A 57671-nucleotide genomic window follows, 5' to 3' on the forward strand; every position below is an offset into this window, starting at 1 on the left:
CGGGGTGGGGTCCCGGGCAGTTGGAGACCGAGCTGCGGTCGGGCGCGTGGTACGTGGTCGACTCCGAGCCGGGGGACGCCTTCACGCCGACGCCGGATCGGTTGTGGCGGGCGGTACTGCGGCGGCAGGTGGGCGAGTTGGCCATGGTCGCCACGTACCCGGAGGACCCGACGTTGAATTAGCGCGGTCGCCAGGGTGGTGGGCGGGCCGGCCGTGGGTGTGCTCGGTGGGGTGGTCGTGGGTGTGGCCGACGGCGCGTCGCCGGTGTGCTCGGCGCTCGTGCGCACGCGCCGATCGATGCGGCCGGCGTCTGGCTATCCTGGTGGGTATGACCACTCCCCAGAGCTTCCCGGAGCCGGAGCACGGGACGGGCACCGGCACGCTGATCGAGGAGACGCCGAAGCTCTCCCACGGCGACGGTGACCACGAACGCTTCGCGCACTACGTCCAGCGCGACAAGATCATGGAAAGCGCGATGTCCGGGAGCCCGGTCATCGCTCTTTGCGGGAAGGTCTGGGTGCCGGGTCGCGACCCGAAGAAGTACCCGGTCTGCCCGATGTGCAAGGAGATCTACGAGACCATGCCTGCGGGCGGGTCGGGTGACAAGGACAAGAGCGGCGGCAAGCAGTAGCGGTAGTGGCGGCGGCAGTCGCTGAGGTGTGCTGGGGGCGTCGGCCGGTTCGGTCGGCGCCTCTTTGCGTGGTGCGTGGTGCGTCGTGTGGGTGGGTGGTCTCGGCCGGGTGGGTGGCGCCGGTCTGGTCGGGTCGGGATGTGACTCTCTGTTCATCCGATGTGTTTGGGTTCCGGGGCCCGGTTCACCGGGTGGGGTTTCGGCTTGGCTCAAATCTCGGCCGGGTCCGCTCGTTTCGTGGCCGCGTGGCAATAGGGTGGGCGGCGCTGTGGACGCGACGATCTTGATGCCGTTGTCGCTCGACGAGGCCGTGGACGCCCTCGCGCGCGATCCCCGGGCACTGCCGGTGGCCGGGGGGACCGACCTCATGCCCCGTGTCAACGCCGAACTGGTGCGACCGTCGGCCCTGGTGGGCCTGGCGAAGGTCGCCGACCTGCGGCGATGGGGTTACGAGGACGGTTTCGCCATGCTTGGCGCCGGGCTCACCTGGGCCCGGCTCGCGGACGCGGACCTGGCCGCGCTCGTCCCGGCGCTGGCCGCCGCCGCCAACGAGGTGGGCACCGCGCAGGTCCGCGCGATGGGCACGCTCGGCGGCAACATCCTCGCGAGCGGCCGGCCCGCCGACTCGCTGCCCGTACTCGCGGCCCTGGAGGCCACCGTGTCGTGCCGTTCGCCCGGCGGGGTGCGCGAGGTCGCACCGCACCTGCTCGAGCCCCGGTCCGGTCCGATCGCCGAACAGCTTTTGCGGCCGGGGGAGTTGATCACCGGCGTGCGGGTGCCGCTGCTGCGCGGGGTGCAGGAGTTCGTCAAGGCCCCGGTGGGCGCGGGCCGCCATCTGACCCTGGCCCTGGTGGCCGGACCCGTGGTCGGCGACGTGCGGTGCGCGGTCGGCGGGGCGCACCCCGGGCCGGTGCGCGCGTTCGGGGCCGAGCAGTGGTTGGCGGGGCGGATGGACGCGCGCACCGGGCGGCTCGCGGACGCGCGCGACGCGGCCGACTTCGGCCGGCTCGTCGCCGACGAGGTGCGCCCCGAGGCCGAGCAGCGGGCCGCCCGCGCGCATCTGCGGCACGTGGTCGCGGTGTGCGCGCGGCGCGCGGTACAACGGGCGTTCGGCGGATGAGCGGGCCCGGATTCGGGGACGCCCTCGGGGGCGACGCGACCCCGACGACGTCGTACGTGCTGCGGGTCAACGGCGAGGCCCGGCTGATCGAGAACGCCTGGATCGGCGAGAACCTGCTGTACGTGCTGCGCGAGCGGCTCGGCCTGCCGGGCGCCAAGGACGGCTGCGGGCAGGGCGTATGCGGCACCTGCACCGTGCAGGTGGACGGGGTCGCGGTGGCCGCGTGCCTGATCGCCGCGGCCACGCTGGGCGATCGTGAGGTCCGCACCATCGAGGACCTGGACAACGACCCGGAGACCGCCGGCGTACAGCGCGCGCTGATCGAGGCCGGCGCGGTGCAGTGCGGGTTCTGCGTGCCGGGTGTGGTCGCGTCGGTGTGCGCGCTGCTGGCCCGGGTGGCGGAGCCGAGCGAGGTGGAGATCCGGCGGGCGCTCGACGGGCATCCGTGCCGATGCGCGGGGCCGCATCCGATGGTGGACGCGGTGCGGATCGCGGCGCGCCGGCGGGTTCCGCGCGAGACCCACTCGACGATGATGTTCAACGTGATAGCGCCGCCGTCCGGCGGCGCCGAGTGAGCGGGCGGAACCGGTGATCGGCGAGTCCGCGCCGCGTCCCGACGGTGACGCCAAGGCCCGGGGGCGGTTCTCGTACACCGGCGACCTGTGGGCGCCGGGGTTGCTGTGGTGCGTGCTGGTGCGCTCGCCGCACCGGCACGCGCGGATCCTGGGCGTCGACGCCGGAGCGGCCTACGCGGTGCCGGGGGTGCGCGGCGTGGTCACCGCCGCCGACCTGCCCGCGGGGGCGTGTCACGGGGCGATCGTGGCGGATCGGCCGGTACTGGCCGACGGCGTGGTGCGGTTCGCCGGGGAGGCGGTCGCGGCGGTGGCGGCGGAGACCCTGCAGGCGGCGCGGGCCGGCGCCGCGGCGGTGCTCGTGTCGTACCAGCCGCTGGAGCCGGCCGTCGACCCCGAACACGCCTTCGCCGGGCCGCCGTTGCATCCGGACGGGAACGTGCTGCGGCACATCGCGCTGCGGCACGGGCGGCCGGTCAGGGTGCGCCGGGACGGTACGCCCGTGGAGGAGGTGGTGGTCGAAGGGCTGTACGAGGTGCCGGTGCAGTATCAGGCCAATCCGGCCACCGACGCGGCGCTCGCGCTGCCCTCGCCCGACGGCGGGGTCGAATTGCACGTGGCCACGCCGTATCCGCACGCGGACCGCGATCAGGTCGCCGAGTGTCTGGGGCTGCCCGCCGGCATGGTCCGGCTGATGCCCACCGGCGCGGGCGGCTCCGGGGGCAGCCGCGAGGACGTCGGACTGACCACCGTGGTGGGGCTGTTGGCGCTGCGGACGGGGCGGCCGGTCAAGGCGGTGCTCGATCGGGACGAGTCGCTGCGCGCGGGCGGGCATCGGCACGCGGCGCGGATGAAGTACACGCATCGGGCGGACCGGGACGGCCGGCTGCTCGCGGTGGAGGCGCAGATCATCCTGGACGGCGGCGCGTACGCCGGGGTGTCGGCGGAGGTGGTCGGGCGGCTGATCGGGTGTGCGGCGGGGCCGTACATGGTGCCGTACGCGGCGGTGGACGCGTGGGCGGTGCGGACCAACAACGCGCCGGCCGGGGCGATGCGGGGGCCGGGCGCGGTGCAGGTGTGCTTCGCGCACGAGGCGCAGATGGACAAGCTGGCGGACGCGCTGGGGATGGACCCGGTGGAGCTGCGGCTGCGCAACGCGCTGAGCAGCGGGACGATGTTGACGACGGGTCAGGTGCTGGACGGGCCGGTGCCGGTGGGGGCGGCGTTGCGGGCGGTGGCCGAGGCCGCGCCGCCGGCGGCGCCGCCCGCGCCGGGGACGTTGCGCGGGACGGGGTACGCGGTCGGGCTGATGCCGCTCCTGGGGATCGAGGGGGCCGACGAGTCGTCGACGGCGACGGTGCGGCTCGACGGCGGGGTGGTGACGGTGACGTGCGCGGCGGTCGAGGTCGGGCAGGGCTTCGTGACCCTGGTGCGGCAGATCGTCCACGAGGTGCTGGGGGTGCCGGACGCGATCGTGCTCCAGGCCGGGACCGCGCTGCCGACGGCCGGGGCGCCAGGGGTGGGGCGGCACACGTGGCTGACCGCGGGGGCGGTGGAGCAGGCGGCGCGGGAGATTCGGGAGCGGCTGTTGGCGCCGGTGGCGGCGCGGTACGGGATGACGGCGCGGTTGCTGGATGTGCGCGACGGGCGGATCCGGTCCTACGACGGGCTGATCGACCTGCCGGTGGACGTGATGTACGAGGACACGGCGACGGTGACCACGGCGGGCGCGTGTCGGGCGCCGAGCACGGAGCCGTTGGACGACGCGGGGCAGGGCAACGCGTATCCGGCGGTGGCGTTTTCGGCGTGTCGGGTGGTGGTGGACCTGGATCCGGAGTTGGGCACGATCCGGGTGGTGGACGTGACCGGGGCCTACGACGCGGGGCGGGTGCTGGATCCGGCGCAGGCTCGGGTGCGGGTGGAGAGTTCGGTGGCGATGGGGGTGGGGCTGGCACTGACGGAGGACGCCGAGGCGGTGTGGGCGCCGCCCGGGCCGTGGGACGTGCCGTCGGTGCGCGTCGCCGCGTGGATCGAAGAGCCGCAACCGGGCGCCCCCTTCGGCGCGAAGGGCCTCGGCGACGCCGCGGTCGTCCCGGTCCCGGCAGCGCTGGCCGCAGCCGTCCGCGACGCAACGGGCCTGGAAATCCCCCGCCTCCCCATGCGCCCACGAGACGTGGTGGCGGACTGACACCACCCGGAGAAACCCCCCACGAACAAACCCCGACCGCGCCTCCGGCCCGCATCGCGGTACACCCGGCGGCCCGCGCCTTCCCCCGTCGTGTCCGCTCCCGCATCGCCCGCCGCACGGGCGGTCGCACGCGTTCGCACGCCGGTCGGCGGGGTTGAGAAGGCGGGGCGATTGCATTGATAAGTAGGGCGATATGACAGGGCCTAGGCTGTCGCGGTGACAGCCGTAGGGGAGTCGAAGTCCGCGCGCCGGGACGCCGCGAAGTCCGACGATCGGGAGCCCGGGGTACTGACCCGTCCCTATCGCCACCTCACGCTCGGGATCGTGTCGGTCGTGCTGCTGATCGCCTTCGAGGCGATGGCCGTCGGAACCGCGATGCCGGTGGCGGTCAAGGAACTGCACGGCGTGCCGCTGTATGCGCTGGCGTTCTCCGCCTTCTTCACCAGCAGCCTGCTCGCCATGGTGCTCTCCGGCGAGTGGTGCGACGCTCGTGGACCGCGACTGCCGCTGTTCGGGGGGATCGGGACGTTCGCGGCCGGCCTCGTGCTGGCCGGTACCGCACAGTCGATGTGGCCGTTCGTCGTCGGCCGGGCCGTCCAGGGCCTCGGCGGCGGGCTCGTGATCGTGTCGCTGTACGTGGTGGTCGGAAAGGCGTATCCGTCCACGCTGCGTCCGCGCGTGTTCTCGGCGTTCTCGGCGGCGTGGGTGCTGCCCTCGATCGTCGGGCCGCCGGTGTCCGGCCTGGTCACCGATCACCTCGGCTGGCGCTGGGTGTTCCTGGCCATCCCGGTGCTCGTCGTGTTGCCGATCGTGATGATGCTGCCGCAACTCGAGCGGATGACGGGCGAGCGGGACCCGGACGCGCGGATGAACCGGCGTCGACTCGGCGCGGCGGGTGGTGCCTCGGTGGGCGCGGGCATGCTGCAGTACGGCGGCCTGAACCTGGACGCGGTGGGCATACCGCTCGCGGTCGCCGGGTTCGCGCTGATGGCCGTGACGGTGCCCCGACTGCTGCCGCGGGGCACGTTGCGCGCGGGGCGCGGACTGCCGGCGGTGATCCTGTCCCGGGGCGTGCTCGCGGGCGCGTTCTTCGCGGTCGAGTCCTTCGTACCGCTCATGCTGACCAGCGAACACGGCCTGTCCCCGACCCAGGCCGGCCTGACCCTGACGGTGGGCGCGCTGTCCTGGGCGATCGGATCGTGGTATCAGGGCCGCTCGCCGCGCGAACGCCGCCCCGGGCTGGTCCGGATCGGCTTCCTGCTCGTGGCGGTCGCGATCGGCGGGGCACTGCTCGCCCTGGTCCCGGGCATGTCGCCCTACACGGTCACGGTGGGCTGGTTCTTCGGCGGCCTCGGCATGGGCCTGGCCGTCTCATCGGTGAGCGTCCTCACCCTCGACCTGTCCACCCCCGAGGAATCCGGCACCAACTCCTCGTCCCTCCAGGTTGCCGACACCCTGGGCAACATCGTTATGGTCGGCCTCGCCGGTGCCATCTTCGCCGCCCTCCACGAGGGCACCGGCAGGGACGCCGGTGTCTTCACCCTGATCTTCGCCATCATGCTCGTCACCGCCCTGCTGGGCGCCGTGCTGGCCCCGAGAGTTCGCCCGCCGCATCCCAAGTCCTGATCCGCCCCACCCGTGATCCGGGCCCGCTCGGGCCTGGCACCGGATCGACGCGGTGACATCCCCATCCGCCGGCATGTTGCGGGTCGTAACGAGACCGTCGAGTTGATCGGGTTTCGCGTTGTCGAGCACGACGTGCCGATCGACCCGGACGTTCGAACGGTGGACGAACTCATGGGAGTCGAATCGGTGGCTCGTGCGATGAGCGTGTCGTCCGATTTTCGGTTGACCTTTACCCTCGCTCCGGACCATCTCGAGTGCTGCCGGGCCGAGTTCGCCGCCGTCGATCCGGGGGCTTCGTCGCGACGCTCCCGGAATGGGGCGGTGCGGTGTCGGCAACCCTGCCGGGATTGCGGGCGGGGGCTGCGCCGCGTACCCGGAACCGGCACGCTGGTCGGGCTCTCGGGCAACGGTGGGGTCGTGTTCCGGGGAAGTCGGCGGGGGGTCGGGTAGCCTGAACGCTTGCCCTCGATCGATCCTCAGCCTGGAGCAGAGCCGTCGCAGTGAGTACCGCAGCCGCGTCCCATCTGTCCCCGGCCTTTCCGAACCGTGCCCCGTGGGGTACGGCGAACAAGCTGCGTGCTTGGCAGCAGGGGGCCCTTGATCGGTATTTGGAGCGGCAGCCTCGGGACTTTCTCGCGGTGGCCACGCCCGGTGCCGGGAAGACCACGTTCGCGTTGCGGATCGCCTCCGAGTTGCTCGATGCGCATGTGGTGCATCAGATCACCATCGTGGCGCCGACCGAGCATCTGAAGAAGCAGTGGGCCGAGGCCGCCGCGCGGATAGGGCTGCGGATCGATCCGAATTATTCGAGTTCGTCGGGGCCGGTCTCGCGGGAGTATCACGGCATCGCGGTCACCTACGCGGGTGTCGGCGTGCATCCGATGTTGCATCGGCGTCGGGTGGAGAACCGCAAGACGCTGGTGATCCTGGACGAGATTCACCACGCGGGCGACAGCAAGTCGTGGGGCGAGGCGTGCATGGAGGCGTTCGAGCCGGCCACCAGGCGGCTCGCGTTGACCGGTACGCCGTTTCGGTCGGACATCAACCCGATTCCGTTCGTGGCGTACGAGGAGGGCAAGGACGGCATTCGGCGGTCGTCGGCCGACTACACCTATGGGTACGGCCACGCGCTTTCGGATGGCGTGGTGCGGCCGGTGATATTCCTGTCCTACTCCGGCGATCTGCGCTGGCGGACCAAGGCCGGGGACGAGATCGCGGCCTCGCTCGGCGAGCCGATGACCAAGGACGCGATCAGTCAGGCCTGGCGTACCGCGCTGGATCCGCAGGGGTCGTGGATGCCGCAGGTGTTGCGGGCCGCCGACAAGCGGCTGGGCGAGGTGCGCAAGGCCGTCCCGGACGCGGGTGGGCTGGTGATCGCCACCGACCACGAGTCGGCTCGGGCGTACGCGCGGATGATTCGGGAGATCACCGGTCAGGGCGCGACGCTGGTGCTCTCCGACGATGCCGGCGCCTCGAAGAAGATCGAGGACTTCTCCGCCTCCGAGGAGCGCTGGATGGTCGCGGTGCGGATGGTGTCCGAGGGGGTGGACGTGCCTCGGCTGTCGGTGGGTGTGTTCGCGACGACGATCTCGACGCCGCTGTTCTTCGCCCAGGCCGTGGGGCGCTTCGTTCGGGCCCGCCGGCGTGGTGAGACCGCGTCGGTGTTCCTGCCCTCCGTGCCGACGCTGCTCCAGCATGCGAACGAGATGGAGATCGAGCGCGACCACGTGTTGGACCGCCCGAAGAAGGAGGGCGGGATGTACGACGAGGAGGACGCCCTCCTCGCCCAGGCCAATGCGCAGAAGGACGAGCCGGGACAGCAGGAGGAGTTCGCGTTCGAGGCCCTGGAGAGCGAGGCCCGGTTCGACCGGGTGTTGTTCGACGGCGCGGAGTTCGGCCTCCAGGCGCACGTGGGCAGCGAGGAGGAGCAGGAGTACCTGGGGCTGCCCGGGCTGCTCGAACCCGACCAGGTGCAGATGCTGCTGCAATCGCGGCAGGCCAAGCAGGTGGCCAAGAGCCGACGCCGGCCGGACCACGAGGCCGACCTGTCGGAGAAGCCGGCCGATCAGCGTCCGGTGGTGACGCATCGTCAGATGACCGCGATGCGCAAGGAACTCAACACGATGGTGGCCGCGTGGCACCACCGCACCGGGCAGACGCACGGGCAGATCCACAACGAGCTGCGGCGGGTGTGCGGCGGGCCGGCGGTGGCCCAGGCCTCGGCGGGGCAGTTGGAGGCGCGGATCGGGAAGATCCGGGAGTGGGCCACGTCGGGGCGGTGAGCTTGGGGTCGGGTGGCGTGTTGAGGGGGCGGTGAGCCCGGGGATGGGTGGCGCGCCGAGGGGGTTGGTGAGCCCGGGGCCTTGCGGTTGATGAGCTCAAGTCCGAGCCGTTGCCGTTGCCGTTGGTGAGCCCGAGCCCGAGTCCGATTCCTTGCCTGAGCCGGAGCCTCGGCCCGAGTCCGCGCCTTCGCCCGAGCCCGCGCCCGAGCCCGCGCCCGAACCGGAGTTTTCGCCCGAGCCCGAGCCCGTGCCGAGTCGGAGTCTTCGCTGAGCTGAGTCGAGCCTGGTCGATAGGTGATCGATCCGGGCGCTGTCCTGCGATTCCGGGCCCATGGCGGCGGTCGGAATTCTTTTGGTTTTGGTGATCCGACGGGTTCGGGGGCTGTGGGACGCACTGCGTCTGATCTCAGGGGTTGGGACGTGGTGTCCGTCTGGTGAGTACGGGGCTACCCGGATACCGCCTTGCGGGCAACGTGGCGAGGATCGCATGTTGTGGATTGGTTTATTTGTGGTTTGTGTCCTGATTCATCTGATATTTTAGCTGTCCGTATCTCGGATATCCGGTGCCAAAGCCTTCCCCTCTGGTTAGCGTGATCCTCTGACGCCTCGCACAGGAGAAACCGTCCTGCGTGGGCGTGGGAATCCGTTCGGCCTGCCCGCCGAATGGTGACGAGTACGTGTCCTGGCCCCATGACCTGGCGCCGCACAGCCTCGCGAATGTGGCGTTCCGTTCGGGGATCGAACGCCGCCGCTGGACGTAAATGCAACGTCACGCGAAGGGAGGGGGGCCGGTGGTCGCCGAGACGTCACAGACCCTGGACCGAGGACTCAAGGTTCTCGAACTGCTCGCCGATGCCTCGGACGGTTTGTCGGTGTACGACATCACCGCCGCGCTGGGCGTCAACCGCACCGTCGTCTACCGCATTCTCGCCACCCTTGAGCAACACGGCCTGGTCCGCCGCGACGAGAGCGGACGTACGAAGCTCGGCCTCGGTGCGCTGCAACTGGCCCGTCGGGCCCACCCGCTGGTCCGCGACGCGGCGGTGCCGTGTCTGCGTCGGCTCGCCGAGGAGACCGGGGCCACCGCGCACCTGACCATCGTGGACGGCATGGAGGCCCTCGTGGTCGCCGTGGCCGAACCCACCTGGACCGACTACCACGTGGCCTACCGGGTCGGCTCGCGGCACGCGCTGGACGCGGGCGCGGCGGGGTTGGCGATCCTGGCCGCGCGTCGGGTGATGGCCGGGCTGGACGGGCCCAGGTCCTATGTGTACGCCCCCGGCGACGGTCGGAACACGGTGCCGGGGATCGCCGCGGCGGTGCCGGATCTGGCGGCGGTGGAGTCGAGCGTCGGGATCGTCTCGCTCGGCAACCTGGACACCGAACGCCTGGGGCGTCGGGTGGCCGAGGCGGCGGCCGAACTGTCCAACGAACTGGGCGGCGTGCGGGTATCCGCGGCGTAGCTTCGGGGTCGGCGCGGCGCCGGCGCGGTACCTGTGGGCGGCCGCGGGGTCGGGGAGGCGAGTCCGGTACGGCGTGGGCAGTCGCGCCGTGTTTAATTGCCAAGCGTGGCCCGAACCAAGCTCACCCTGCCGGTGTCTCTGCTCCTTGTCGCGTGCCTTCTCGGCTTCGCGTTCCTGGTGCCGATGCCGTACGTCCTGATCACGCCGGGCTCGGTCGCCGACACGCTCGGGGACGATGGGGGACGGCCGGTGGTCGAGATCTCGGGGCCGGCCGCCGTGTACCCGACGACCGGGCACCTGTTGCTGACCACGATCCACGCGAGCGGTCGGAACGAGAAGCATCGCCTCGCATCGCTGCTTTCCGCGTGGTGGGACGAGGAGGAGTCGGTGGTGCCTCGGAAGTCGATCTACCCGGACGGCAAATCGGTCGAGCAGGTCGTCGAGACCAACGTCAAGGACATGGTCAAGTCGCAGGACAGTGCGACGGTCGCGGCACTTCGGTATCTGGGCAAGTCGCCGGAGGACGTCAAGGTCACGCTGCACCTGTCCGATGTCGGCGGGCCGAGTGCCGGGCTGTTCTTCGCGCTGGGCATCGTGGACAAGATGACCGAGGGGCAGCTGACCGGCGGGCGGACGATCGCCGGCACGGGGGCGATCGACACGAGTGGCAAGGTCGGCGAGATCGGTGGGTTGCCGATGAAGCTGTTGGCGGCGAAGCGGGCGGGGGCGACGGTGTTCATCCTGCCGAAGGGCGAATGTGGCGAGGCGGGGAGGGTGGGGAGTTCGGGGCTGAAGCTGATCCCGGTGGAGACGCTCTCGGGGGCGGTCGATGCGTTGAACGCGCTCAACACGGGGGGCAAGGTTCCGTCGTGCTGACGCCTTTCGCCTCTAGCGCGGGCCGGGCCGGTTTGTCGTCTGGCTGACGTCGGGCGTTGGTTGGCTTTCTTGGCCTCAAGCGCCGGTCGGGCTGGGTGTGTTGTCTGGCTGGTGTTGGATGTCGGTCGGCTTTTCGGGGCTTGGGTGTATGTCCCCGAGGTTTGCGCTTTTGGTTGCGGGCCGGCCGGTGCGGGGTCTGTTCGAGTCGGTGGTGGCCGCTGTCGGCGTTTGGGGCCCGGGACGGTGGGTTCTCGGCGAGGCGGGTGCGTTGGTCGGCGAAAACCGTCGGCAGCGGGGGAGTGGGAGGGCGGTCGGGTCGGGTTCCCCGGGGTGCCTTCCCGAGGCGGTCGGGCGTTCGCGGCGCGCGTTGTGCGTTGTGCGTTGCGCTGCGAAGGCTGGTGCGGGGTTTGGCCGAATCGGGTGGTGGGCCGCCGCCGGCGTTCGGGGCTCCGAGATGAGGGTTCTAGGTGAGGCGGATGCGTTGGTCGGCGAAAACCGGCCGGCAACGAGGGCAGGGGGCGCTCGGGTTGAGTTCGCCGACGAGCGTTCCCGGGTCGGTCGGGCGTTTTCGGCGGGCATTGCGCCTTTGGCTCCGTGTGGTTGGTTCGGGGTTTGGCCGAGTCGGTGGTAGGCCGCCGCCGGCGTTCGGGGCTCCGAAAGTCGGGCTTTCGGCGAGGTGACCGCGTTGGTCGGCGTAGACCGGCCGGCAGCGGCGGGTGGGGAGACGGGTCGGGTCGAATCCTCCGGGGAGCCTTCGCGAGCGGGGCGGGTGCTTTCGGCGGGCGGTGGCATGTGGGTGACGAGGTTGGCGAACCCGGATCGCGTGGGGTGCTGTTGACTCGATGTGGGAGAAAACTGCAGGTCGGCGGGGTCCGTGGCGGTTTCGAGTGCCTCGGGATCCGGCTTCGGCTTTCAGTGGGCACTTTTCGGTCTCCTTGGCGGCCTCTGTGAGGTCGCAGCGCCCGACGCTGGGTCTCTGACCGAGCGATATCGGCCTTCAGAGTGGCGTTGCGAGGGTCGGAGCGCACGAAACCGGCACTCGACGCCCGACTTTCCGCCCCGATCACGTAAAACCGCAGGTCATCGAAGCTCGAAGCCCACAGCCACCCGCCGAGATCCGGTTTCGAATCCCAGCTTCTCTCCCGACGCCCCTGAATCGCCCCGATCCACTCGGGAAGGGCCTCCGGAGGACCCAAACCGAACCGAACCCCTTCCCATCCCGCCGCTGCCGGCCGGGTTTCGCCGATCGATGTGCGCGTTTCGTCGAAAGGGCGGGTCTTGGAGCCTCGAACGCCGGTGGCGGCCCATCACCGGCTCGGACCAGCCTCGGACCGGCCGGCCACAGCCCGAGGCGCAAGGTGGGCCGTAAGCGCCCGACCCTTTCGGGAAGGTCCTTCGGGGAACCCGACCGGGCCGCCCTCCCGCTCTTCCGCTGCCGGCCGGGTTTTGCCGACCGATGTGCGCGTCTCGTCGAAAGGGCGGGTCTTGGAGCCCCGGGCGCCGGTGGCGGCCCACCACCGACTCGGACCAGTCCCGGACCGGCGGGCCGCAGGCCGGGGTGTGGCCTGCGGTGGGAAGTGCCCGGCCTCTTACATGGCAGGCGTCACGCCAGGCCGATTGCCGGGGTGGCATGGCCGGTGTTGGCCGGTGCCAGGGGGACGGCGCCGGTCGGCGACTCGTGTTGGATCCGGAGCGGGATCATCACCCGGTTCATCCTGATCCTGTGTGCGGTGTCCACAAGCTGTGGATCGACGTGGGCGGTCCGACGAACGTGTTGCGCACGATCGGGAGCAGTGTGTACGGCACCAGCGCGCTCACGGTCGGTGCGATGCCGAGGCGAACGACGGGAGGGTCGGGACGGGCGTGGGGGCACCGATCGCCAGGCGCGGGGCGAGCGCGCTGCAGTGGCGACCTACACGCACCGCGCCGGAACACAGCAGCGGAGTGCATCCAGGTTTCGATCCGGAACTGCTTGCGGCGAATGGAGTCCCGGAAGCTTGAGGCGGCCATTCCGGCCTCGTGGTGCCGGCCGTCGGCGGTTAGCGCCGGCCGTTGCCCGGGCAGCGCGCGATAGGCCGAGCGGGCTCGATCGTCATCCGCTCAGCCCTCCGTCACCGCGCACTCGACCAGCGGCAATACCCGATACGGCACCGGGTTCTCCATCGCGATCGTCGTGGAGGCGCGAACCACCGCGTCCAGCTCGACGATCCCCTCGATCACCTGCTGCAGATGCGCGTTGGAGCGGGCCACGATCCGGCACAGCAGGTCGCCCCGACCCGTGATCGTGTGCACCTCCAGTACCTGCGGCACACACTCCAGGTGTTTGCGCACGTCCCGCCCCTGCCCCTGGCGGATCTCCAGGGTCATGAACGCGGTCACCGGGAAGCCGAGCGTGGCCGGGTCCACGTCCGGCCCGAAGCTCCTGATCACGCCGGCCTCGCGCAGTCGGTCCAGGCGCGCCTGGACCGTCCCGCGCGCCACGGCGAGCCGGCGCGAACACTCCACGACACCGATCCGCGGCGTCTCCACCAACAACCTGATCAGCGCGGCATCCAACCGGTCGATCTGCACGGTGCCCTCCCTCGGGGTACTCGGTTCCCGGTGCCTACCCTGGGGCCATGGGCCATCCACGGCCACACCGGGAGGCAGCATGACGACCGACCTGATCGCGGCGCTGCGGGAGGAGCTACCCGCGCACGTCCTGGTGACGGACGCGGACATCGCCGCATCGTACGCGCGTGACATGGCCGGCCTGTGTGCGGCCGGTAACCCTGCGGTGGTGGTCCTCGCCGAGACGACCGAACAGGTGCGGCACGTGATGCGGGTGGCCACCCGGCTGCGGGTGCCGGTGGTCCCGCAGGGCGCCCGGACCGGGCTGTCGGGTGGGGCCAACGCCGTCGACGGCTGCATCGTGCTGTCGCTGGTACGGATGAACCGGATCCTGCGCATCGACCCCGTGGACCGGGTCGCCGTGGTCGAGCCGGGCGTGGTCAACGCCGACCTGTCCAAGGCCACCGCCGAGTTCGGCCTGGTCTACCCGCCGGACCCGTCCAGCTGGGAGACCTGCACGATCGGCGGCAACATCGGCACCGGCGCGGGCGGGCTGTGCTGCGTCAAGTACGGCGTGACCGCCGAGTACGTGCTGGGCCTGGAGGTCGTCCTCGCCGACGGACGTGTCCTGCACACCGGGCGGCAGACCGCCAAGGGCGTCGCGGGCTACGACCTGACCCGCCTGTTCGTCGGCGCCGAGGGCACGCTCGGCGTGGTCACCAGGGCCACCCTTGCGCTGCGCCCCACCCCGCCGCCCGCGCTGGTGACAGTGGCCCAGTTCGCCGACACCGCCTCGGCGGCCCGCGCGGTCTCCGCGATCATGGCGGCCGGGCACACGCCCTCGCTGATGGAGTTGATGGACGGCACCACGCTGCGGGCGGTGAACGCGCTGGCCGCCATGGGCCTGCCGGAACACAGCGCGGCGCTGCTCCTGATCGCCGTGGACACCTCGGAGCCGGCCGCCGAGTTGGCCGCGATCGAGGCGATCTGTACCGGGGCGGGCGCGTTCGAGGCGTTCACCGCCGAGGACGCCGAGGACTCGGCGATGTTCATGCAGGCCCGTCGGCTCGCGCTGCCCGCCTTGGAGCGGCTGGGCACGAGCATGATCGACGACGTCGCGGTGCCGCGCTCGCGACTGGGCGACATGCTCGACGGGGTGGCGGCGATCGCCGAGCGCCACGACACGGTCATCGGGGTGTGCGCGCACGCGGGCGACGGGAACACCCACCCGATCGTGATCTTCGACGCGACCGACCCGGCCGCGGTCGAGCGGGCCGGGCTCGCGTTCGACGCGATCATGCGACTCGGCCTGGACCTCGGCGGCACGATCACCGGCGAACACGGCGTGGGCATGCTCAAGCGGGAGTGGTTGGCGGAGGAACTGGGGCCGGTGGGCGTCGAGATGCAGCGCGGCGTCAAGGCCGCGTTCGACCCGCTGGGCATCCTCAATCCGGGCAAGGTGGTCTGAACGAACCGCGACCGAGGGGTGCCGCGGAGCAGTCGCTTCTCCTTCGGAAGTCCCGTCGACTGCTCTCGGGGTGGCATGCCCGGGGGGTACCTCGGGGTCCGGGTCGTCCTCGGGTAGTAGGCGTGATCGGCACTCCCGGCCGACGCCCGAATGGGGGTACGACACCTAGGTTTGGCTGTGTCGCCCCTGCTGGGGCACACGGTGTCGCTTCTCTCGGGGCGGACCGGGGTTCGTTCGGAGGTGGCGGTCGTGGAGAAGCGGGACAGTCGAGAGGTACGAGTCGCGGCAATCGCGCTGCGCCGCCGTCGACAGGCACGCGCGCAGGCCACCGCCCGCCTCGTCACCGCGATCCGCCGGGCCGCCTGAGCGGGTCCGCTTTCGATGTACGACCTCCGCCGCCGAGGCGGGGGTAGCCGCGCGCCGGCCGCGACCGCGGCGCGCAGGGGTGGGGCCGGTCGCGGGCGAGACCCCTTCGACCGCCGACCCCGGGGATGTCGTCCGGGGACTGCGGATCCAGGGACACATGGTCCCTGGATACCGCGCCGGCCAGGGCCGATGCTGAGGACATGAGCGATCGACGCGAACTCGCCGGCTTTCTGACGCGCGCCCGGGAGCGGTTGTCCCCGGTCGACGTGGGACTGCCCGACGGCTCTCGGCGGCGCACAGCGGGGCTGCGGCGCGAGGAGGTCGCTCGGCTGGCCGGGATGTCGGTCGACTACTACGCGCGGCTGGAGCAGAACCGGGGCCCCAACCCGTCGTCGCAACTGCTCGCCGCGCTGGCCCGCGCGCTGCGGTTGGACCGGGACGGCCGCGATCACCTCTTCCACCTGGCCGGGCAGGTGCCGCCGGGGCGCTCGTCGGGCCGCGACGCGCACGTGCCGCCGGCGATGTTGCTGGTGCTCGATCGGTTGTACGACGTGCCGGCGCAGGTGATCTCCGATCTGGGCGACGTCCTCGCGCAGAACACGATGGCGGTCGCGTTGATGGGGCCGGAGGTCGGGCGCAATCTGCTGGTGCGATGGTTCACCGAGCCGGGGTCGCGGTCGCGCTTCCGGGCGGAGGATGTCGACGCCGTTTCGCGTATGTACGTGGCCGATCTGCGGGCCGCGGTCGGGGGGCGGGCCGGGGATCCCCGGGCGGCGGCGCTGGTGGCCCAACTGTCGTCGGGGTCGGCGGAGTTCGTGGAGTTGTGGGCCGCGCACGATGTGGCGGTGCGGTGGTCGATGGACAGGACGATCCGGCATCCGTCGATCGGCGACATCACGGTGCGGGGCCAGGTGCTGGTCGTGGCCGAGGCGGATCAGCGGTTGATCGTGTACACGGCCGAGCCGGGGAGTCGGGCGGCGGAGCAGTTGGCGCTGCTTCGGGTCGTGGGCGTGCAGACCATGACGGCCTCGGCGGAGGCGGGCACGGGGCGGGATTGAGCCGAGCGGGCCGGGGTGGCCTGTGTCGGTGTTGGCCGGCCTCCGGCCCGGTTGTCCTCAAGCGCCGGACGGGCTGGTTGGGCTTGGGTCGACCGGTTGTGTGGGGCTTTGGGTTGGGGTTGCGCGTGTGGTGTGGGCCTGTGTCGGTGTTGGCCGGCCTCCGGCCTGGTTGTCCTCAAGCGCCGGACGGGCTGGTTGGGTTCTGGGTGACCGACCTGTCGTGCTGGGCTTCGGGCGGGATTGGGCCGGTGTTGGTGTCGGCCGGCCTCCGGTCCGGTTGTCCTCAAACGCCGGACGGGCTGGAAGGGTGCTTTCGGTTGGGGTTGGGTTGGTCGGCTGCGTTGGGTTCGGGTGGGAGCGCAGGGGTTGGTTGCTCTTTCGGGAGCCGGGTTGGGTCGTCGGGATTGGTTGGTTGACCTGGGGCCGGCCCGGTTGTCGGGGTTCGCTACCTGCCGTTCGGGTTTGGGGGGAGTGTTGGCAGGAGGGTGCGTAGGTGGGGGTGGTCCACCGTCAGGCCGGACTCGCGTGCCGCCTCGATGGTCAGGTCCGGGGGGTAGCCGTGGGAGTCGTAGAGGGTGAATACGGTTTCCGCCGGCAGGTCGGATCGGCCTGCCTCCAGGCGACGGCGGATTGCGCGGTCGACCAGGCGCGTGCCGCGGGTGAGGACTCGGTCGAAGGACTCCTCCTCCCGCGCGGTCACCTCCTCGATCAGCGGCGCCGCGAGGGTGAGTTCGGGCCAGGACGGGCCCAGATTGCGCACCACGCTCGCGGTGATCGGCGGCAGGATCGCTCCTTCGATGCCGAGCCGGCGGCCGTGCCGGATCGCGCGCCGCATCAGCCGGCGCAGGACGTACCCCGTGCCCTCCTTGCCCGGCCGGATGCCGTCCGCGAGCAGGAACGCGATCGCCCGCGCGTGGTCGGTGACCACCTCGAACGAGACCCGGTCGGGGTCCTCGCGGTCGGCGGGGCAGTAGCCCCGACCCGCCGACTCCTCGACCACCGCGAGCGTGGGCCGCAGCAGGTCGGTCTCGACCGTGCCGTCCACGTCCTGGAGGATCGTCGCGAGCCGGTCCAGTCCGAGCCCCGTGTCGACGCCGGTGCGCGGCAGTTCGCCGAGGACGGGAAAGCTCCCGTCGGGCCCGCTCTCGCCGCGCACGCTGCGCATGAAGACCAGACTCCACAACTCGACGAAGCGCTCCGAGTCCACCGCCGGTCCGCCGTCCGGCCCGAACGACGGGCCCCGGTCGTAGGTGACGTCGGAGCACGGCCCGCACGGCCCCGGCACGCCCATCGACCAGAAGTTGTCCGCCGCGCCCATCCGTTGGATCCGCGACGACGGCACCCCGACCGCGCGCCAGATCCGCTCCGACTCGTCGTCGTCCTCGTACACCGTGATCCACAGCCGGTCGCGGGACAGGCCGAAGTGTTCGGTGAGCAGTTCGTACGCGAACGCGATGGTCTCCGGCTTGAAGTAGTCGCCGAAGGAGAAGTTGCCCAGCATCTCGAAGAAGGTCGAGTGCCGACGGGTGTACCCGATGTTGTCGATGTCGACGGTACGGACGCACTTCTGGACCGAGGTCGCGCGCGGGAACCCGGGCTCGACGTCGCCCAGGAACCAGGGTTTGAACTGGTTCATCCCCGCGTTCGCCACCAGCAGGCTCGGATCGGGCGGCAGCAGCGAACCGGACGGCACCGCGCGGTGCCCGCGCGCGGTGAAGAAATCGAGAAAGGTGGAGCGGATGTCTGGAGAGAGCATGGCGCATCGGCCTTCGCGAGAGCAGCGGGCGGTGGGGGTACACACACGCCGAGCCGGGCCGAGGCGCGCTATCGCGCCCGGTTCGCCGGCCCGACGCCGGTAGCTCGCTGCCCGTGGATCTCCATGCCCCCGACGATAACGGGACGCTTCGCCGGGGTCGACGGGATATCCGGGGCGCGGGCCCGGATCTCCCGGTGCGGGCCCGGCGAACCGGCTTCTCGCGCCGGTCGGCATGCCCTACCGTGCCGATCATGAGCGAGCAGCCACGCAGCGAGGTCCCGGCCGGCGACGGCGGCGACCTGCGCCCGGACATGGCCGATCGACTGCGCTCCTACTGGGGCTTCTCCGCCCAGCGCGAACGCCAGGCCGCGATCGGACGCGCCGCGCCGCGCAAGCGGCGGCACGTCGAGGTGCAGTGCGGCAAGTGCGGCTCGACCAAGGTGAGTACCGACATCGTCGGCGACTACGTCTGCGGCTCGTGCGCCGCGCGCTGGCGACCGCCGACCGCCGCGGACGGGCCGACCTGTCCCGAGTGCGGTTCGGGCAAGGTGTCCTCGATGCCGTACGGGGACCGCAAGTGTCGGGACTGCGATCACCAGTGGCGACCCAGCTGAGCTGCGGATTCGCCGGTACGCCCTTGTTTTGTCGCGCGGTTGCCGATACCCACCGAACCCACGAGAGCACAACGATCCACGTGGGAGGCAGCGCATGGCAGAACGTCTTCGGGACCACGTCGCGGTGATCACCGGCTCGGGCGCCGGCATCGGGCGCGGGATCGCCCGGCGGTTCGCGGCCGAGGGGTGTCGGGTCCTGGTCAACGACATCCGTGGTGAGGCGGCGGAGCGGGTGGCCGCCGAGATCACCGACACCTTCGGCGTCGAGACGCTCGCGGTGGCCGCCGACGTCACGGTCAAGGCCGAGGCGGTCGGGCTGGTCGAGGCCGCGCTGTCCCGGTGGGGACGCCTCGACACGCTGGTCAACAACGCGTGGGGCGGCGGTCGGATCAACCGGATCGAGAACAAGACCGACGAACAGTTCCGGCACGGCCTGGACATGGCGATGTGGGCCGGGTGGTGGACGATGCGCGCGGCGTTCGAGCCGATGCGGGACGCGGGCGGCGGCAGCGTGATCAACATCGCCAGCCTGAACGGGGTCAACGCGCACCGCTTCACCGCCGAGTACAACGTCGGCAAGGAGGCGCTGCGCGCGCTGACCCGCTCGGCCGCGCGGGAGTGGGCGCCGCACCAGATCCGGGCCAACGTGATCTGCCCCGGGGCCAGGACCGAGGCGTTCGAGGCGTACGCGAGGGCGAACCCGGAGGCCGCCGCGGCCGCCGAGGCGCTGAATCCGATGGGACGGATGGGTGACCCGGAGACCGACATCGGCGGCGCCGCGCTGTTCCTGGCGAGCGAGGATTCGCGCTACGTGACCGGCAACACCCTGTTCGTGGGCGGCGGGACGCACATCAACGGGTCGACGTGGGCGCCCACACCGGAGGAGGATCGAGTCGGGTGAATGTCCGAGATGGTTTGTAAATGTCAGTGATAGCGGCGGAATTTCCGTGATGCGCGCCACTCTTGCGAGTAATCGTCAAACTGACGCGTAATCGTGTTATGCTGACGACATGGACACCGCAACCACGGCATTGCTGACGGATCACTACGAGCTGACGATGCTCGAAGCCGCACTGCGCAGCGGTGCGGCGCACCGTCGTTCGGTGTTCGAGGTCTTCGCCCGCCGGCTGCCGGACGGCCGCCGCTACGGCGTGACCGCCGGCACCGGGCGCCTGCTCGACGCCATCGAGAACTTCCGCTTCGACGACGAGACGCTGAGCTTCCTCGACGAGGCCGGCGTGGTCGGCCGGGCGACGCTGGATTGGCTGGCCGGCTACCGCTTCACCGGTGACGTGTGGGGCTACGCCGAGGGCGAGTGCTGGTTCCCCGGCTCGCCGCTGCTGGTGGTCGAGGGCAGCTTCGCCGAGGCGGTGGTGCTGGAGACGCTGATCCTGTCGATCCTCAACCACGACGCCGCGGTCGCCGCCGCCGCGTCGCGGATGACCTCGGCGGCGGCCGGGCGGCCGTGCATCGAGATGGGCTCGCGCCGCACCCACGAGGAGGCCGCGGTCGCCGCCGCGCGCGCCGCGTACATCAGCGGCTTCGCGAGCACGTCCAACCTGCGGGCGGGGCAGCGGTACGGGATCCCGACCCGCGGCACCAGTGCGCACGCCTTCACGCTGCTGCACGACGACGAGCGCGAGGCGTTCGCGGCGCAGGTGGCCGCGCTGGGGGCGGACACCACGCTTTTGGTGGACACCTACGACGTGGCGACCGCGGTGCGCACGGCGGTGGAGGTGGCCGGGCACGAACTCGGCGCGGTCCGGCTCGACTCGGGCGACCTGCTCCTGCTCGCGCACCGGGTACGGGCGCAGCTCGACGAACTCGGCGCGGCCAAGACCCGGATCGTGGTCACCAGCGACCTCGACGAATACGCGATCGCCTCGCTGCGGGCGGCCCCGGTGGACGCCTACGGGGTGGGCACGCAGCTGGTCACCGGCTCGGGGCACCCGACCGCATCGCTGGTGTACAAGCTGGTCGCGCGCGCGATGAGCGACGAGCCGGACGCGCCGCTGGTGCCGGTGGCCAAGAAGTCGCCGGGCAAGCCCAGCCACGGCGGGCGCAAGAGCGCGGTGCGGCGCTACGACGCCGACGGGGTGGCCGAGGCCGAGGTGCTGCGGCCGTTCCGGGCGGATGCGGAGCCGGTGCCGGGGGAGCGGGAACTGCTGGTCCCGCTGGTGCTCGGCGGGGAGGTCGTCGGGCGCGAGCCGCTGTCGGCGGCGCGGGCGCGGCACGAGCGTTCGCGTGAGGAACTGCCGCTTTCGGCTACGCAGCTCTCGCGCGGGGAACCGGTACTTCCGACGATTTACGAGTAGGCGCGAGCGGGTTCGTCGGTGGCGACGGGCCGGTCACGAGGAGGCAGGCGGCGATGACCCGGGCATTGATCGTGGTGGACGTACAGAACGACTTCTGCGAGGGCGGAAGCCTCGCCGTGACGGGCGGCGCGGCGGTGGCCGAGGCGATCCGGCACCATGTGGCGGCCAACGCGGCCGAGCAGCCGCCGGACCCGGTACACGCGGAGACGCCGGCGTATGCGCACATCGTGGCGACGCGGGACCACCACGTGGATCCCGGGGCGCACTTCTCGGCGACGCCGGACTACGCGGGCTCCTGGCCGGTGCACTGCGTGGCGGGGACGGAAGGGGCGCTCTTCCATCCGGCGTTCGCGTCGGCGGTCGAGTCGGGGCGGGTGGAGGAGGTCTTCTCGAAGGGCGCCCACGCCGCCGCCTACAGCGGCTTCGAGGGAGCCGCCCCCGACGGAACGTCCCTCGCCACGTGGCTGCGGGAGCGGGGCGTCACACAGGTGGACGTGGTGGGCATCGCCACGGACCACTGCGTCCGGGCAACGGCCCTCGACGCGGTGGCCGAAGGCTTCGCCACACGCGTACTCCTGGGCCTCACAGCCGGAGTGGCCCCCACGAGCACCGCCACGGCGCTCACCGAACTGCGGGGAGCCGGCGTGGAACTGGTGGGCGACCCGGCCGGGGGGTGACGGCGGGGCGGGGGCGGGGGCGGGGGCGGCTCGGGGCGGGGCGGCCTCAAACGCCGGCCGGGCTGAGTGGCTTGGGTTCGGGGCGTGAGGCGGGGTTTGTGCTTTGGCTGGGTCAGGGTGACTGGGGCCGCTTGAGCGAGTCGGGTTGCGGTAGCGGTCGCGAGGGCACTGGTGCGGGGCCGATCCGGCACGCATGGTGGGCCGCCGCCGGCGTTCGTGGCTTCGAGACGGGCCTCCGGCGAGACGGGTGCGTTGGTCGGCGAAAACCGGCTGGCAGCGGGGGCAGGGTGGGTGGTCGGGTCGAGTCCTCCGGCGAGCCTTCCGGAGTGGGTCGGGTGTTTCCGGCGTGCGTTGTGTTTGTGGTTGCGGGTGGCCGGTGCGGGGTTGGTCCGAGTCGGAGATGGGCCGCCGCCAGCGTTCGGGGCTCCGAGACGGAGGGTTCTCGACGAGATGGGCGCATTGCTCCCCGAAAACCGGCTGGCAACGGGGGGCAGGGTGGGTGGTCGGGTCGAGTCCTCCGGGGAGCCTTCCGGAGTGGGCCGGGTGTTTCCGGCGCGCGTTGCGCTTGTGGCTGCGGCCTGGCCGGTGCGGGGTTGGTCCGAGTCGGTGGTGGGCCGCCGCCAGCGTTCGGGGCTCCGAGACGAAGGGTTCCCGACGAGACGCGCGCATTTCGAGTCCCCCGGGGAGCCTTCCCGAGTGGGCCGGGCGTTCCCGGCGGGTGGTGGCATGTGGGTGACGAAGGTTCACGAACCCGGATTGCGTGGGGTGCCGGAGCCTTGGCGTGAGGGAAAACCGCAGGTCAGCGTAGGGGGGCGGCTGTTTCGGGTGCCTCGGGATCCGGTTTCGGCCTCGACTGGGCACTTCCGGTCTCCTCGACGGCCTCTGGAGGGCGCAGCGTCCGAAGCCGACCTCGATCGGGCAGTTTCGGTCTTCTCGCTGGTGTTGAGGAGGCCCGAGCGCACGAAACCGGCACTCGACGCCCGACTTTCCACCCCGAGGCCACAAAACCGCAGGTCACCGAAGCCCGAAGCCCACAACCACCCATCGCGATCCGGTTTCGAACCCCAACTCCCCTCCAAACGCCCCCGAAACGCCCCGACCCACTCGGGAAGCCTCCCCGGAGGACTCGACCCGACCACCCACCCTGCCCTCCGCTGCCAGCCGGTTTTCGCCGAGCAATACGCCCATCTCGTCGAGAGCCCTTCGTCTCGGAACCCCGAACGCTGGCGGCGGCCCATCTCCGACTCGGACCAACCCCGCACCGGCCACCCGCAGCCACAAGCGCAACGCCCGCCGGGAGCGCCCGGCCCGCTCGGGAAGGTTCCCCGGAGGGCTCGACCCGACCACCCGCCCTGCCCCCGCTGCCGGCATCGGGGACCCTTCGTCTCGAACCTCGAACCTCGAACCTCGAACGCCGGCGGCGGTCCGCCTCTCGAACCGGGCCGCTACTGTGTCGGCCTTCCGTTGCCCTGGGTGCGAGGCGGACTTGGGCCGGCCGCCTGCCCCCTGCGGTGGGAGTGTCATGAGGTTGATTTGGTGATTGTGACTCTTGTGGCGCCGCCTGTTCTGGTGAGGCCTTCCGTTTGGATTTGTACGCCGGTGTGGGGGACCTTTACGCCTGTGGTGGGAGAGGCCTGGGACCAGTACGTGGTGGCTGTGTCCGTGAAGGTTGGGGTGCCTGGGCGGGAAGGGAACGTGCCCAGTCGGCCCAGGGTGATTGCGGAGGTTTGTTCGGATTCCGCGGTCAGGGCCGCGTCGGCGGTTTGGAAGCGCGTGGGCAGGGGCTTGCCGCTCGGGTCGCGGAGGGGGTCCGGGTGGATGTCGATCGGGAGGATCAGGCCTTCGCCCGGGTGGCGGGAGACGTCGTTGTCGGTGAACGCGGTGTCCCACAGCCAGATCAGTACGCCCTCGCCGTAGGGGAAGTGGGTGGCCACGCGTTTGCCGGCGGTGAGTTGGTACGGGCCGTCGACCAAGGCGGTGTCGGCGCCGACGTATTGGCGGTTTTCGACGATGTACCAGCGTTTTGCGCCGTTGGGGCGCGGGGGGAGTGGGATCAGCAGGGCCTGCGGGTCGCCTGTGGACTGGTTGGGGGCCAACTGCACCACGGTTTTCCGGGTCGGGTCGATGACGCGAACGTCCAGCCAGCCGAGTTGGAGCTTGTCCCACGCGGACAGCGCGCCCGGCAGGGAGCCCGCGCCGTCCTCGTCGCCGAGGTAGGCGCCGAGGGCCATCAGGGACCAGAAGCCGGGTGGGCCGTCGGTGGAGTCGCCCTGGTCGTACAGGTCCGGCAGGCCCAGATTGTGGCCGAACTCGTGTGCGATCACGCCCAGTCCGCCGTTCTCGGGCTGCATCGTGTAATCGCCGACCCACATCCCCGAGTCCCCGATCGGCACCCCGCCCGCCCGGTTGCCGGCCGGGCCGGTGCGGCCCACCTGGTCGGCCTCGGCGTACCAGCGGTGCGACCAGATCGCGCCGCGGCCCTGTTCGCCGCCGCCCTGGGCCTTGTCCACGCCGGCGTGCACGATCTCCACGTTGTCCAGGTAGCCGTCGGGCTCGTCGAAGTTCCCGTCGCCGTCGAAGTCGTCCCGGTCCCACCGGTCGAACGAGGCGAGCCGCTCGCGGATCCGCGCGGCGCTCAGCCCCTCCGCAACCCGCCCGTCGTACCAGGCCCTCAGCGCGTCGCGGACCAGTGCCCAGACGTCCCGGCACACGTTCCGGCCGCACGCGTCGTTGCCGTAGCGCGCCTCGTTGTACGGCACCCGCACCCAGTCGGCGACCTCGCCGTCGATCGAGTAGCGCCCCGCCGACTGCCGCAGGTAGTACGACGCCAGTGACGGCGCGACCGTACCCGGACCGAAGAACAGGTCCCGGTAGTGGTCACGTTCGTAGCTCGGCCGCCACATCGTGGTGGTGTCCTGGGTCCGGTCCGGCGCGGGGATCGTGTTGTGCCGGGGGCCGGGGCGTGAGCCGTAGCGCTGTCCGTTCGGGCCGTCGAGACGATCGCCGAATTCGACCAGGATCACGAACACCCGCGACTCGGCGGGCGGTCGGGTCTCGGCGCTTCCCGCCGCCCCCGCCGGCACGGTGCGCGAGGTCAGTCCCGGCTTCTCGGTCATCGCCCGCACGGCCGCGTCGCGCCGCTGTCGGCGCCGCTCGCTGAACGGGTGCGACAGGTCGTGGTCGCGTTCGGCGAAGGCGCCGGAGTCGGCCCCCGCGGCCGGTTCGTCGAGTCTCGGCGCCGCACGGGTGGGCACCGCGGCGAGGACCAGCAGCGCGCACAGCACGGTGACGAGGGCGGGTGTGACGCGCCTGGGATTCACGAGGATGCTCCGGGGCTCGGGTGGTCCGAGATCGAGGCTCACCACCCCGACCGGTCGCGGGAGGGTGCCCGGAGTCGGGACCGATAAATCCCGATCGCAATCGAATGCTTACATTGCGCGTCGCGCGCAGTAGCGTGAAACAGGGGGGCGTGCACAAAGGGGTGCAGGGGAGGTGGTGCGTCGTGGCAAGAGGAGATTTCTTCCGACTCGGCTACGGCGTATTCGTCACGATCGTCTTGACGGTCTCACTACTCGCGGCCTGGGAACCGCGCACCGTGGCGGGGGCTGCCGTCGCCATGGGCATCGGGGTCGCGCTCGGCACGACGACGGCAGTACTCGGGATCCGCGCACGGCACCACGCGCCTCGGGTCACGCCCCGCGGATGACCGTGGTGCGCGCGACCTTGTCGTGCAGGCACTGGTGCCAGGGCTGATCCCAGAACTGCCACAGGACGTTCACCAGCCAGAACAACGTGCCCAGACAGGGCACGATGACCGGAAGGGTGTACACGCCGGCGCGGGTCCACGCGATCGACCCCGCGATGGGCCCGCCGTCGGCCACCCGGACCACCCGGATGCCCATCACCCGCTTGCCGAGGGTGCGGCCGACCCGGTCGAGTTGGAAACCCTCGTAGAGGAAGTAGAGCAGCGAGAAGATCAGCCCCGACGCGAACTGCGCGCCGAACGACACGTCGTCGTAGTCGTTGCCGGTGATCGGCCAGGAGATCAGGCCGGCGACCACGCCGACGATCAGGCTGTCGATGATCCGCGCGACGAGACGGCGCAGCGGCCCGCCGAGCGTCGGCCCACCGCCGTATCCGCCGCCCGCGCCCGTGCCCGCGCCGTGGGTCGGCTCCTGGCCGTACGGGCCGCCCTGGCCGTACGGGCCGCCCTGGCCGTATGGGTACTGGCCCGTGGGGTCCTGGCCGTACGGCGGTTGCTCGGACGGATCGCGTCCGTAGGGCGGCTGTTGCCCGCTCGGCGGCTCCTGCCCATACGGAGGTTGATTGCCGGCCGGCGGTTGTTGTCCGTACGGATTCCCGCGGGTCGGGTCGTTGCCGGACGGGTCGGAAGGCGGCGGGGGCGGTGGGCTTCCTGTCATAAAACTGAGTAAAGCGGACAAAAGCCGACGTGAGCGTGACGCCTCGACCGAGCCTGGCGTGTCGCGTCTGTACGGGTGACGGGTGACGGGTGACGGGCGGCCGGCGGGCCGGCAGGCGAGTCGGGCGCGCCGCGCGGACCGCCCGCCCGCCGACCCGCCGCCTCAGTCCCGGGCGACGAACGTGCGGGCCGCCTTGTCGTGCAGGCCCTGGCGCCACGGCCGATCGAACAGCCCCCACAGCGCGCCGAGCACGCCGACCACGAACACGCCCGGGACGTACAGGACCAGCCAGCGCCGTACCGACTGCCACAGCGTGGGGGTGTCGTGGCTGTCCAGGTCGGCCACCCGCAGGCCGAACAGGGTCTTGCCCAGCGAGCGGCCCCACTTCCAGGTGGGCAGCGCCTCGTACAGCAGCGCCGCCGCGAGCACGGTGCCGAGCACGATCGCGAGTGCGGTGCCGGTGGTGCCGTCGAGCAGCCACACGGTGGTGTCGCGACCCTCGTAACGGGCCCGGTCGATCTTGTCCCGGATGTGGTCGACCGCGTCCGGCACGATCGGGATGGCCACCGCGATGCCGGCCGCGAGCGGCACCAGCGCGTCGGCGATCCGGGCGAGCAGGCGGCGGCCCAGGTGCGCCGGCCGCCGCTCGTTGCTGCCGAACAGGTCGGCCTGTACCGGCCGCCACGGCCCCGCCTCCCCGTCGGCGCGCGGCGGCGGCACGGTCTCGGCCGGCGGCGTCGTCCCACCCGCCCCCCGCGCCCCTCGCACCCCACCGGTCGGCGCGGTCGGACCCGTCGGCCCCGAACGCGGCGCGCCCCCGCCCGGTCCCGGCTCGGCGCTCGGCGGCGCGTACATCCCGGTCGACGACATGTCGTACGGCGCGCCCGTGCTGGTGGACAACACCTCGCCGCGGATCACCCGGCCGCCCTGCCCGATCGCCTCGGGCGGGTTGGCCCGGATCGCGCCGCCGCCCGCGTCGGCGGTCGGGCCGTCGGCCGGCCGGCTGCTGTCCGGCACCCAGGCACCGCCGTCCCAGTAGCGGATGTGGCCGGTGATCTCCGGGTCCGGGTACCAACCCGGTGCGGGCGCAGAGGACATGCGCGGGATTTTGCCGTACCCGAGGGGGGACGGGTACGCCCCGGGTCACATCCGGGCACGCCCGCCCCCGTCGAGCCGGTTCGCCCGGGCCCTGGCCTGATGGCAGCATGGGTCCCATGAGTGTCGCTCCCATCGAGGTCGAGAAGCATCAGCCCGACGAGGACGTCCGGGCCGAGACCCCGTGGGTGTGCATCGTCTGGAACGACCCGATCAACCTGATGTCGTACGTCACCTACGTCTTCCAGTCCTACTTCGGTTATCCGAAGCGCAAGGCCGAGAAGCTGATGCACGACGTGCACAACAAGGGTCGGGCCGTGGTGTCGTCGGGGACGCGCGAGGAGATGGAGCGCGACACCACGGCGATGCACGGGTTCGGGCTGTGGGCGACCCTTCAGCACGACAAGTGACGCCCGCGCGGTTCGAACGACCCGGCCGGCCCCTCGGGTGGCCGCCGCACCCTCTCCTCGCCCATCTTCTCCGGGAGTTGCACAGCCTGTGAACGGCCTCTTCATGCGCGGACGCTCGGGACGGCCCGAGATCGTCCTGGAGGACATGCACGTGCGAGTGCTGGCCGATCTGTGCGGTCAACTGGTCGAGATGGTCTCGCCCGACGACGAGGCCGCCGATCCGCTGGCCGCCGAACTGGGCCTGACCGGACTCGGCTCGACCGAGGCGCCGGCCACTCCGGAGGACCCGGCGCTGGCCCGCCTGTTGCCGGACGCCTACGCCGACGACGCGGAGGCGGCGGCCGAGTTCCGCCGGTACACCGAGACCGACCTGCGGCTGCGCAAGCGGGACAACGCGCGGATCGTGCTCGCCGACCTGGCCGAACTGGTCGACCTGACCGAACCGGCCGAGGACGACGCGGTCACGAGCGGCCGCGAGCACCGGGTGGTGCTGGACGCGCCGGGTGTACAGGCCTGGCTCGGCACGCTCAACGACCTGCGCCTGGTGATCGGTACACGACTGGAAGTCACCGAGGACATGGAGGAGTTCGAGGCCAAACTGGCCGACGACGACCCGCGCCGATGGTTGTTCGCGGTGTTCCACTGGCTGGGCGGCCTCCAGGACTCGCTGCTCGGGGCGTTGTAGCCCCGCAGCGGGCGAACGCACGCACGGTGAACCGGCCACCCCGGCCACCCCGGCCATCCCGGCCATCCCGATCAAAGGAACACGCCGGAACAATCGGAATACCGGTTTCCACCTCCCGTCGTTGGTAATACGGCCTCCGTACCGACGAACGGGAGCGATCATGACGGAGACCGAAGCCGGCTCGACCGCCGCGGCGGCCGGGCCCGGTGCGGATGCCGAGGGCTACGAGCGGGGGCTGAACGGCCGGCAGATCCAGATGATCGCCATCGGCGGGGCGATCGGCACCGGGCTCTTCCTCGGTGCGGGCGGGGCGATCGAGAAGGCCGGGCCGTCGTTGATCGCCGCCTACGCGGTGGCCGGCGTACTGATCTTCTTCGTCATGCGCGCGCTGGGCGAGTTGCTGCTGTACCGCCCGGTGGCGGGCAGTTTCGCGGAATACGCGCGGGAGTTCTTCGGTCCGTTCGCCGGGTTCGTCACCGGGTGGACGTACTGGATCATGTGGGTGGTCACCGGGATGGCGGAGATCACCGCCGCGGGCGTCTACGTGCAGTACTGGTGGCCGGCGGTTCCGCAGTGGGTGACCGCGCTCGTGGTGCTGACCGTGTTGTTCGCGGCCAATCTGATCTCGGTCAAACTGTTCGGCGAGTTCGAGTTCTGGTTCTCGATGATCAAGGTGACCGCGATCATCGGGATGATCCTGGTCGGCATCGGGGTGCTGATCTTCGGCTTCGGCGAGGCGGGCGACCAGGCGTCCGTCTCGCACCTGTGGTCCGACGGCGGGTTCGCGCCCAACGGCGTCGGACAGACCCTGCTGGTGCTCCAGATCGTGATGTTCGCGTTCCTGGGCGTCGAACTGGTCGGGGTGACCGCGGGCGAGGCGCAGAACCCGGAGAAGGTGCTGCCGCGCGCGATCAACACCATCCCGTTCCGGATCGGGCTGTTCTACATCGGCGCGCTGTTGATCATCCTCTCGCTGGCGCCGTGGACCGACTTCCACGCCAAGGAGAGCCCGTTCGTGCTGGTCTTCGACCGGGTCGGCATCCCCGCCGCGGCGGCGATCATCAATTTCGTGGTGCTTACCGCGGCGCTGTCCTCGTGCAACTCGGGGCTGTACTCGACCGGTCGCATGTTGCGCACGCTCGCGGTGGAGGGGCAGGCGCCGCCGCGGGTGAGCGGGCTCAGTTCGCACCGGGTGCCGGCCATGGCGATCACCGTCTCGGCGATCGTGATGGGCCTGGGGGTGCTGGTCAACGCGCTGGTCCCGGACAAGGCGTTCATGTACATCACCTCGGTGGCCACCGTCGGCGCGCTGTGGACGTGGGGCATGATCGTCGGCTGCCAGATGCGCTACCGGCGCGCGGTGGACCGGGGGCGGCTGGCCGGGCACGGCTTCCGGATGCCGGGCGCGCCGTACACGGGGTGGGCGGTGCTGGCGTTCCTGGCGATGGTGGTGGTCCTGCTCGGCTTCTCGGCGGACACCCGGATCGCGCTGTACGTGGTGCCGATCTGGGTGGCGTTCCTGGTGGTGGCGTACATCCCGGTGCGGCGCGGGCGCGGGGCGCGGGCCTGAGCGCGGGGGCGGAGCCGGCGCCGGCCGCACACCCACGCGAGTCGCGCGGGTGCTCAGTACGCTCGGGGCATGCTCACCATCACCGCAGCCCTACGCGATCGCATCGTCGCCCACGCCCGTGCCGACCACCCCGACGAGGCGTGTGGCGTCGTCGCCGGGCCCGAGGGCAGCGACCGGCCCGAGCGGTTCATCCCGATGCTCAACGCCGCGCGCTCGCCCACGTTCTACGAGTTCGACTCGGCCGACCTGTTCAAGCTCTACCGGGAGATGGACGACCGGGACGAGGAGCCGGTGATCGTCTACCACTCGCACACCGCGACCGAGGCGTACCCGTCGCGCACGGACGTCTCCTACGCGTCCGAGCCGAACGCGCACTACGTGCTCGTGTCGACGCGGGAGGAGGACACCTACGAGTTCCGGTCGTTCCGGATCGTCGACGGCGTGATCACCGAGGAGGAGGTCCGGGTGGTGGACGCCTACTGAGGGGGCCTTCCGGACGTCGTCGCGCGCTCGTTGCGCGCTCGTCCCGCCCCGCTCGGCTTTCGTCCCGCCGGTCGTCTCACCCGTCGATATGGGATGTTCCGGCATGCGAGATCACATCGGAGCGCCCCGGAGGAATGGCTAGCATGACCATATGCGTTATGCGGGCGTGAATACGACGGAAGCGGTGCCGGGCGGAGCCCCGGGTGCCCTCCTTGTCGCACGCCTGCACGTCGACCTGTGCCGACTCTCCAGCGCCCTCTGTCGCGCTGCGCGCGTGGGCTGATCCCGAGGTCGGATCGGCCCACCAGGCACCCCAGGCGGCAGGCACGTCCCGCAGCACCGGCGCATCTGAACGACCCCCCGCCCCACCGCCTCCGATGGAGCGTCGGGGGCGCGGCCCGCGTCCGGACTGCGTTCTCTCCGTTCGCGTCACAACCAGAGGAGCGCATCCATGGCCATCGAGGTCCGCATCCCGACCATCCTCCGTACCTACACCGACGGCGCGAAGGCGGTGCCCGGCAGCGGCGCCACGCTCGCCGACCTGCTGGTGGACCTGGAGGTCCGGCACCCGGGCGTGCGCGCTCGACTCGTCGAGGAGAACGGTGAACTGCGCCGCTTCGTCAACGTCTACCTCAACGACGAGGACGTGCGCTTTACCGGCGGTCTGACCACCAAACTGGACGACGGCGACACCGTGACGATTCTTCCGGCGGTCGCCGGCGGCTCGATCTGATGCGTTACGAATCGTTGCTCGACTCGGTGGGCCGGACCCCGCTGGTCGGCCTGCCGGCATTGTCGCCGTCGCCGACCGTGCGGGTGTGGGCCAAGCTGGAGGACCGCAACCCGACCGGTTCGATCAAGGACCGTCCGGCCCTGCACATGATCGAGGCGGCCGAGCGGGACGGGCTGCTCACGCCGGGCTGCACGATCCTGGAGCCGACCTCGGGCAACACCGGCATCGCGCTGGCGATGGCGGCCAAGCTCAAGGGCTACGAGATCGTCTGCGTGATGCCGGAGAACACCTCCGAGGAGCGCCGCGAACTGCTGCGCATGTGGGGCGCGCGGATCATCGCGTCGCCCGCGGCGGGCGGGTCGAACACGGCGGTGCGGGTGGCCAAGGAGCTGGCGGCCGAGCATCCCGACTGGGTGATGCTGTACCAGTACGGGAACCCGGCCAACCCGGACGCGCACTACGCGACGACCGGCCCCGAACTGCTGGAGGATCTGCCGACGATCACCCACTTCGTGGCGGGTCTGGGTACCACCGGCACGCTGATGGGCGTCGGGCGCTACCTGCGCGAGAAGGTCCCGGGTGTGACGATCGTGGCGGCCGAGCCGCGCTACGACGACGTCGTGTACGGGCTGCGCAACCTCGACGAGGGGTTCGTGCCGGAGCTGTACGACGGCGACGTGCTGACCACGCGCTACTCGGTGGGCTCCGCCGAGGCGGTCGGGCGCACCCGCGAACTGCTGGAGAAGGAAGGCATCTTCGCGGGCATCTCGACCGGCGCGGTGCTGCACGCCGCGCTGGGCATCGCGCGCAAGGCGGTCAAGGCGGGAGAGTCCGCCGACATCGCGTTCGTGATCGCGGACGGTGGGTGGAAGTACCTGTCGACCGGGATCTACACGGCCGAGTCGACCGAGGCCGCGGTGGAGGGGCTGCACGGGCAACTCTGGGCCTGAGCCTCCTTTTCGTTCCCGTTGTCGAGGCCGCTTCCCGCCTCCCGGTTCACGCCGGGGGTCTGGAGGCGGCCTCGACGCGTCGGGGGCGCGGGTGTTCAGGCGGCGGTGAGCAGGGCTTCGGCCAGGGTGCGTACGGCGGCGGCCACCCGCTCGCCCTCGCCCCGCTCGAGCAGGCGCAACACGGATTGGCTCTGCAAACCGGCGAGCAGGAGGTGGGCCTGCGTCTCGCCGTCGAGGTCGGGGCGGCGGGCGGCGAGCAGGTCGGCGATGTGTCCGTGCCAGAACCCGTAGACCGGGTGTGCGGTGCGCGGGTCCTCGGTGGGGTCGGCCGCCGCTTTCGGGGCGGTGCTCGCGGCGTGGCCGAGCGCGGCCATCAGGCCCTTGTTGCGGGCGACCACGTCGACGATGGCGTCGAGGAAGGCGAGCAGGCGCTCCCGGGGCGGGGCGCCGGGGCCGAGCGGCGGCGGGCCGGTGGTGACCGCCTCGGTCAGGGCGAGTGCGCGCTCCGCCATCAGGGCCTCCATCAGGCCCATCCGGCTGCCGAAGCGGTGGAACACCGTGCCCTTGCCGACGCCCGCCGCCGCGGCGACCTGCTCCATCGAGATCTGCTCCGGGCGGTGCCGGGCCAGCAGCTCCTCGGTGGCGCGCAGGATCGCCCGCCGGTTGCGGGCCGCGTCGGCGCGTTCGGGGCGGTCGGTGGGGGCTTCGGGCATCGCGTTCCTCATCCCTGGTCGGGGCTTGTGACCCGTGGACAACTTGACTGGCGGTCCAGTACGTTCGGAGTCAACTTGACCGGTGGTCCAGTTTTCTGCCGGTCGGGTATCTCCCATGTTCTCCTGCCGCCCGGAGGGTCGAATGCGACGAGTCCGCTATCACGAGTACGGTGACCCGGAAGTCCTCACCGTGGAGGAGGCCGACGTGCCGACGCCCGGACCGGGACAGGTGCTGATCCGGAGCGAGGCGATCGGCGCCAATTTCGTCGACACCCGGTTTCGGCGCGGGCCCGCCGCCGGTCCGCTGTTCCAGCGGCCGCTGCCCGGTGTGCTCACCGGTGACGTGGTGGGCCGGGTCGAAGCGCTCGGCCCGGGGGTGGACGGGCCGCCGGTCGGTGCGCGGGTGGCGGCATTGGCGGAGGACGCGTTCGCCGACTTCGTGCTCGCCGACGCCGAGTGGTCGGTGGAGGTGCCCGACGGGCTCGACGCCGGCGCGGCGAGCGTGTTGCCGCTGGCCGCGCCGGTGGCGCTGCGGGCCGTGCGGACCGGGCGACTCGCCCCGGGCGAGACGGTGTTGGTGCACGCCGCCGCCGGGGGCATCGGCCACCTGGTCGTGCAACTGGCCAAACTGCTCGGCGCCGGTACGGTCGTCGCCGCCGTCGGGTCGGCCGCCAAGTTCGACTTCGTCCGGGCGTACGGCGCCGACTTCGCCGTCGACTACTCCGTCGCCGACTGGCCGGAGCGGGTGCGGGAGATCGTGCCCGCGGGCGTGGACGTCGTGCTGGACTCGGTGGGCGGGGAGATCCTGCGCCGCGGCTTCGACGTGGTGGCGCCGTTCGGGCGGGTCGTGGTCTACGGCGCGGCGAGCGGCGACGTGTCCGGTATCGCGCTCACCGATCTGTTCGCCCTCCGGTCCGTGGCCGGCTTCTCCCTTCTCGCCTGGCGCGCCGCCGCTCCCGAGCGGGCCCGCGAGGAGACGGCCGAACTCGCCGAACACCTGGCGTCGGGCCGGCTGCGGCCGGCGGTCCACACGACCCTCCCGCTGACCGAGGCGGTACGGGCCCACCGAGTGCTGGAAGAACGCACCCAACTCGGCCGGGTCCTGCTCGTCCCCTAGGAGCCGCCGAGGCGGGCCGGTATGACGTCGGTTACTCCGGGGGCGTTGTGTGGGGGCGCGTGGGGGGTCTCTGCGTACTCTCGGGGGGTGGTATTCGTATCCAGCGGCGCGCCGAGCGGGATCGTCGATTCCGGTGTCGGTGGCCCTCCCGTGGCCCGGGCCGGGTTCGAGCGGTCGCCGCGTGCGGCCGGTCGGCCGATGCGAGGCGTGCTCGGAGTCACCGGCGTCGACGTGTTCGGAGCGCTCGCGTGAAACTTACCGTCGTCGGGTGTTCCGGCAGCTTCCCCGGACCGGACAGCCCCTGCTCGTGCTACCTCCTGGAGGCCGACGGGGTGCGGATCCTGGTCGATCTCGGCAACGGCGCGCTCGGTGCCCTCCAGCGCCATGCCACGCTCGGCTCGATCGACGCCGTACTGCTCAGCCACCTGCACGCCGACCACTGCCTCGACCTCGCCTGCTACTTCGTGGCCCGCAAGTACTGCCCGGCCGGGGAGTTGCCCCGGCTGGCGGTCTACGGGCCGGCCGACACGCACGAGCGGATCGCGCGCGCCTACGACGTCGAGGGCGCGATCGACAACGGGCGCATGGCCGAGGTGTTCGACTTCCGCACGGTGGTCACCGGCACCTTCGAGGTGGGCCCCTTCCGGATCACCGCCGACCGGATGCCGCACCCCGTCGAGTCCTACGCGTTCCGGATCGAGGCGGGCGGGCGATCGCTGGTCTACTCCGGCGACACCGGGGTCAGCGACGACCTGGTGCGCATCTCGCGCGGTGCCGACCTGCTGCTGTGCGAGGCGTCGTTCGAGCACGGCCGAGAGGACCTGCCGCACGTGCACCTGAACGGTCGACAGGCCGGCGAGCATGCCGAACGGGCGGGCGTGGGGCGGCTGTTGCTCACCCACATCCCGCCGTGGACCAGCCGCGAGCGCAATCTCGACGACGCCCGCAAGACCTTCACCGGCGCCGTCGACCTGGCGCTGCCGGATGCCTCGCACACGGTCTGAACCCGGCGCCGCCCGGTCCGGACCGGCACCTGCCACGGCTTAGGCTGGAGGCATGTCACGAGTAGACGGCCGTACCCCCGAGCAGCTCCGCCCGATCGGCTTCCAGCGCAAGTGGCTCGACCACGCCGAGGGCTCGGTCCTCGTCGAGTTCGGCCGCACCCGCGTCCTGGTCGCCGCCAGCGTCACCGAGGGTGTGCCGCGCTGGCGCAAGGGCAGCGGCGAGGGCTGGGTGACCGCCGAATACTCGATGTTGCCGCGCGCCACCCACACCCGGGGGGACCGGGAGTCGGTCAAGGGCCGGATCGGCGGGCGTACCCACGAGATCTCGCGGCTGATCGGCCGCTCGCTGCGTGCGGTGATCGACACCAAGGCGCTCGGCGAGACCACCATCCACCTGGACTGCGACGTGCTCCAGGCGGACGGCGGCACCCGGACCGCGGCGATCACCGGGGCCTACGTCGCCCTCGCCGACGCGGTGACCTGGGCGCGCGAGCACAAGCTCACCCGCAAGGGCGCCAACCCGCTGATCGGGTCGGTGGCGGCGGTCAGCGTCGGGATCATCGACGGGGTGCCGATGTTGGACCTCCCGTACGAGGAGGACGTGCGGGCCGAGACCGACATGAACATCGTCTGCACCGGGGACGGCCGCTTCGTCGAGGTGCAGGGCACCGCGGAGAAGGAGCCCTTCGACCGGGCGCTGCTGAACGACCTGCTGGATCTGGGCGCTCGGGGCTGCGCTGAGCTGACGGCGCTTCAGCAGCGCGCCCTGGAGGGCTGAACGGCCGAGCGGCGCGGTTCCGGGGGCCGCGAGGCCCAGGCCTCGGGTCCCCGGGTCTCCGGGGAGGCAACGGCGGTGCCCCGAGGGGGCGTTGGCGGCATATCGTGGCAAACGGTGGTCACGCGTCGATTGCGAGTGTCACGTACGCGCAACCGACACGCACCGGGTGTGCGACCGTCGGCCCGTCGCGGCCCCGGACACCAGTACGGTCATGGCACCTGGTCATTTCGATCAGCGGCAGCCACGACCGGGCCGATCGGCCCGTCCCTGACGAGGAGCACCATGTTCCGCGCCACGTACCGTCCGCGCCGGGTCCTGCGCGTCACGATCGCCGCCACCGCCATGGCAAGCGCGTTGTTCGCCACCGCCGCGTGCAGTGAGGCGCAAAAGGCGATCTCGTGCGCCGAACTGGCCATGAACCTCACCAACGACGTCTCCGATCTCGGCAGTGTGCTGAACGACCCGCCCGCCGCCCGCAAGGCGCTCGACAACCTCCAGAAGACCTTGAACGACAAGACCAAGGACCTGGACTCCGACGACGCGAAGAACGCCGCGAACGGCCTGGGCGACGTGATCACCCAGCTCAGCACCAAGGCGGCCAACGGCGGCAACCTCAGCGCGAGCGACGTGCAGCCGCTGATCAACGGCGCGAAGAACCTGACCACGATCTGCGTCAAGTAGGTTGCGCGGGCCCGGCGGTTCGAGTGGTTCGACCGGATCGAGCAGCACACGCGGGGGGTGCCACGAAGGACGCGCCGCGGTCCGCTCGCGATCGTCCGCGTCGAAGCGCAGGATGGAAGTGGTGACCTCCGAAGGAGATGATCCACCATGCTCGCTGTGCGATCGATCAACGAAGCCGACGAGAGCCGCGACATACCGCACGGTCACCTGGACGTGGTCAGTCTGGAAGGCGTCGATTTCGGCGTTGCCCGATTCGAGCCGGGCTGGCGATGGTCGCGGGACGTCGGGCCCATCGCCGGGACCGACAGTTGCCAATTCCACCACAACGGTTACGTCGCCCAGGGACACGTACACATCCGCATGGACGACGGCGAGGAGAAGGACCTCAAGGCGGGCGACGTCTTCGTCTGCGACCCCGGCCACGACGCGTGGGTCGTCGGCGACGAGACCGCGCTGGTCTTCGACTTCGCCGGCAACATCCACGACTACGCCAAGTAGCCGCCGACGAAGCGGCGATCCGGGCGCCCGCGCCCGGACGTGATGACCCGCACGCCGGATTCGGTCGGTGGTCGGGGCGACCCTAGGCTTGCGCCATGAGCCGTCTCGTACTCGCCACGCGCAACGCCAACAAGGTCGTGGAGCTCCAGCAGATCTTCGCGGCCGTCGGACTCGACGTCGAACTCGTCGGGATGGACGCCTACCCCGATGTCCCCGACGTGCCCGAGACGGGGCTCACCTTCGCGGCCAACGCGCTGCTCAAGGCGCACGCCGTCGCGCGGGCCACCGGACTCCCGGCGATCGCCGACGACTCGGGCCTGTGCGTGGCCGCGCTCAACGGGATGCCCGGAATCTTCTCCGCCCGCTGGGCCGGTACACACGGCGACGACTCGGCCAATCTGCGGCTGCTGCTCGCCCAACTGTCCGACATCGCCGACGAACACCGCGAGGCGTGGTTCGCGTGCGCGGCGGCGCTCGCGCTGCCCGACGGCACCGAGCGGGTGGTCGAGGGCCGGTTCGAGGGCACGCTGACCCGCGAGCCGCGCGGCACCGGCGGCTTCGGCTACGACCCGATCCTGCAGGTGGCCGGCGACACCCGCACCGCCGCCGAATTGACCGCCGCCGAGAAGAACGCGATCAGCCACCGGGGCAAGGCGTTTCGCGCACTGGCCCCGATCGTGTCCGAGCTGATCGGTTGACCACCTCCGCTCCCGGCTGCCCGCATCCGTCCATTCCTGCCGGGATCCGGCAGGGTTGGTAGCGTCTTCGTGCCGGATTCCCGGCAGCGAAGCGGGGCCACGGGGTACGGGGGAAAGGCGTGAAGAGCGACGACGGGATACCCGCCGAGTTCGTGCACGACTGGGCCGAACTGCTCGGCGAGATCTCGATCACCGGGCGGCTGTTGCGCCGCGCCGAGTTGGACGTGCTGGCCGATCTCGGCGAGCGGGCCGCGGAGGCCGGACACCACTGGCGCGCGCTGGTCGACCTGTACCTGTGCGAGACCCGCCGGGTGTGGACCACCCTGCCGGGCGTCGCCCGCGCCGGGAGCGTGGGTGAGGCGGCCCGGGCGGGCGAGGCGGTGCTGACCGCCTCGGAGGCGGCGATCACCGCGCTGGGCGCCGGCCACGAGCGGGCCCAGCGGTTGGCGGTCCGCCAGGAGGAGGCCGCCCGTCGCGAGTTCATCGACGACCTGTTGTACGGCCGCAGCGACCCGGGCCGACTCGCCGAGCGCGCCGAGCGGTTCGGGCTGCGGCTGGCCCGCGCGCACGCGGTCGCGGTGGCGGTGGGCGCGGTGGTGTACGACGAGGCGCACCCGCTTGTGCGCCGGGTCGAGCGCGAGTTGATCGGCCGATTCGGCGAACGCGACGTGCTGCTGACCACCAAGGGCGGCCGACTGGTGTGTATCGCGCCGGACGACGAGCGGCCGGTGCTCGCCGCCTTCGCCAAGTACGCGACCTGGTCCGGTGGCGGCGGCCGGGAGGGTGTCGACCGGGTCGCCCTGGGCCGATCGCACCCGGGCGCGGGCGGCGTCGTGCTGTCCTACGAGGAGGCGCTGGGCGCGCTCGACCTGGCCGAGCGGCTGGACCTGCCGGGTCCCGTGCTCGACGCCGCCGAGCTGCTGGTCTTCCCGGTACTGCTGCGCGACCGGGCGGCGATGGCCGATCTGGTGCGCACCGCGCTCGGACCGCTGGTGCACGCGCGCGGCGGCGCGGCCCCGCTCCTGGAGACGATCACCGCGTGCGCGGCGGCGGGCTACGTCAACGCCGAGGCCGCGCGCCGGCTGCGGATCAGCGTACGCACGCTGTCCTATCGACTGGAGCGGATCCGGACGCTGACCGGATACGACCCGGGCGACGCGTTGCAGCGCTACACGCTGGAGACCGCGGCGCTCGGCGCCCGCGTCCTGGGCTGGCCGGGCACTCCCCTTTGACCTGGCTTTTCCCGGGTCGCGGATCGGACGTCAAGGGGCGACCAACACTGCCGGCTTCCGGCAATGCGCGCGGATCCGCGGCGGTGCCACCATGACGGCGCACGACAGGCCGAGGGGGTGGGACGGTGGGGGATTTCGTGCGGGCGGCACTGGCGTTTCCCGCCGTCCTGTTCAGCTTCGCGCTCGTCGTGGTGGCGGCCTACTGGCTGCTGGTGTTGATCGGCGGTGTCGCCGTGGGCCATGGCGGCTCCGGGGGTGGTCATCATGGCGGGCACTGGGCCCACGGGGGTCATGACGGTCACGGGGGCCATGGGGACCACGGCCCGGGCGACACCGCCGGTGTCCCGGTCACGGTGACGATCTCGATCGCGATCGCCGTGACCTGGTTCTGCTGCCTGGTCGGTACCGCGCTGACCGAGCGGTGGTGGCTGCGCGCCGCGGCGCTCCCCGCGGCGCTCGGTGCCGGATGGGTGGCCGCGCGCCTCGCGCGGGCGCTGGGCCGCCGCTTCCTGAAGGCCGAACGGCCGTCCCTGCGGGCCGACTTCGTCGGTCGTACCTGCCTGATCCGGACCGGTCGGGTGGGTCACGACTTCGGTCAGGCCGAGGTTCGGGCCGAGGACGGCTCGACCGCGCTCCTCCAGGTCCGCACGGACGAGAGCGGGCTGGTCTCCGGCAGCACCGCGTTGATCTTCGACTACGACGTCGCCGGCGAGTTCTTCCGGGTCACCCGCTTCGACAGCGCGCTGGACCCGGACCGCGTCACCGGCTGACCCCCTCCGTGCCCCCGGCCGCCCCGAGCCGGTCCACGCGCACGCGCCCACCCGCCGCCTCGCCCGCCCGTCCTGCGCCCTGTCCGTCCGCCGCCGCGCGGCTTTGCCCGTGCGGTTCCCAACGTCCCGTTCGACCAAGGGATTTCACTGATGGATGCCATCACCGTGGGCATCGGCGTGCTCGTCGCCGTCGTCCTGCTCGTCGTGCTCGTCGTCTTCCTCGCCGTGACCCGGCTCTACCGCAAGGTCTCGCAGGGCCAGGCCCTGATCATCTCCAAGGCCAACACGGTCGACGTCACCTTCACCGGCGCCGTGGTGCTGCCGGTGCTGCACCGGGCCGAGACCATGGACATCTCGGTGAAGACCATCGAGATCCGCCGGACCGGGCGCGAGGGGCTGATCTGCCGGGACAACATCCGGGCGGACATCCACATCTATTTCTTCGTCCGGGTCAACAAGACCGTCGAGGACGTGATCAAGGTGGCCCAGGCGATCGGCGCGGACCGGGCCAGCGACCGGGCGGCGATCCAGGACTTCTTCGCGGCCAAGTTCGCCGAGGCGCTCAAGACGGTCGGCAAACAACTCGACTTCGTCGACCTGTACACCAAGCGCGAGGAGTTCCGGGACCGGATCCTCGCGGTGATCGGCACCGACCTCAACGGCTACCACCTCGACGACGCCGCGATCGACTTCCTCGAACAGACCCCGATGAGCCAACTCGACGCCGCGAACATCCTGGACGCCCAGGGCATTCGCAAGATCACCGAGCTGACCACCATCGAGCACGTGCGCACCAACGAGTACCAGCGCACCGAGGAGAAGGAGATGACCCGGCAAAACGTCGAGGCCCGCGAGACGGTACTCGAACTGGAGCGCCGCCAGGCCGACGCGGAGATCAAGCAGCGCCGCGAGATCGAGATCAGCCGCGCCCGGGAGGAGGCGGAGACCTCCCGGGTGCAGGCCGAGGAGCGGCTGCGCGCGCAATCGGCGCACATGAAGACCGAGGAAACGCTCGGGATCCAGAACGAGAACCGGGAGCGCGAGGTCGCCGTCGCGCAGAAGAACCGCGAGCGGGTGATCGCGGTGGAGAACGAGCGGATCGAGAAGGACCGCCTTCTGGAGGTGATCGCCCGCGAGCGGGAGACCCAGCTGCGCCGGATCGCCGGTGACAAGGAGGTCGAGGCGGAGAAGCGGGACATCGCCGAGGTGATCCGCGAGCGGATCGCGGTCGAGCGCACGGTGGCCGCGCAGGAGGAGGAGATCAAGAAGCTGCGGATGGTCGAGGAGGCCGAGCGCGAGCGGCAGGCCCGGATCATCCTCGCTGAGGGCGAGGCCCAGGGACGACTGGTCAAGGACATCAAGGCGGCCGAGGCCGCCGAGCAGTCGGCCGGACACCGCGCGGCCGAGCAGCTCACCATGGCCGAGGCCCGGCGCAAGTCGGCCGAACTGGACACCCAGGCCGCGATCCGCGCCGCCGAGGGCAAGCGGGCCGAGGCCGCCGCGGTGGGCCTTGCCGAGGCGGAGGTGACCGAGCGGATGGCCGAGGCGGTGTCCAAGCGCGGCCACGCCGAGGCCGCGGTGACGCGCGAGAAGGCGCTGGCGAGCGCCGACGGCCTGCGCGAGCGGCTCAAGGGCGAGGCCGAGGGCCTGACCGAGAAGGCCGCCGCGATGGCCGCGCTCGACGAGTCGAGCCGGATGCACGAGGAGTACCGACTGCGCCTGGAGGCGGAGAAGGAGATCCGGCTCGCCGGCCTGGAGGTGAACCGGCGGATCGCCGAGGCGCAGGCCACCGTGCTGGCCACCGGCCTGGAGAACGCCAAGATCGACATCGTCGGCGGGGACAGCGTGTTCTTCGACCGGATCGTGGGCGCGATGGCCGCCGGGAAGAGCGTGGACGCCTTCGTCGACCGCTCCGACACCGTGCGCACGATGGCCGCCTCCTGGCTGGACCCGAACGGTTCGACGTTCGTCGACGACCTCGGCGCGCTGGCCGCGGGCCTGGGCTCGGGCGGCGTGCGCGACCTGACCCTCGCGGGCGCGCTCGGCGCGCTGATCGCCGGCGGCGGACCGCAGTCGGCCACTTTCCAGGGCCTGCTGGACGCGGTCCGGGCCGGCGGGCTGGGCGAGACCCGGCTCGCCGACCTGACCGCCCCGGCCCGGCTCAACGGCCTGGCCAAGTAGCGGGGCCGCGCGATCACCGTGCCGGACAAGGAAGTCGACCCGAACATGAGCAGCCAGGAGGCCGGCCCGGAGGCCGAACCCGGGACCTACGAGGTGCTGCGCGACCGACTGCTCGCCGCCGCCCGCGAACTGGGCATCCGGGCCCGGACGTTGAACGAGCGCCGGGTGCGCACCTACGGGGGCGGCGCCGTGGAGCTGACCGGTACCCACCGGTTGCACACCGAACGGGCCGTGGTGGCACGGGACATCGTCCAGGTCGGCGGCCTGCTCCTGGCCGGCTGGAGCACCGACGGCGGGCTCGATGGCGAGGTGGGGCCCGCCGACGTGTTCGCGCTGTACCGGCGCACCCCGGAGGGCTTCGCGCCCGCCCCGACCGACGCCGTCCCGGGCCTGCTCGACGACGCCCGTTTCCGGCAGGACCTCACCGAGCTGTACCGCTACTTCCGGGACACCCGGCTGCTGCAACTGCGCGACACCGGGACCCATCTGCTCGCGGTCTTCCGGGTCGGCGAACGCCTCGCCGACATCCGGGTGTTGCGCTGGCGACTGGGCCCCGACGGCGCCCCCGCCTACCTCGACGCGCAGGGCGAGCGCGAGCACGTCTTCCCGGACGCGTACGACTTCGCCTGGACCGCGAGCACCCGCGCCGACCACGTCCCGGGCCGGCATCCGCACATCGCGATCGCCGACACGCTGTACCTGGCCACGTCGGGCGGCCGGCTCGTGGTCAAGGCCGAGAACGACACCGAGACCGCCGAGGGCGTCTACGCGGAGCCCCTCGACGACCCGCTCCAGTCGTTGGCCGACGCCGAGGTCGCGCACGCCCGGGTCGGACCGCTGCTGCTGGTTCGGGTGCGCCCGTACAACGAGAGCGACCCGCGCCACCTGGTGTACAACACGCGCACGGCCGAGGTGCGCCGCCTCGACGGCATCGCGGCGGCCTGCCGGCGTCTGCCCGACGACCAGGGCATCGTCTTCCCCGGCGGCTATCACCCGAGCACGGGCGGCGCGCGCACCTTCGACATCGACACCACCGACGCGGAGTTCGAGGCTACGGTGCGCTCGCCCAACGGCGAGGACGTGCTGTACGTGTTCCACGCCCGGGCCGAGGGCCGCACCACGCTGCTGTCCTACAACGTGATCCGTGAGGAGGTCGCCGCGCCGATCGTCGGGCACGGCCGGGCGTTCTTCGCGGACGGCACGATGGCGATCCTGCGGGTCGTCGACGCCGAACCCACCCGCACGCACACCGTCCAGGTGTGGGACACGCCGTACACCTCGGACGCGTACGCCGCGGCGCGCCCGCCCGGCACCGGCCCACTGGCCCGGATCGGCAACCCGGAACTGGTCCGCGGCATCGCCGACTGCCTCGCGATCGCCGCGATGGCCGAGGAGACGGCGCCGACGACCGCCGTCTTCACCGCGATCACCGCCGCCGCGGCCCGGGTCGAGGACACCCACCACTGGCTCGGCGACGCCGAACTCGGTTCCCTCGCCCAACCGTTGGCCACCGTGCGCGCCGCCGCCGCGGATGTCGTCGAGGAGTTCCGCCGGGTCCTGGACCTGCGCCGGATTGCCGCCGACACGCTCGCCGAGGCGGTCGCGAGCAGCACGGCGCTGATCCGGCGGGTGCGGGGCGAGGTGCCGGACGGCGCCACTGCCTGTGTCCGGCAGCTCGGCGAACTGCGGCACGCGCAGGGCCGGTTGGCGAGCCTGCGGGATATCCGCTACGTGGACGCGGAGGCGCTCGCCGAGGCGGACGCCGGGCTGGTCGCGGCACTGGCCGAGGCGGGCCGGCGGGCGGTGGCGTTCCTGGCCGACGACGACGCCTTCGCGGCCACCCACCGGATCGTCGAGGAATCGACCGCCGAGGCCGCCGCGTCCGCCACCGTGGCCGAGGCGGGCGCGCTGACCGCCCGGATCGACGAACAGGCCGACGGGTTGCGCGTGGTCACCGAGGTGGTCGGCACCCTCGACGGCACCGACGCCGGCGTGCGCACCACGATCCTGACCCGCATCGGCGAGGTCCTGGGCGGGATCAACCGGGCTCGCGCGACCCTGGACGCGCGCCGCCGCGACCTGCTCGACGCCGAGCAGCGCGCCGAGTTCGCCGCCGAGATGGCGCTGTGGGAGCAGACCGTGGTCGGCGCGCTGGCCGCCGCCGAGACGCCCGAGGAGTGTGACGAACACCTGGCCCGGCTGCTGGCCCGGATCGAGGACCTGGAGGCCGGATTCGGCGCGCTCGACGAGCACCTGGCCCGGATCGGCGCCGAACGCGAGCGCGTCCACGACGCGTTCTCCGCCCGCAAGCAGGCCCGGCTCGACGAGCGGGCCCGGCACGGCCGCCGCCTCGCCGACTCCGCACAGCGCGTCCTCACCACCATCACCCGCCGGATTCCCACCCTCGCGAGCATCGACGAGATCAACACCTGGTTCGCCTCCGACGCCCTGGTCGGCAAGGTCCGCTCCACGGCCGGGGAACTGCGCCGCCTCGGCGACCCGGTCCGCGCCGGCGAGTTGGAGGGGCGGCTCACCGCGGCCCGCCAGGAGGCCGTCCGGGCCCTGCGCGACCGTGCCGAACTGTACGACGCGGCGGGCACCGTACGGCTCGGCCGGCACCGGTTCGCGGTGCACGACCGCCCGATCGAGTTGACCCTCGTCCCGCACGGGGACACCCTCGCGTTCGCGATCACCGGCACCGACTACCGCGAGGTGGTGCGCGAGCCGCTGCCCGCGGCCCATCGCGTCTTCCACGACCAGCCGCTGAGCTCCGAGTCGCCCGAGGTCTACCGGGCCGAATACCTCGCCGCGGTGGTACTCGCGGAGGCTGAGGGTCGCCCGATCGACGCGCTGCCGGCGGAGGAACTGCTCGCCGAGGTACGCCGGATCGCGCTGTCCCGTCCCGGCGAGGGCTACGACCGAGGGGTGCACGACCGGGACGCCGCCGCGCTGCTCGCGGCCGTCCTGCGCCTGCGCGCCGGGGCCGGGCTGCTGCGGTTCGCGCCGGAGGTACGGGCCGCGGGCCGGCTGTACTGGGCGCACGGCGTCGCCGCCGACGCCCGGCAAGCCTGGACGACCCGGGCCCAGTCGCTCGGCCGGGCCAGGGACACCTTCGGCCCGATCCCCGCCATCGCCGACCTGGCCGCCGAACTCGGCGAGCGGGCGACCGGGTTCCTGACCGAGACCCTCGCCCCGCCGACCGCGCCCGGCACCACGATCGGCGCCTACCTGTTCGAGGAACTGGCCGCCGGCGGCACGAGCTTCGTCACCGGCGCGGTCGCCCGCACACTCCTGACCGGCTTCCGTGCCCGGCTCGGCGGCGACGACGCCCCGGCGGCCAAGGACTTCGCCGAGGATCTGCGCGCCCTCGACGGCGACCTGGCCGCCCGGCACCAGCTCGTCGGCGCCTGGCTCGGCGCCTACGCCGCCCGCCTCGACACCGGCCCGCCCCCGGAACTGGCCGAGGCGATCGCCGTCGAGGTGTGCGGGGCGGCGCTGGAGGGACACCACGTCGACGCCCCGATCGGCGCCACCGTCACCGGCCTGCTGGGCGCGCACCCGCGCGTGGCGAGCGGCGGCACGCTGGAGCTGCGGCTGGACGAATTCCTGGTGCGCACCGACGAGTTCCACCGCGTCCGCGTGCCCGCGTACCGGGCGTATCAGCGCCGGCGCGCCGACCTGCTGGCCGCCGCCCGCGAGCGGTTGCGGCTCGACGCGTACACCCCCCGGGTGATGTCGGCGTTCGTTCGCAACCGGCTGATCGACGAGGTCTACCTGCCGCTGATCGGCGACAACCTGGCCAAACAGCTGGGCGCCGCGGGGCCGGACCGGCGCACCGACAGCCAGGGGCTGCTGCTCCTGCTGTCCCCGCCCGGCTACGGCAAGACCACGCTGATGGAGTACGTCGCCGCCCGACTGGGCCTGCTGTTCGTCCGGATCGACGGCCCCGCGCTCGGCGCGCGCACCACGTCCCTGGATCCGGCCGCCGCGCCGGACGCCGCCGCGCGGCGCGAGGTGGACAAGATCGGGTTCGCCCTGGAGCTGGGCGCCAACGTGCTGCTGCACGTGGACGACATCCAGCACGTCTCGCCCGAACTGCTCCAGAAATTCGTTTCGTTGTGCGACGCGCAGCGGCGGATCGAGGGCGTGCGCGACGGCGAGTCGCGCAGCTACGACCTGCGCGGGAAACGTTTCGCGGTGTGCATGGCCGGCAACCCGTACACCGAGTCCGGCGCACGTTTCCGGATCCCGGACATGTTGGCCAACCGGGCCGACGTGTGGAACCTGGGGGAGGTACTCGGCGGCCGCGAGGAGCTGTTCGCGCTCAGCCACATCGAGAACGCGCTGACCGCCAACCCGATCCTGGCTCCGATCGCCGGGCGCGACCGGGCCGATCTGGACCTGCTGATCCGGCTGGCCCGCGGCGATGACACCGTGCGCCCGGATCGGCTCGCGCACCCGTACGACGCGACCGAACTGGACCGCGTCCTGGCCGTGTTGCGCCGACTGCTGCACGTGGTGGAGACGGTGCTCGCGGCGAACCGGGCCTACATCGCCTCGGCCGCGCAGTCCGAGGCGGCACGCACCGAACCGCCGTTCCGGCTCCAGGGCTCGTATCGGGACACCAACAAGCTGGCCGAGCGCATCCTGCCGGTCCTGGACGCGGCCGAGGTCGAGCGGCTGCTCGACGACCACTACGCGGCGGAGGCGCAGACACTGACCACCGACGCGGAGGCCAACCTGCTCAAGCTCGCCGAGCTGCGCGGCCGGTCGACCCCCGAGGAGCGGGAGCGGTGGGCGGAGGTGAAGCGGGCCTACCTGGCGGCGCGCGGCTGAGCGGAGGCGGGCTCCGGCGCGGGCTCGGCGGCCTGCGTCGGCTCCGGGATCCACGCGGCGGTGAGCACGCCGTGCTGGGTCCACCCCAGAGTGCGGTACAACTCCCGCCCGGCGGCGGTGGCGACCAGGACCCCGGTCCGGGCGCCGCGCGCGGCGGCGGCGTCGGCGAGCACGGTCATCATCACGCTGCCCAGGCCGCGCCGACGGTGCGCGGGGTCGGTGTGGATCTGGTCGGCCACCGCGGTGTCCCCGGTGACTCCGATCCGCCCGTGGGCCGCGACCGCGCCGTCGGCGGCGAGCAGCCGGCCGAAGGTCGTTTCGTCCCGGGTCTCGACCTCGACCGTGTAGCCGGCCGGCGCCCGCACCGACTGCCGGCGCAGCGGCCCGGTCATCGGGTACTCCGGCTCGCCCACGGTCCACGCGGAGGTGAGCGCGGGCCGCACCCGCTCGACGGGCGCGAGGGTCTTGATCCAGGTGCCGGGCTCGGCCCGGGCCCGGACCACCTCGGCCGGCCGGTCCGGGTCGAAGAACACGTAGCGCACCCGATGCCCGGGCAGTCCGACGTCGAGCCGATACCCGCCGTCCACCGCGACCGGCGCGGTCACCGCCCGAGCCACCGCCCACCCGCCGACCCAGGCCCGTATCAGCTCTGCGTCGGACATGACCCGTTCCCGATCGGCGGTGCTCACGACAACTCCCCATGACGGCGGCGACACGAACCGATCAAGCTTATTGCAAGGCATTCGCAACAAGCCCGCGGGTTTCCGGCCGCCGGGCCGCCGACGCTTCGTCACACAACGGTAAGCAGGCGAATCGGCCGCGGCCCGGGTGGGGGCGCCAGGATGAGGGGAGGCGGATATCGAGCGTGAGGTGGGCGTGGTGCGGCGTGCCGGCGGGATCAGGGCCGCGGTGGTCGGCGTGGTGTCGGCCGCGGTCGCGGTGGGGGTGGCCGAGGCGGTCACGGCGTTCGTCCGGCCGGAGGCCACGCCGTTCGTGACGATCAGCGGGGCGGTCACCGACCGGGCGCCGACGGGGCCGCGCGAGTGGGCGATCCGTACCTTCGGGACCGGCGACAAGGCGTTCCTGCTGACCGTGATCGCCGTGTTGCTCGCGCTGTTCGCGGCCGGCCTCGGGGTGCTGGCCGCCCGCCGGCTGCGCTACGGCGTCGCCGGGGTCCTGGCACTCGGCGGCTTCGCCGCGTGGACCGCCGCCGACCGGCCCTCGTACCGCGCCGCCGACCTGGCGCCGACGCTGGTCGGCACGCTGTTCGGGGTGCTCGCGCTGGTCCTGCTCACCCGCCCGGACCTGGTCGACCGCCGGCCGCTCGCCCGCCCGCTGCCGGTCGCGCCCGAGGACGACGTGGCCGAACCCGCCCCGGACACCGCGCGCCGCACCGTACTCGTGGTCGGCGCCGCCGCCGCGGCCGCGCTGGCCGGGTTCGGCGGCCGGATGCTCCAGCACGCCCGTTTCAACGCGGAGAAGTCCCGGGCCGGCGTCGCGGGCACACTGCCCCGGCCGATCAGCGCCGCGGCCCCGGCGGGCGCCGGCTTCGTCGCGCCGGGGCTGACCTCGTACCTGACCCCGAACGGGGACTTCTACCGGATCGACACCGCGTTCACCGTGCCGCAACTGCGCGCCGAGGACTGGGAACTGCGCATCCACGGCATGGTCGACCGGGAGATCCGGCTGAGCTACGAGCAACTGCGGGCCCGCTTCCCGATCGAGCGGGACATCACCCTCGCCTGTGTCTCCAACGACGTCGGCGGCGACCTGATCGGCAACGCCCGATGGCTGGGCACCCCGCTGGCCGACCTGCTGCGCGAGGCGGGGGTGCGGCCCGGCGCGGACCAGATCGTCTCCCGTTCGCCGGACGGGATGACCATCGGCACCCCGCTGCGCGAGGTCATGGACGGGCGCGACGCGATGCTGGCGTACGCGATGAACGGCGAGCCGCTGCCGATCAGGCACGGCTTCCCGGTCCGGATGGTGGTGCCGGGCCTGTACGGGTACGTGTCCGCGTGCAAGTGGATCGTGGACATCGAGGTGACCCGGTTCGCCGCGTTCAGCGCCTACTGGGTCCGGCTCGGCTGGGCCCGCCAGGCCCCGATCAAGACCCAGTCCCGGCTGGACACCCCCCGCGACGCGGCGGACCTGCGCGCCGGCCCCGTCCCGGTCGCAGGCGTCGCCTGGGCCCAACACCGAGGCATCACCGCGGTGGAGATCCGGGTCGACGACGGCCCCTGGCAGCCCGCCGAACTCGCCCCGCAGACCACCACCGACACGTGGCGCCAATACCGGTGGACATGGGACGCCACCCCGGGCCGGCACACCCTGCGGGTGCGCGCCACGGACGGCACCGGCGCGGTCCAGACCGACAGGTCGGCCGACGTGATCCCCGACGGGGCCACCGGCCACCACCACATCGAGGTCACGGTCCGCTGAGCGGTAGGTCACGCCCGGCCCGGCGGCCCGCACCGCCGGGCGGTGCGCCCCTACTCCTCGATCAGCCCCCAAGCCTTCGCGATCAGCTCGTACGACCGGATCCGCGCGTCGTGCCCGTACACGTTGCTGATCACCATCAACTCGTCCACCTGCGTGCGCTCGCGCAACTCCCGCATGCCCGCCCGCACGTCGGCCAGGTCCCCGCTGATGTGCTGCCGCTGGTAGCTCTCCACGAACTCGCGCTCGGCCGGCGTCCACGGATACGCCTCGGCCTCCTCCGGCGACGGGATGCGCCCGGGGTTGCCGCCGCGCAGCTTCAGCATCGACAACGCCTGGGACAGCGCGAGCCGCTTGGCCTGCTCCCGGGTGTCGGCCGCGATCACCCCGGCCGCGATCATCGCGTAGGGCTCCTTGAGCGACGCCGACGGCTGGAACGACTCGCGGTACAGCTCGAGCGCGGGCAGCGTGTGCTGTCCGCTGAAGTGGTGCGCGAAGGCGAACGGCAGACCGAGGATCCCGGCCAACTGCGCGCTGTAACCGCTCGATCCGAGCAGCCACACCGGCGCCTCCCCGGTGGCGAACTCGCCGCCCGCCTCGATCCCGGACGCGGGGCCCGGCACGGCGTGCATCCGCGCGTACGGGTGCTCTTCGGCGAACCGCCCGGTGACGAAGCCGATCAACTCGCCGAGCGCCTGCGGGAACTCGTCCACCGACTCGGCCCCGCCGCCGCGCCGCAGGGCGCGCATGGTGACCTGGTCGGTGCCCGGGGCCCGGCCGATGCCGATGTCGATCCGGCCGGGGTGCAGCGCCTGCAGGGTGCCGAACTGCTCGGCCACCACGAGCGGCGCGTGGTTGGGCAACATCACCCCGCCCGAACCCAGGCGCAGTGTGGTGGTGTGCGCGGCCAGATGCGCGAGCAGCACCGGCGGGGACGAACTGGCGATGCCGGGCATGTTGTGGTGCTCCGCCACCCAGAACCGATGGAAGCCCCATCGCTCGGCCCGCTTGGCCAACTCGGTACTCGTCCGTAGCGCCTCGGTCGCCGAATATCCCGTCCCGACCGGTGCCACGTCCAGTACCGACAGCTTTACCGCGTCCACTCCGCGTCCCTCTCTCCGGCCCGCTTTCGGCCGTCACTCGGCCCGTTCCCGGCCGCGTTCCGGCCCGTCTCCCGCCCGCCGTCCCGCACGCGGGCGCATCGGTGCTCTGAGGTGCAACCGCGGCAGAGCCCGTGCTGTTCCGCCGTTCAGGCGTGCCGGAGAGCACATCGGGCATACGGGGACCCGGCGCCGTACGAGGACGACGACGGTCGGGCGGTGGTCGTCGCTCAGGCGCCGCTGGGCTGCCACACCGACCCGGAGCCGACCGGGACCAATCCCAGGCCCTGCTGACCGCCGACCCGGTCGCCCAGCCCGAGGGCGGCTCCGTTGCGGGCCACGAGGACCACGCCGGAGCCGCTGGGCTGCGGCTTCCACATCTGGTTCTCGGCGCGCCCGCAGTCGTCCTGGTAGGCGCGCGGCTCCCGGCCGCCGGACACCTCCAGGCACTTGCGCGAGAGCGCCGACTCGAGCCGGACGAAGCCGCCGCCCGCGTCGCGGATCACCCACTGCTGGTTCGCCTTGCCCGGTCCCATCGGGTACGCGATCACCGCGGCCCGATCCCGGTCGCTGGCGCCCATCACGTCCATCGCCCGGCCGTCCGGCAACAGCAGCACATAGCGCCCGTTGGCGGCCAACGGCGGTTTGGCGGACGCGCTCTTGGACGGCGTCGGCGACGCCGAGGTGGGCGGGGCGCTGGTCGGCGGCGCGGAGCTGATCTGCCCGGCGGTCACCGCCGTCGGCGAAGGCGACGTGGTCGTCGGCACCGGCGAGGTCGCCGCGGCATGCGAGGAGCCCCCGTCGCCACCGCCGAACACCCCGACCAGGCCGCCGGCCAGGAAGCCCGCCAGGGCGACCGCGCACAGCGCCGCTATCCAGATCCGACGTCGCGGCATCTGTCCCTCTCCTCGTGGCCGGTCTTCCCGCGGATCGGGTCATCCTGGCAGAAGAGTTCACCCCGAGGGGTGAATCGGCCGGTGTGGGCCGCCCGATGGTGAACGGACCTTCCGTCCGGCGTGCGAAGGACGCCGCCGCCCGATCCGCCGGATCGGGCGGCGGCGGGGCGCGCTAGAGATACAGGCCGGTGGCCTCGCCGGAGACCTCGATGCGTTCGGCGGCGACCGCGTGCAGGTCGCGCTCGCGCAGCAGGACGTACGGCACCCCGCGCACCTCGACCTCGGCGCGCTCCTCGGGGTCGTACAGGACACGATCGCCCGGCTCGACGGTGCGGACGTTCTGGCCGACCGCGACCACCTCGGCCCACGCCAGCCGCTTGCCGACCTGCGCGGTCGCGGGGATCAGGATGCCGCCGCCGGAGCGGCGCTCACCCTCCGACGCGTCCTGGCGGACCAGAACACGGTCGTGCAGCATGCGGATGGGCAGCTTCTCGCCGAGGTCGTGGGCGGTGTTGTTGCTCGAAGACTGGGACCTGTCGGAACTCACGCTTCGACAAGCTACCCGTCCGAGGCCGAACGTGCGTCACCGGGAGGTGTGATGTCTCGATCCGCTCCGGCCCGGAAGCGGTCCCGCATCGGCCTCGGCCGGGCCGCACGCGGCCGGACCCGGCGTCGGCCCGACCGGCGTGCCGCGGTGGTCAGCGCTTCCCGGCGGCCTTGGCCTTCTTCGCCGCGGCCTTGTCGCGGCCCCGGCTCTTGACCAGGACCACCAGCAGGACCAGCCCCGCCACGCCGCCCGCGAGCGGCACGATGCGCTCCGTGCGCGGTGCGCCGGTGTCGCTGTCGATGAACTGCGCCCGTACCTTGTCCTTCGCGCGGGCCGCCACGTTGGCCGGCTTCACCCGGTCGACGATCTCGTCCAGGGTCACCGCCAGATTGGCCCGGGCCGTCTCGATGTCCCGTTCGATCTGCTGCGGTGTACGCCGGTCGGGGGCACCGTTCACCTCGTGGCCGGCGGACTTGCCGTCCCCGTGCCCGGCGTTCGAAACGTCAGCCTTGTGTGCACCGTTCACCGACTCCACCCGACTCCGCTCAGCGTGTGCCGTCACCGGACGGCCCAATGCCGCCCGGCCTTGCCGCTCCAACTCCGCCGGAGACAGTTCCCGCCCGTGGTCGCTCACAACCCGTCCTCTCCGGCTCCTGCGCTCGTGTGTCGCCCAAGTCTGTCAGTTACCTCCCCGGCCCCGGGGCAACCGGGTCCCGTGGCGTCCTTCGGCGCGCTGCGAGCGCCTACGCCGGCACCGAGGACGGGTCGAAACCGTAGGGGAGTTCGAGCCGGTGGGCGGCCATCAGATCGCGGTTCAGGAGCAGATCGCGGGTGTCCCCGTCGGCGACCACCACGCCGCCCGCGAGCACCGCCGAACGTGGACACAGCTCCAACGCGTAGGGCAGGTCGTGGGTCACCATCAGCACCGTGACGTCGAGCGAACGGAGTACGTCGGCCAATTCGCGTCGGCTCGCCGGGTCGAGATTCGAGGAGGGCTCGTCCAGGACCAGGATCTCCGGCTCCATCGCCAGCACCGTGGCCACCGCGACCCGGCGGCGCTGGCCGTAGCTGAGGTGGTGCGGCGGCCGGTCGGCGAAGTCGGCCATGCCCACCCGGTCGAGCGCGTATCGCACCCGCTCCTCCAGCGCGGCGCCGCGCAGGCCGAGGTTGGCCGGGCCGAACGCGACGTCCTCCCGGACGGTGGGCATGAACAGCTGGTCGTCCGGGTCCTGGAAGACGATGCCGACCCGGCGGCGGATCTCGCGCAGGTGCTCCCCGGCCACGGGCAGTCCGGCCACCTCGACGGTGCCGGCGCCGGCGGTCAGGATCCCGTTCAGGTGCAGGACGAGGGTGGTCTTGCCGGCGCCGTTGGGGCCGAGCAGGGCGACCCGTTCGCCGCGGGCGATGGTCAGGTCGACGCCGAACAGGGCCTGGTGGCCGTCCGGGTAGGCGTAGGCGAGGCCGCGGACGACGAGGGAGGGGGGCGTGGTGGCGGGCGGCGATTCACTCACGGGGGGTACTCCGTTCTCGGGTCGCGCGGTGTCCCTCGGGGTGCGCGGGCGTCTTTCGTCTCGCGCGGTGTCGCGGATCCCGCGATTGTCCGGTCACGCGCGAGGTCACCGGAGCAGCGCCCCCGCCCACACCGCGAGCGCCGCCGCGGGCAGCGTCGCGGCGGCGGCCCACTGGGCGGCGCCCGCCCGGGTGTCCACGAGGATCGGCATGGTCCCGGTGTACCCGCGGCTGAGCATCGCCAGGTGCACCCGCTCGCCGCGCTCGTAGGAGCGGATGAACAGCGCGCCGGCCGACTTGGCCACCGCCGGGGTCTGGCGCAGGTCGCGCGCGACGAAGCCGCGTGATTCGCGGGCGATCCGCATCCGGCCCATCTCGGCGGTGATCACCGCGCCGTAGCGCAGCATGAACGACATGATCTGCACCAGCAGCGGCGGCATGCGCAGCTTCCGCAGGCCGAGCAGCAGTGCGCGCAGTTCGGTGGTGGCCGCGAGGAGGACGCCGGCGACCACCCCGAGGGTGCCCTTCGCGAGTACGTTCCAGGCGCCGAGCAGGCCGTCGTGACTGACCGTCAGGCCCAGCACTTCGACGGTCGGCCCGCCGGCCACGAAGGGCAGGAGCAGCGCGAAGAGCACGAACGGGGTCTCCACCAGCATCCGGCGCAGTACGAAGCCGGCCGGGACGCGGGCGATGGCGGCGACGACCGCGAGCAGCGCCGCGTACGCGCCGAAGGCCCAGTAGGCCTCGCGCGGGGTGGACACCGTGGCCAGGACGAAGCCGATCAGCGCGAGCAGCTTGCAGTGCGGCGGCAGCCGGTGCACCGGCGAGTCGCCCGGGCGGAAGAGCCGGTGTTCGGGTCCGCCGGTCATGTCAGCCGCCGCTGCCCGAGTCGACGGTGTCGCGGGCGGGCTTCGCCGGGGCGGCGTCGATCGGGCGGCGCCGGACCAGCCAGAACACGCCGGTACCGACCGCGAGGGTGGCCGCGACGCCGATCACCCCGGCCAGGCCGCCGGACACGCGCTCGTTGTGCACACCCTTGACGTTGTAGTCGGCCAGCGGCCCGTCCTTGAGCTGGTGGTCCTGCTCCTTGGCGTCGATGCCCTTGTCGGCGGACACCTTCTCCAGGCCGTCGGGGCTCTGGCTGGCGTAGTAGCTGACGAATCCGGCCAGGATCAGGGCGAGCACGGCCCCGGCGATCAGCAGGGTGCGGGTACGGACGCGGGTCATCGGGTCTCCCCAGCCGAGCGCAGTTCGAGGGGACGCGCCAGGCCGCGCGCGCCGTGGACGAGGTCGGGCCGTACCGCCAGCACGCTGGAGACGGTGGCGGCGGTGATGATCGCCTCGCCGATGCCGATCAGCACGTGTACGCCGATCATCGCGCCGGCGACCTTGCCGATCGATACGTCGGTGGTGCCGCCGATGGCGTAGAAGAGGGTGAACACACAGGCGGCGGCGGGCACCGAGACCAGCGCGCCGACGAACGCGGCGATCGGCACGGACGAGTGCCGGGCGGGCAGCAGACCGAGGGTGAGCCGGTACAGGCCATAGCCGACCACGACCGTCACGACGCCCATGATGGTGATGTTCAGGCCGAGCGCGGTCAGCCCGCCGTCGGCGAAGAACAGGCCCTGCATGAGCAGTACGACCGCCACGCACAACACGCCGGTGTACGGGCCGACCAGGATCGCGGCGAGTGTGCCGCCGAGGAGATGGCCGCTGGTTCCGCCCGCGACGGGGAAGTTGAGCATCTGGACGGCGAAGACGAAGGCCGCGACCAGGCCGGCCAGCGGTGCGGTGCGCTCGTCCAGCTCGCGGCGTGCGCCGCGCAGGCCGACGGCGACGCCGGCGACCGCGATCACGCCGGCGCCCGCGGATACGGGGCCGTCGATGAAGCCGTTGGGTATATGCATGTGGCCCCTCCCGAAATGCCGGATTCGGCGGAGGGATCCTATGACCTCGGACCGCACCTGCAAAAGGCTCGCAATTGGGTGATGGTGGCAACAAGGGCACCCGGGCGTCGGTTTTTGCCCGGCTTTGGCGAAGAACGCGCCCCCAGGACGCGCGGTCGGCGCGGGGCGCGGGGCCGGGATCGGTCCGACCGCGGCGCTAGCGTTGCGGACGTACGTTGCGTTGCCGAGCGATTCGATTCGAGGAGTTCTTCGTGAGCGACCGCCTCCAGGCGGGCGACACCGCCCCCGCCTTCACCCTGTCCGACGCCGACGGCAAGTCCGTCTCGCTGTCCGACTACGCGGGCCGCAAGGTCATCGTGTACTTCTACCCGGCCGCGCTGACCCCGGGCTGCACCAAGCAGGCGTGCGACTTCACCGACAACCTCGACCTGCTGGCCGGGGCCGGCTACGACGTGCTCGGCATCTCCCCGGACAAGCCCGAGAAGCTGGGCAAGTTCCGGGAGAAGGAGAGCCTGCGGGTGACCTTGCTGGCCGACCCGGACAAGGCCACGCTGGAGGCGTACGGGGCCTTCGGCGAGAAGACCATGTACGGGAAGACGGTCAAGGGCGTGATCCGCTCCACGTTCATCGTCGACGAGACCGGCAAACTCGAACGCGCCCTGTACAACGTCCGAGCCACGGGCCACGTGGCCAAACTCCTCAAGGACCTGAAACTCGAAGCGGCCTGAGATCCGGGCTGTCGCCCGGGGTTCGGGCGGCCGGCCAGGCACGCCAGTGGCCTGGGGCCGAGCCGCCCAGAGCCCGGCCGGGCGGCCTCAAACGCCGGCCGGGCTGCGTTGGATCGGCCAGGGTCCGGGCGGGCGGCCTCAAACGCCGGCCGGGCTGAACGGGTCCCGGTCGAGCCGGGCTGGGTTGCCTGGGCCCGGTGTCCGGTCGGGCGGCCTCAAACGCCGGCCGGGCTGATGTGGGCTCGGCCCGTGTCCGAGGTGGCCGGCCTCAAGCGCCGGCCGGGCTTTGCTTGGGTCGGCCCGGAGTCCGGGCGGGCGGCCTCAAGCGCCGGCCGGGCTGATGTGGGCTCGGCCCGTGTCCGAGGTGGCCGGCCTCAAGCGCCGGCCGGGCTTTGCTTGGGTCGGCCCGGAGTCCGGGCGGGCGGCCTCAAGCGCCGGCCGGGCTGATGTGGGCTCGGCCCGTGTCCGGGGTGAGCGGAATTCAGCCCGGCCGGCGTTTGAGGCCACCTCGGCCGGAGGCCGGGTGAATCAGCCCGGCCGGCGTTTGAGGCCGCCCGCCCGAACCCCGCCGGTCCGGGCGCTAGGCCGTGTGGACGATTTCGCCGGCGACCGCGACGATCTCGCAGACCGTGCCCGGAATCTCTGCGGCGGCGACCCGCATGATGTCGCGTGAGAGCACCACGAAGTCCGCGAGTTTGCCGACCGTGAGCGATCCGCGCTCGTGCTCCAGGAAGTTCGCGTAGGCCGACCCCATCGTGTAGCCGTGGATCGTGGCCTCCACGTCGAGCGTCTCCTCCGGGATCCACGCCGCCCCGCCGGCCAGCGGTGCGCGCGTGAGCGCGGTGTACACGCCGACCATCGGGTCCATCTCGGCCACGTTCCAGTCGCTGGACAGCGCCAGGACCGCCCCGGCGGCCCGCAGGCTCCGCATCGGCCACGCCTTGTGCCAGCGCTCCTCGCCGACGTTCTCCGCCCAGTCCTGCCCCGGCCCGGCGATCTCCGGCGCGCAGTGCCTGGGCTGCATGCACGCCACCACGCCCAGCTCGGCGAAGCGGGACACGTCCGCCGGATCCAGGCACTCCACGTGCACCACCTGGTGCCGCGCGTCCCGCTCGCCGTTGACCGCCCGGGCGTGCTCGACCGCGTCCAGGACGGTGCGGATGCCCCGGTCCCCGGTCGCGTGCACGAAACACTGGAAGCCCCGACCGTCCAGCCGCGCCAGCAGATCGGCGAACTCCGACGCCGGGTAGAACGTCTCGCCCCGGTGATGGGCGCACCCGCGATACGGCTCCAGCAGCGCGGCGGTGCGCGGCTCGACCACGTCGTCGATGTACAGCTTCAGCGGCCCCACCCGCAGCCGATCGTCGGCGAACTCCCGTGCCGCCGCCGCGAATTCGTCCAGGTCGGCGTCGGTCGTGCCGCGCGGGTGGAACAGCGCCGCGACGATCCGCGAGCGCAGCCGACCCTCGTGCCGCGCCCGGGTGTACAGGGCCAGGTCGTCGAGCGAGTTCTGCGGCTCGACCACGGTGGTGATGCCGAACCGGATCGCGTCGTCCAGGCTCTTGGCCAGCCGCCCGTACTGCCGGTCGGCCGAAGCCCACGGCACGCCCGACTCGCGCAGCGCCCGATGCCCGTCCCGGGAGAGGCCGCGCACCGCGAAGTCCTTGACGAAGCCCGTCGGTTCGCCCGTCTGCGGGTCCTTGTCCACCCGGCCGAAGGGCAGCACGTCGCTGTCCCGGGTGATGCCGAGCCGCTTGATCGCGGCGCTGTTGAGCCACGCGGTGTGCACGTCGTAGCTGAGCACGAACGCCGGCACGTCGCCGGTGACCGGGTCGAGGTCGCTCGCGCGCGGCATGCGCCCGTCGGGGATCGCCGAGTAGTCGAACGCCTCGGCCTCGATCCACTCGGCGTCCGGGTTGGCCGCCAGCCAGGTGCGAATGCGTTCGTGGATGTCCGCCAGCGTGCGCGCCCCCGCGAGTTGTACGCAGGCGTCGTCCGAGCCGAGCCGGACGTGGTTGTGCGCGTCGATGAAGCCGGGCAGCACCCGCCGCCCGGCGCCGTCGAGCACGGTGGTCTCCGGACCGATCCAGGCCGCCGCGTCGGCGTCCGCGCCCACCCAGGCGAT

Annotated in this window: 49 protein-coding genes and 1 pseudogene (2 of these 50 running past the window's edge); 35 read left to right on the plus strand and 15 right to left on the minus strand. The window is 72.1% G+C overall.

Features of this window, described 5'->3' with window-relative positions; genetic code table 11:
- The 9 genes from B4N89_RS19040 to B4N89_RS19085 all read left to right on the plus strand — a co-directional run.
- Positions 1-182: the end of a YqgE/AlgH family protein gene (locus tag B4N89_RS19040; protein WP_078977041.1), read on the plus strand. Its footprint begins 376 nt before the window's first position; only the last 182 of its 558 coding nucleotides appear in the window; the start codon falls outside the window, past its left edge; the stop codon is at positions 180-182.
- A gap of 146 nt (positions 183-328) precedes the next feature.
- Positions 329-631, plus strand: coding sequence for a DUF3039 domain-containing protein (locus B4N89_RS19045; RefSeq protein WP_078977042.1), 303 nt, complete (start codon positions 329-331; stop codon positions 629-631).
- Positions 632-899: 268 nt separating this feature from the next.
- Positions 900-1751, plus strand: coding sequence for an FAD binding domain-containing protein (locus B4N89_RS19050; protein WP_235618689.1), 852 nt, complete (start codon positions 900-902; stop codon positions 1749-1751).
- Positions 1748-2326, plus strand: a complete 579-nt coding sequence (locus tag B4N89_RS19055; protein WP_078977043.1) for a (2Fe-2S)-binding protein — start codon at positions 1748-1750, stop codon at positions 2324-2326. Before B4N89_RS19050 ends, B4N89_RS19055 begins: the two co-directional genes overlap by 4 nt.
- A gap of 13 nt (positions 2327-2339) precedes the next feature.
- Positions 2340-4511: a xanthine dehydrogenase family protein molybdopterin-binding subunit gene (locus B4N89_RS19060; RefSeq protein ID WP_235618690.1), complete on the plus strand. Its 2172-nt coding sequence runs from the start codon at positions 2340-2342 to the stop codon at positions 4509-4511.
- 216 nt (positions 4512-4727) lie between these two features.
- Positions 4728-6137, plus strand: a complete 1410-nt coding sequence (locus B4N89_RS19065) for an MFS transporter (protein WP_078977044.1) — start codon at positions 4728-4730, stop codon at positions 6135-6137.
- 500 nt (positions 6138-6637) lie between these two features.
- A complete protein-coding gene (locus B4N89_RS19070; RefSeq protein WP_078977045.1) occupies positions 6638-8419 on the plus strand; it encodes a DEAD/DEAH box helicase in 1782 nt (593 codons plus the stop codon).
- A gap of 791 nt (positions 8420-9210) precedes the next feature.
- A complete protein-coding gene (locus B4N89_RS19080) occupies positions 9211-9882 on the plus strand; it encodes an IclR family transcriptional regulator (protein WP_078979460.1) in 672 nt (223 codons plus the stop codon).
- 105 nt (positions 9883-9987) lie between these two features.
- Positions 9988-10758, plus strand: a complete 771-nt coding sequence (locus B4N89_RS19085; protein ID WP_078977046.1) for a YlbL family protein — start codon at positions 9988-9990, stop codon at positions 10756-10758.
- Positions 10759-12858: 2100 nt separating this feature from the next.
- On the opposite strand, the gene B4N89_RS19090 is transcribed toward B4N89_RS19085, so the two are convergent.
- Positions 12859-13329 carry an Lrp/AsnC family transcriptional regulator gene (locus B4N89_RS19090; RefSeq protein ID WP_078977047.1) on the minus strand — a complete coding sequence of 157 codons (471 nt, stop codon included), beginning with the start codon at positions 13327-13329 and terminating at the stop codon, positions 12859-12861.
- A 79-nt stretch (positions 13330-13408) separates the two neighbouring features.
- Here B4N89_RS19090 and B4N89_RS19095 point away from each other — a divergent pair, with 79 nt between their 5' ends.
- Positions 13409-14776, plus strand: coding sequence for an FAD-binding oxidoreductase (locus B4N89_RS19095; protein WP_078977048.1), 1368 nt, complete (start codon positions 13409-13411; stop codon positions 14774-14776).
- A gap of 566 nt (positions 14777-15342) precedes the next feature.
- Positions 15343-16200 carry a helix-turn-helix transcriptional regulator gene (locus B4N89_RS19105; RefSeq protein WP_078977050.1) on the plus strand — a complete coding sequence of 286 codons (858 nt, stop codon included), beginning with the start codon at positions 15343-15345 and terminating at the stop codon, positions 16198-16200.
- A 445-nt stretch (positions 16201-16645) separates the two neighbouring features.
- Here B4N89_RS19105 and alaS read toward each other — a convergent pair whose 3' ends face one another.
- Positions 16646-17956, minus strand: a complete 1311-nt coding sequence (gene alaS, locus B4N89_RS19110) for an alanine--tRNA ligase (protein WP_078977051.1) — start codon at positions 17954-17956, stop codon at positions 16646-16648.
- A gap of 251 nt (positions 17957-18207) precedes the next feature.
- On the opposite strand from alaS, the gene B4N89_RS19115 reads away from it, so the two are divergent.
- From B4N89_RS19115 to B4N89_RS19130, 4 genes are all read left to right on the plus strand, one after another.
- Positions 18208-18570, plus strand: a complete 363-nt coding sequence (locus B4N89_RS19115) for a zinc ribbon domain-containing protein (protein WP_143658021.1) — start codon at positions 18208-18210, stop codon at positions 18568-18570.
- Positions 18571-18664: 94 nt separating this feature from the next.
- Positions 18665-19471 (plus strand): SDR family NAD(P)-dependent oxidoreductase, encoded by an 807-nt coding sequence (locus B4N89_RS19120; protein WP_078977053.1) that lies wholly within the window; start codon positions 18665-18667, stop codon positions 19469-19471.
- Positions 19472-19580: 109 nt separating this feature from the next.
- Positions 19581-20885 (plus strand): nicotinate phosphoribosyltransferase, encoded by a 1305-nt coding sequence (locus B4N89_RS19125; RefSeq protein WP_078977054.1) that lies wholly within the window; start codon positions 19581-19583, stop codon positions 20883-20885.
- 53 nt (positions 20886-20938) lie between these two features.
- Entirely contained in the window at positions 20939-21562 is a 624-nt protein-coding gene (locus B4N89_RS19130; protein WP_078977055.1) for an isochorismatase family protein, read from the plus strand.
- 1520 nt (positions 21563-23082) lie between these two features.
- Here B4N89_RS19130 and B4N89_RS19135 read toward each other — a convergent pair.
- Complete coding sequence (locus B4N89_RS19135) at positions 23083-24882, minus strand: immune inhibitor A domain-containing protein (RefSeq protein ID WP_143658022.1); 1800 nt, start codon at positions 24880-24882, stop codon at positions 23083-23085.
- 182 nt (positions 24883-25064) lie between these two features.
- Here B4N89_RS19135 and B4N89_RS19140 point away from each other — a divergent pair, with 182 nt between their 5' ends.
- Entirely contained in the window at positions 25065-25268 is a 204-nt protein-coding gene (locus B4N89_RS19140; protein WP_143658023.1) for a hypothetical protein, read from the plus strand.
- Here B4N89_RS19140 and B4N89_RS19145 read toward each other — a convergent pair.
- Positions 25252-25983: an RDD family protein gene (locus tag B4N89_RS19145; RefSeq protein ID WP_078977058.1), complete on the minus strand. Its 732-nt coding sequence runs from the start codon at positions 25981-25983 to the stop codon at positions 25252-25254. The genes B4N89_RS19140 and B4N89_RS19145 overlap by 17 nt on opposite strands.
- 162 nt (positions 25984-26145) lie before the next feature.
- Positions 26146-27081: an RDD family protein gene (locus B4N89_RS19150; protein WP_078977059.1), complete on the minus strand. Its 936-nt coding sequence runs from the start codon at positions 27079-27081 to the stop codon at positions 26146-26148.
- Between the two features lie 116 nt (positions 27082-27197).
- Between B4N89_RS19150 and clpS the strand changes: the two genes are divergently transcribed.
- The 7 genes from clpS to B4N89_RS19180 all read left to right on the plus strand — a co-directional run bounded on the left by clpS (position 27198) and on the right by B4N89_RS19180 (position 31909).
- Positions 27198-27488, plus strand: a complete 291-nt coding sequence (gene clpS / locus B4N89_RS19155) for an ATP-dependent Clp protease adapter ClpS (RefSeq protein WP_414646380.1) — start codon at positions 27198-27200, stop codon at positions 27486-27488.
- Between the two features lie 88 nt (positions 27489-27576).
- Positions 27577-28173 (plus strand): DUF2017 domain-containing protein, encoded by a 597-nt coding sequence (locus B4N89_RS19160; protein WP_235618691.1) that lies wholly within the window; start codon positions 27577-27579, stop codon positions 28171-28173.
- Positions 28174-28333: 160 nt separating this feature from the next.
- Positions 28334-29743: an amino acid permease gene (locus B4N89_RS19165; RefSeq protein WP_078977061.1), complete on the plus strand. Its 1410-nt coding sequence runs from the start codon at positions 28334-28336 to the stop codon at positions 29741-29743.
- A 69-nt stretch (positions 29744-29812) separates the two neighbouring features.
- Positions 29813-30226 (plus strand): Mov34/MPN/PAD-1 family protein, encoded by a 414-nt coding sequence (locus B4N89_RS19170; protein WP_078977062.1) that lies wholly within the window; start codon positions 29813-29815, stop codon positions 30224-30226.
- 184 nt (positions 30227-30410) lie between these two features.
- Positions 30411-30509 (plus strand): putative leader peptide, encoded by a 99-nt coding sequence (locus B4N89_RS53025; protein ID WP_321170724.1) that lies wholly within the window; start codon positions 30411-30413, stop codon positions 30507-30509.
- A gap of 168 nt (positions 30510-30677) precedes the next feature.
- Positions 30678-30959 carry a MoaD/ThiS family protein gene (locus B4N89_RS19175; protein WP_078977063.1) on the plus strand — a complete coding sequence of 94 codons (282 nt, stop codon included), beginning with the start codon at positions 30678-30680 and terminating at the stop codon, positions 30957-30959.
- Positions 30959-31909 (plus strand): PLP-dependent cysteine synthase family protein, encoded by a 951-nt coding sequence (locus B4N89_RS19180; RefSeq protein WP_078977064.1) that lies wholly within the window; start codon positions 30959-30961, stop codon positions 31907-31909. Before B4N89_RS19175 ends, B4N89_RS19180 begins: the two co-directional genes overlap by 1 nt.
- A 95-nt stretch (positions 31910-32004) precedes the next feature.
- Here the strand turns inward: B4N89_RS19180 and B4N89_RS19185 are convergent, their stop codons facing one another.
- On the minus strand, positions 32005-32622 hold the full coding sequence (locus B4N89_RS19185; RefSeq protein ID WP_201260862.1) for a TetR/AcrR family transcriptional regulator: 618 nt from the start codon (positions 32620-32622) through the stop codon (positions 32005-32007).
- 142 nt (positions 32623-32764) lie between these two features.
- Here B4N89_RS19185 and B4N89_RS19190 point away from each other — a divergent pair, with 142 nt between their 5' ends.
- From B4N89_RS19190 to B4N89_RS19235, 10 genes are all read left to right on the plus strand, one after another.
- Complete coding sequence (locus B4N89_RS19190) at positions 32765-33739, plus strand: quinone oxidoreductase family protein (RefSeq protein ID WP_078977066.1); 975 nt, start codon at positions 32765-32767, stop codon at positions 33737-33739.
- A gap of 248 nt (positions 33740-33987) precedes the next feature.
- The gene (locus tag B4N89_RS19195; protein WP_078977067.1) at positions 33988-34743 is read left to right on the plus strand and encodes an MBL fold metallo-hydrolase; all 756 of its coding nucleotides are present in this window, start codon (positions 33988-33990) and stop codon (positions 34741-34743) included.
- Between the two features lie 52 nt (positions 34744-34795).
- The gene (rph, locus tag B4N89_RS19200) at positions 34796-35521 is read left to right on the plus strand and encodes a ribonuclease PH (protein WP_078977068.1); all 726 of its coding nucleotides are present in this window, start codon (positions 34796-34798) and stop codon (positions 35519-35521) included.
- A 282-nt stretch (positions 35522-35803) separates the two neighbouring features.
- The gene (locus B4N89_RS19205; protein ID WP_078977069.1) at positions 35804-36202 is read left to right on the plus strand and encodes a hypothetical protein; all 399 of its coding nucleotides are present in this window, start codon (positions 35804-35806) and stop codon (positions 36200-36202) included.
- Positions 36203-36349: 147 nt separating this feature from the next.
- On the plus strand, positions 36350-36700 hold the full coding sequence (locus tag B4N89_RS19210; RefSeq protein WP_078977070.1) for a cupin domain-containing protein: 351 nt from the start codon (positions 36350-36352) through the stop codon (positions 36698-36700).
- A 95-nt stretch (positions 36701-36795) separates the two neighbouring features.
- Positions 36796-37398, plus strand: a complete 603-nt coding sequence (gene rdgB, locus B4N89_RS19215) for an RdgB/HAM1 family non-canonical purine NTP pyrophosphatase (RefSeq protein WP_078977071.1) — start codon at positions 36796-36798, stop codon at positions 37396-37398.
- A 119-nt stretch (positions 37399-37517) separates the two neighbouring features.
- Complete coding sequence (locus tag B4N89_RS19220) at positions 37518-38630, plus strand: PucR family transcriptional regulator (RefSeq protein ID WP_078977072.1); 1113 nt, start codon at positions 37518-37520, stop codon at positions 38628-38630.
- A gap of 125 nt (positions 38631-38755) precedes the next feature.
- Entirely contained in the window at positions 38756-39400 is a 645-nt protein-coding gene (locus tag B4N89_RS19225; RefSeq protein WP_078977073.1) for a hypothetical protein, read from the plus strand.
- A 150-nt stretch (positions 39401-39550) separates the two neighbouring features.
- Positions 39551-41581 carry an SPFH domain-containing protein gene (locus B4N89_RS19230; RefSeq protein WP_078977074.1) on the plus strand — a complete coding sequence of 677 codons (2031 nt, stop codon included), beginning with the start codon at positions 39551-39553 and terminating at the stop codon, positions 41579-41581.
- 45 nt (positions 41582-41626) lie between these two features.
- Positions 41627-46417 (plus strand): DNA repair ATPase, encoded by a 4791-nt coding sequence (locus B4N89_RS19235; RefSeq protein ID WP_078979462.1) that lies wholly within the window; start codon positions 41627-41629, stop codon positions 46415-46417.
- Here the strand turns inward: B4N89_RS19235 and B4N89_RS19240 are convergent.
- Complete coding sequence (locus tag B4N89_RS19240) at positions 46396-47106, minus strand: GNAT family N-acetyltransferase (protein WP_235618692.1); 711 nt, start codon at positions 47104-47106, stop codon at positions 46396-46398. The two genes, B4N89_RS19235 and B4N89_RS19240, sit on opposite strands and share 22 nt — an antisense overlap.
- Positions 47107-47296: 190 nt before the next feature.
- On the opposite strand from B4N89_RS19240, the gene B4N89_RS19245 reads away from it, so the two are divergent.
- Positions 47297-48859: a molybdopterin-dependent oxidoreductase gene (locus B4N89_RS19245; protein WP_235618693.1), complete on the plus strand. Its 1563-nt coding sequence runs from the start codon at positions 47297-47299 to the stop codon at positions 48857-48859.
- A gap of 50 nt (positions 48860-48909) precedes the next feature.
- On the opposite strand, the gene B4N89_RS19250 is transcribed toward B4N89_RS19245, so the two are convergent.
- The 7 genes and pseudogenes from B4N89_RS19250 to B4N89_RS19280 form a co-directional block, all read right to left on the minus strand.
- Positions 48910-49959, minus strand: a complete 1050-nt coding sequence (locus tag B4N89_RS19250) for an LLM class flavin-dependent oxidoreductase (protein ID WP_078977075.1) — start codon at positions 49957-49959, stop codon at positions 48910-48912.
- 227 nt (positions 49960-50186) lie between these two features.
- Complete coding sequence (locus B4N89_RS19255; RefSeq protein WP_078977076.1) at positions 50187-50852, minus strand: RICIN domain-containing protein; 666 nt, start codon at positions 50850-50852, stop codon at positions 50187-50189.
- Positions 50853-51024: 172 nt separating this feature from the next.
- The gene (locus B4N89_RS19260; RefSeq protein ID WP_078979465.1) at positions 51025-51327 is read right to left on the minus strand and encodes a GroES family chaperonin; all 303 of its coding nucleotides are present in this window, start codon (positions 51325-51327) and stop codon (positions 51025-51027) included.
- Positions 51328-51550: 223 nt separating this feature from the next.
- Positions 51551-51925: a DUF3618 domain-containing protein gene (locus B4N89_RS19265; RefSeq protein WP_321170699.1), complete on the minus strand. Its 375-nt coding sequence runs from the start codon at positions 51923-51925 to the stop codon at positions 51551-51553.
- A gap of 217 nt (positions 51926-52142) precedes the next feature.
- On the minus strand, positions 52143-52910 hold the full coding sequence (locus tag B4N89_RS19270) for an energy-coupling factor ABC transporter ATP-binding protein (RefSeq protein WP_078977077.1): 768 nt from the start codon (positions 52908-52910) through the stop codon (positions 52143-52145).
- 105 nt (positions 52911-53015) lie between these two features.
- Positions 53016-53777 carry a cobalt ECF transporter T component CbiQ gene (cbiQ, locus tag B4N89_RS19275; RefSeq protein ID WP_078977078.1) on the minus strand — a complete coding sequence of 254 codons (762 nt, stop codon included), beginning with the start codon at positions 53775-53777 and terminating at the stop codon, positions 53016-53018.
- 1 nt (position 53778) lies between these two features.
- A pseudogene (locus tag B4N89_RS19280) lies at positions 53779-54818 on the minus strand (energy-coupling factor ABC transporter permease).
- A gap of 251 nt (positions 54819-55069) precedes the next feature.
- On the opposite strand from B4N89_RS19280, the gene bcp reads away from it, so the two are divergent.
- Complete coding sequence (gene bcp / locus B4N89_RS19285) at positions 55070-55546, plus strand: thioredoxin-dependent thiol peroxidase (RefSeq protein WP_078977079.1); 477 nt, start codon at positions 55070-55072, stop codon at positions 55544-55546.
- A 580-nt stretch (positions 55547-56126) separates the two neighbouring features.
- Here bcp and B4N89_RS19290 read toward each other — a convergent pair.
- Positions 56127-57671: the 3' portion of an amidohydrolase gene (locus B4N89_RS19290; RefSeq protein WP_078977080.1), read on the minus strand. It continues 99 nt past the right edge of the window; the window shows 1545 of its 1644 coding nt (coding positions 100-1644); its start codon lies off the right edge, out of view — the gene reads right to left on this strand; the stop codon is at positions 56127-56129.

Source organism: Embleya scabrispora (genome assembly GCF_002024165.1).
In the GTDB taxonomy this organism is placed as follows: Bacteria; Actinomycetota; Actinomycetes; order Streptomycetales; family Streptomycetaceae; genus Embleya; species Embleya scabrispora_A.

Bases quoted from the DNA above. Each gene is read 5' to 3' on its own strand.
- B4N89_RS19045 (WP_078977042.1), top strand. From the start codon at position 329: ATGACCACTCCCCAGAGCTTCCCGGAGCCGGAGCACGGGACGGGCACC.
- B4N89_RS19055 (WP_078977043.1), top strand. From the start codon at position 1,748: ATGAGCGGGCCCGGATTCGGGGACGCCCTCGGGGGCGACGCGACCCCG.
- B4N89_RS19095 (WP_078977048.1), top strand. From the start codon at position 13,409: ATGACGACCGACCTGATCGCGGCGCTGCGGGAGGAGCTACCCGCGCAC.
- B4N89_RS19105 (WP_078977050.1), top strand. From the start codon at position 15,343: ATGAGCGATCGACGCGAACTCGCCGGCTTTCTGACGCGCGCCCGGGAG.
- alaS (WP_078977051.1), bottom strand. From the start codon at position 17,956: ATGCTCTCTCCAGACATCCGCTCCACCTTTCTCGATTTCTTCACCGCG.
- B4N89_RS19115 (WP_143658021.1), top strand. From the start codon at position 18,208: ATGAGCGAGCAGCCACGCAGCGAGGTCCCGGCCGGCGACGGCGGCGAC.
- B4N89_RS19120 (WP_078977053.1), top strand. From the start codon at position 18,665: ATGGCAGAACGTCTTCGGGACCACGTCGCGGTGATCACCGGCTCGGGC.
- B4N89_RS19125 (WP_078977054.1), top strand. From the start codon at position 19,581: ATGGACACCGCAACCACGGCATTGCTGACGGATCACTACGAGCTGACG.
- B4N89_RS19130 (WP_078977055.1), top strand. From the start codon at position 20,939: ATGACCCGGGCATTGATCGTGGTGGACGTACAGAACGACTTCTGCGAG.
- B4N89_RS19145 (WP_078977058.1), bottom strand. From the start codon at position 25,983: ATGACAGGAAGCCCACCGCCCCCGCCGCCTTCCGACCCGTCCGGCAAC.
- B4N89_RS19150 (WP_078977059.1), bottom strand. From the start codon at position 27,081: ATGTCCTCTGCGCCCGCACCGGGTTGGTACCCGGACCCGGAGATCACC.
- clpS (WP_414646380.1), top strand. From the start codon at position 27,198: ATGAGTGTCGCTCCCATCGAGGTCGAGAAGCATCAGCCCGACGAGGAC.
- B4N89_RS19165 (WP_078977061.1), top strand. From the start codon at position 28,334: ATGACGGAGACCGAAGCCGGCTCGACCGCCGCGGCGGCCGGGCCCGGT.
- B4N89_RS19170 (WP_078977062.1), top strand. From the start codon at position 29,813: ATGCTCACCATCACCGCAGCCCTACGCGATCGCATCGTCGCCCACGCC.
- B4N89_RS19175 (WP_078977063.1), top strand. From the start codon at position 30,678: ATGGCCATCGAGGTCCGCATCCCGACCATCCTCCGTACCTACACCGAC.
- B4N89_RS19180 (WP_078977064.1), top strand. From the start codon at position 30,959: ATGCGTTACGAATCGTTGCTCGACTCGGTGGGCCGGACCCCGCTGGTC.
- B4N89_RS19185 (WP_201260862.1), bottom strand. From the start codon at position 32,622: ATGCCCGAAGCCCCCACCGACCGCCCCGAACGCGCCGACGCGGCCCGC.
- B4N89_RS19190 (WP_078977066.1), top strand. From the start codon at position 32,765: ATGCGACGAGTCCGCTATCACGAGTACGGTGACCCGGAAGTCCTCACC.
- rph (WP_078977068.1), top strand. From the start codon at position 34,796: ATGTCACGAGTAGACGGCCGTACCCCCGAGCAGCTCCGCCCGATCGGC.
- B4N89_RS19205 (WP_078977069.1), top strand. From the start codon at position 35,804: ATGTTCCGCGCCACGTACCGTCCGCGCCGGGTCCTGCGCGTCACGATC.
- B4N89_RS19210 (WP_078977070.1), top strand. From the start codon at position 36,350: ATGCTCGCTGTGCGATCGATCAACGAAGCCGACGAGAGCCGCGACATA.
- rdgB (WP_078977071.1), top strand. From the start codon at position 36,796: ATGAGCCGTCTCGTACTCGCCACGCGCAACGCCAACAAGGTCGTGGAG.
- B4N89_RS19230 (WP_078977074.1), top strand. From the start codon at position 39,551: ATGGATGCCATCACCGTGGGCATCGGCGTGCTCGTCGCCGTCGTCCTG.
- B4N89_RS19235 (WP_078979462.1), top strand. From the start codon at position 41,627: ATGAGCAGCCAGGAGGCCGGCCCGGAGGCCGAACCCGGGACCTACGAG.
- B4N89_RS19255 (WP_078977076.1), bottom strand. From the start codon at position 50,852: ATGCCGCGACGTCGGATCTGGATAGCGGCGCTGTGCGCGGTCGCCCTG.
- B4N89_RS19260 (WP_078979465.1), bottom strand. From the start codon at position 51,327: ATGCTGCACGACCGTGTTCTGGTCCGCCAGGACGCGTCGGAGGGTGAG.
- cbiQ (WP_078977078.1), bottom strand. From the start codon at position 53,777: ATGACCGGCGGACCCGAACACCGGCTCTTCCGCCCGGGCGACTCGCCG.